The sequence below is a fragment of the Paraburkholderia rhizosphaerae genome (assembly GCF_004366595.1).
Lineage (GTDB): Bacteria > Pseudomonadota > Gammaproteobacteria > Burkholderiales > Burkholderiaceae > Paraburkholderia > Paraburkholderia rhizosphaerae.
In genome coordinates this window covers 56,370-112,151 of sequence record NZ_SORE01000025.1, presented here as the reverse complement: position 1 = coordinate 112,151, position 55,782 = coordinate 56,370, and the positions used below count along the sequence as shown (strand labels likewise).

Sequence of the window (55,782 nt, the reverse complement as noted above, 5' to 3'; positions counted from 1 at the left end):
GAAAATGGAAAACCCTCTGGAATCAGGAAGGCGACGTGCTGACCACGCTCGTGCGGTTACCCGCCGCGTCGTAGTTGTAAGTGACGGTGGATGTTTTTGAGCCGTCGGTATAGACGACCTTCGTCAATCGCCCCAGCGCGTCATAGGTGTAGGTACTACTGCTTGCCGCAATGGCCGTTGCAACAGATGTGAGCAAGGCGACGGCGACAACAAGGCGAAATGATCGGCCCGCTTTCTCACACCACTTCCTGGAGACAACCTCTCTACGCGATGACCGGGTCAGCAATTCAAGCCCTCCATTATTCAATGCAGACACGCTCTTCCTCTTCGTCGCAATACTGGTCATCTAAATTTTCGCAAATTACTTGCGCCCGTCAAATAAACACTCGGATAACTAATCAATTTATCCAGCCTCATCTCTGAAAAATATGGCTCTGACGGTCTCGCCAAAGTATTACAGATAACTAACTAATAAATCAATAGAAAATTCGGTATCAGACATGCGCAAATTTCTGCATTTTTTCTGTACCACGCATGGCTTTATGATCACTTCTCCTCAAGTGACCATTTCAAGATAAGACCAATGACGCAGCACTTCAGCTAACCGGTTCGAAATAAACCTTCCCCCCGACAAACGGACCGCGAGACAAGACACGCGCATATGATCGTCTTGCTCCGTTAGCGCACACCGACGAGGCAAGTCTCGACATTACGCCCATCGTCCACCACAAACGACAAACCCGGCCGTAGCCGGGTTTGTCGTTGCTTCCCTTGTCTTCGCCGACGCGTCAAATCGCCAACGTTACGCGACCGTGCATCGCACCTTATTCGTACAACGCTACTTCATTCCGGCTCGCACACCCGCGCCAGCGCCCGATCCATCGCAATCGCATACAACGGTTCTAGTGTATGACTCGCCACGTAGTCTTGCGTCGCACGTGCCAGTTGCGCGCTGCAATCCGGCTGCGCGCGCAGCGTCTTCGTGTCGGCTAACGACTTGATAAAACCTTGCTGCAACCTGTCCAGTTCCGGACGAATGTCTTTCTTCAGATCCACGCGCTTGTCGTCGGGCGCGCGGCCGTCGCGGCGCCATTGTGCCAGTAACCCGTATTGCACCAGTTTATTGGCTTCGATCTGGTCAGCGAAGAAATGCGTCGCAAGTTGCGGCGGCACGCCGCGCGAGCGCGCTTCCTCCGCCGCGGCCTTGATCACCTCCGCCTCGCGCGGCAGGTCTTCGACCGGCTTGTGCGAGTCCCATTTCGATAACGCAACCTGCCGCGCGATATGCAAACGCGCAACGGTCATATCCAGCAGAGGAAGAAATGTCTGGCCGTCCGCTGCCGCGCTGTATGAAGGCGGCGCGGCGAACAGCAGCGCGGCCGCCAGCGGAGTGATGATAAAGCGTGATTTATCGAAACTGAACTTCAGCATCAATCGGTTCCTTTTTGCAGGTGAACGCGAGCGCGACGGCAACCGCGCCCGCTAACGCGCGGGCTGCGCCCCGGAGTCTCAATAACGCGTGCAGAACCGGTTCTATTCCGCACCGGATCGAACTTTCATGTTCGACGTCATTGTCTACGATACGTTCAACACACGCATCGGACTCCGCAATCCACCATCAGGCCATCAGAACCGGTAATCAAGCGTGACCGTTGCCGCTTGCGCGGACGTATGACTGGTCGCGATCAGCGCGTCGTAACCGACTGACACGGTGAGCGCTTTAGTCGGCCGCGTGCTGACGCTGATGCCTGTGGTCAGCTGGTCGCGCGGCAAGCTCGTGCCCGGCGCGGCGAACAGCGTGCCGTCCTGCGCACCGACGGTCACCACGCGTCCGGTGCCGAGCAGTTCGCGAGCGTAACCCACTCTGAACTCCACGTTAACCGGCTTTAGCTGGTTACCGAAGTTTTTGTCAAAAGTGATTTGAGCGTACGGCTGCAAACTGCGCACGTTATCCGTGCCTACCGTCAGGTCCTGACCGTTCGCGCCGTTTTCGCTAAAGCCGTTCGCATGCAGATACGAAAAGCGCATGCCGATGCGCGGCATGATCGTCACACCGCCCAGCGCAATAGGCATCGCGGCTTGCGCCGCAGCGGTCGCTTCCTGGCCAATATGATCGCCTTCGGCGGTACCGACGGGACCGAATGGCCGCTTCTGCGACAGAAAGTCGACACCCGTGCCAACCACCGCGGACACATCGACGGCCCCGAGCGTACGTCCGCCATAGAACGCGACGCGCAACGTATCGGTCGTGCCCGAATCGCCGGTGCTGTCTTCGCTGATGTCGCTGTGGTTATAGCCGCCGGAGAAACCGACCGTGTAGTTGCCGATCTGATGACCGATACCCGCGAGAAAGCCGTAATTGCGCGCCTCGAAGCTGGGCACACCGTTCGTGCTGTGTACGTTCGTCTGCGAACCCGTCGCGTTCACCCATACCGACGATTTCGACGCCGCGCGATCGCTAAACGGCACGCGCTCGAGCAACGCGGCATTCGCCATCTGCGCGGACAACGCGAGGTTGGTGCCGAGCGCCGTAAAGATGCTCGTGTCGGTCGGCGCGATGACGATCGGCGAGCCGGCCCCGGTGGCGGGGTCCCCCGCAGCGGGATTGCCTGCGGCTGGATTGCCCGCCGCGGGGTCGCCTGCCGGATCGCCGCCCGGCGTCTGCTGCGCCGCGCCGCTCAGCACCAGGTCGACCTGATTTGCGCTGTAGGCGACCGATTGCTGCAGCGAGCCCAGATTCGCGCCCGATGCGAGCGAGTTCGACACCGTTGCGAAGCGGCCGCTGACACCGCCGCTCGCAGTGACGATCGCATAAGTTTTCGGCTGATACGTGCCCGGGTCGTACATCACCTGCAGGCCGCCATTCAGCGCCGCCGTGCCGCCGATGTGCAATTGCGAGCCCGAGGTCGGACTGACTTCGATGGCGAGCGACGCGGTGCTCGCTTGCGTGTAGTTGCCGCCGACTGTCAGTGTGCCGATCGAGCCGCCCGGCATCACGACACCGTTGTTCGTCACATTGCCGCCAATCGTGCCGTGACCCCGCAACGTGCCCGGTGCATCGACGATCACATCGCCGCCGAGTTGCGCACCCGGACTGTTGATATCGCCGACCGCGAGGCTGCCCGACATCACCTCGGTGATCCCGCTGAACAGATGGCTATCGCCGTTCAGCACCACGCTGCCGGTACCCTGCTGCTCAATCTGGCCGGCACCGGTTACATTGCCCGCATAAGTGATCGCATCGGGGCGATTGAACACCAGCAGACCATCGTTGACTGTGTTGCCGACCAGGTCGCCCGCCGCCGTGCCCTGGCCGATCGTCAGAATGCCGCCCGACGATACAACCGGATTCGTCAGCGATCCGAACAGATGCTGGGTACCGCCGCTCATCACCTGCGTGCCGCTCACGCTCGCGCCGCTCGATACCGTCTGAACGCCGCCGCTCGATACGATCGAGTCGTTCGCGGTACCGCCGGACAGCACATCCTGAATGCCGCCGGACGACACGATCGTGCCTGACGCGACGCCGCCCGCGCCGACCGTCTGCGTGCCGCCGGCCGCGACCGCGGTACCCGATGCCAGGCCACCCGAATTAATCGTCTGCGAACCACCCGACGCGACCATCGTCCCCGTCGTAACAGCACCCGTGCCGACCGTCTGCGAGCCGCCCGACGCCACTGCGGTGCCGCTCGTCAGGCCGCCGCTCGCGACCGCCTGCTGACCGCCGCTGCCCACCGACGTGCCGACCGTCACCCCGCCCGACGACACGATCTCGCTGCCGCCGCTGCTCACTGTCGTGCTGGTCGCCGTGCCGCCCGAGCTGACGATCGACGTGCCGCCGCTCGTGACGTGTGTGCCGCTTGCCGAGCCGCCGCTCATCACGACACTCGACCCGCCGTTACTGACCGTGGTGCTGTTCGCCACACCGCCGGACGACACCAGCTGCGTGCCTCCGCTAAGCAACGTGCCGCTCGCGCTGCCACCCGCGCCCACCGTCTGTGTGCCGCCGCTGTCCACTTGCGTGCTGCTCACCACGCCGCCCGACGACACCGCCTGTGCGCCACCGGCGCTTACGTGTGCGCTGGTTGAGTTGCCGCCCGTTACGTTCTGCTGCCCGCCGGACTTCACCTGTGCGTTCTGCGACGAGCCCCCCGAAGAGACGATTTCGACACCGCCGCTTGCAACCTGCGTGATGCTCGTCACGCCGCCGGAACCGACCGACACGACGCCGCCCGCTGACGCGGTCGTACCGCTCGCGGTGCCGAACACCGTCTGCGCGCCGCCGCCGCTGACCGTGGTGCCGACCGTCGTGCCACCGCGCGACACGACTTCGGAGCCGCCACCTGTCACGACCGTGCTGCTTGCGGTGCCGCCGGCCAGCACGTTCTGCACGCCGCCCGAGTTCACGGTCGTGATGATCGCCGTGCCGCCGGCGGAAATAAACGTGGTGCCGCCGCTGCCGACTGACGTGTTGCTCGCGGTATCCCCCGCCAACACGGTCAGCTGGCCGCCGTTTTCGACGAGGACGTTGGTGGCCTGACCGTCGATGATGCTGAAGAAGCTGCTCGACCTGGAGCCGGACAGCGTGGCCGACGTATTCGTGATCAGCGCCGCGCCCGCCAGCTGGTTGATGTCCATCGCGATACCGCCGCCCGACACCGCGAGCGTGCCGCCGCTAGACACGGTTGTCGACGACGCATTGCCACCGCTCGAGACCGTCTGTAAGCCGCCGCTCGAGACTGTCGTTCCCGACGTCTTGCCGCCCGACGAAACGATCTCCTGCCCGCGGCTGCCGACGGTGGTAGAAGTGGAGTTGTTGCCAGCTAGCACCGTCAACTGGCCGCCGTTCTCGACGACCACGTTTTCCGCCGTGCCGCTGACGATGCTGAACGGCTTACTCGCGCTGGTACCGCTTGCGTATATGCCGCTCACGGTCGCCGATGTATTGGTAATCAGCGCCGCGCCCGAGTTTTGCATCACGTTCAACGCAGTGCCGCCGCCGGACACGACCAGTTGGCCGCCGTTGCTGATCGTTGCGCTGTTCGCGATAGCGCCCGCCGACACGAGCAATTGCCCGCCGTTACTGACCGTCGTGTTATCGGCCTCGCCGGCGCCCTGCACGATCGCGCTGCCGCGATTGCCGACCTGCGTCCCGTTTGCCGTGTCGCCGCTCGACACGGTCAGCGAACCGCCGGCTTCGACAAACACGTTCTGTGCGATGCCACTCGAAATCGAAAACGAATTTGTTGTGCCATTTGCGGTGTTCGTGCCGATCACCGTCGCGGACGTATTCGTAATCAGCGCCGCGCCGCTCTGCTGCGTCACGCTGGTCGCCGTGCCGCCGGCCGACACGGCGAGCGTGCCGCCGTTGCCGACCGTCGTCGAACTGGCCGAGCCGCCCGCCAGCACCACCGCGGACCCCTGGTTGTTGATGAATGTGCTGGTTGCGGAATTGCCGGACAGCACCGTCAACGAGCCGCCGTTTTCAAGCAGCACACCGGTAGCGATGCCATTTGAAATCGAAAAGGTCGCGCTGTTATTGGTGCCGTTGACGGTCGCCGACGTGTCCGCCGTGAACGCAGCGCCATTCGATTGATCGATCGCGTTCGCGATCCCGCCGGAGGATACGGTGATCGCGCCGCCGGAGAACACTGTCGTGCCGCTAGCCGTCGCGCCTGACGACACGATCTGCTGTCCGCCGCTGAAGACCGACGTACCGCTTGTCGTAGCGCTTCCCGACAAGTTCTGCCGTCCGCCGCTGCTGACATTCGTGCCTACTGTGATGCCGCCACTCAGCACGTTCTGCGTGCCGCCACCGCGGATAACCGTCGACGTATCGGTGCCTTGCACGTTCTCCGTGCCGCCCGCGGAGAGCGTCGCCGACAGCGCCGCACCGCCGGCGGACACCGTCAACGTGCCACCGTTGACGGTTGCGCGCACCGCCGAACCACTACTGCCGACGCTCACCTGGCCGTTGGTGCTGATCGTCGTCGCGCTCGCGACGCCGCCCGACGACACAGTCAACGTGCCGCCCGCAGCGACGGTTGCCGACGTGTCCGTGCCTGCGAGATTTTCAATGCCGCCACCGCTGATCGACGTGCGCGTCGCGCTAGCCCCGGAGGAGACGGTCAGCGTGCCGCCGTTGACGACCGAGCCAATCGCGGATCCGCCGCTGTTGACGACGCTCTGCGCACCGCCAAGCACCGCGGTCGCGCTCGCCGTGCCGCCCGAAAACACGTTCTGTGTCGCGCCGCTGCTGAGCGACGCCTGGATGTCCGTGCCGAAAACCGAGTCGAAGCCGCCGGACGAGACTGTCGTGCCCGTCGCGCTGCCGCCTGCGGACACCGTGATCTGACCGCCGGAGCTGACTATCGTCCCGCTCGCGCTACCGCTCGCCGCTACCGTCACGACGCCGGTGTTGCTCACCGTGGTACCGCTCGCCACGCCGCCGGCCAGAATGCTCTGGGTTGACGAATCGCCGACGCTGGTGCCGATTGCGACGCCGCCCGACGAAACGAACTCGGACGATCCACCGAGCAGCGACGTGCCGCTCACCGTGCCGCCCGCGGAAACGAAGTCCTCGCCGCCGCTCACCGTCGCGCCGCGCGCGATGCCGCCGGCCGACACCGCCAGCACACCGCCGGTACCGACGCTGGTCAGTTGCGCAACGCCACCCGACAGCACCGCCTGCGTGCCACCCGCGCCAACACTCGTGTTGCTGGTGGCGCCGCCCGACTGCACGCTTTGCACGCCGCCGGAAGTCACGCTATTGCCGATCGTCGTGCCGAGCACGTTTTCGGTGCCGCTGATCGTCGCGCCGTTCTCGGTGTCGCCCGCTGCAACTGTCGTCGTCTGCGCGTGCGCGTTTTGCGCGAACCACGGTTGCATGGTCAGCGCCGCGAGTAGCGTGCCCAGCAGGCGCGAGCATCGGCGAGAGCGCCGGCTAAAGACACGCGCGGTCCGCACCGCATGCACACGGTGCCAGGTGAATCGTTTCATCTTATTCCCCGAATTCCTTACTGCTCTTCTTTTGCTTCTTTGTATGGCTTCTTTGTATTGCCGTTACGGCTATTTTGCCGGGCTTCTTTATTTTCGTCTGATGGTGCCTGGTGTGCCGCGCTCTTGCTGGATTTCAAGCCGCTTCAACCGGCTGTGCATTAAAGGCCGGAATCCGCCGAATGGTGTTTTTCACCTGCTCCGCGGTAATCAGCCGCGTGCATTCAAATTGCCGCGGCGTGCCCGCATGACGCGGACACCACAGGAAGTCGTGGTGATCGAACTGCACGCGCACATCGTTCCAGCAGCTATTGCACGTGTGGTAGTTGATCACGCGATACGGTGTATCGAACTCGTTGGTCGGATGCGTAAAGCCGCTGATCATCACGACCGGTGTGCGCATCGTCCACGCAAGCCATGACAGGCCGCTGCTCAGGCCGACAAAAAACTCCGCGTGCTTGAGCCAGCGCGCGCGTTCCGCGAGTGGCCGGTCGCCGGTGAAGTCCTCGGAGCCGTACGGTATGTGATTCCACACGACGCCGCTGCCATGTGTCGCTTTCTGGTCAATGCAGATTACGCGGTAACCGTGCTGTTTCAGAAACTGCACAATGTCGCGCCAACCGGTCGGGTTGTTCCAGTATTTGCACTGCGTCGTGCTTTGCGCGGCAATACACACGTATTTTTCCGGGATCGGCCGGCTATCGTCGGGCAACACTATGGTGGGCCGCTCTTCGTACGGGTCGACGCCGAGAATGTACGCGGCCGTCCGGTGCAAGCCGACCAGACGGAAGTCGCACGGCTGGCGCACGTTCGCGTCGTCGGTGAAGAACAGGCCGATGTTGTAGGTCGCGTAGAAGTCGTCCGGATTGACCGCTTCGGGCGTCGCGAACGTAATCGAAGGATACGCATCCTTGAATAGCGGAATCAGCGCTTCGCCGACCACGCAAGTCAGACGGCAGCGATGCTGCCGCTCGAACTTCGCGACGTACGGAAACCAGCCGAGCGTGTCGCCCAGCGTGCCGACCGGCAGATGCACGAGCACGTTGCGGTGAGTCAGATCGAGGCGGTGGCGAAACACCTCCTTGCCGTGCGACCACACTTCGATCTCGAACGGTACGTAGTACTTCTTGCTGCTCGCGACGATGCCGGCGGAGATCTGCGTATCGAACAACGCGTTCGCGGTCGCGGTGTCGCGCAGCAGCACACGCCAGTCGCCGTCGCCGGGCGGCAGCGTCACGCGGCAGCCATCGTTGAAGTCGAAACGAATGCCGGCAGGGCCTTCTTGCGTCGGCACCGCGGGCGGGCTTTGCACCGGTTGTCCGGTTTCGCCTTTGGTGGCGTTATCGACAGTCGCGGCAGTGGCGGCGCTGGCCGTATTGTCGGCGTTGGCGATACTGCCGACGACGCTGGCGGCGCTCTCAACGTTGCCGGCGTTGTCAGCCTGCGCCGTCGGGCTGGCCGCGCTGGCGTCGCTAGTCGCGGTAGCCGTGGCAACGGCCACGTTAGCGCCTGCCGCCCCCGTTGCGCTGCCGGCGGACCCCACCGCCGGGCGCGACTGCGTGCCTGTTTGGGACATAATCGATCCGAAAGGTGAACGACTCGGCTTTGCCTTATTGCGTTGTATTTGTTGAATGGCGACTGCTTTTCCGGTCGTCGTAAAACGAAAAAGCCGATTATTTAACCACTCGTCGAAATCACCCGCAACAGGAATGCGGCTTCGGCGACGCCGCAGTAAACTCAAAACCCTGGCACGGCGCACCGCGCGCATCCCGGCAACCACTCACATTCTGGAACACCGATGAGCGTCAGCATCGTTCAACTAGGGTCGGCCCGCGAGGCCGACGAAGGTCTGCGCATCGGCACCGTGAGGCGGCCGCCGCGCGGCGTGCCGAAAAGCGAGTTCGCGACGCGCAACTACTACGACGTGTGGCTGCCGATACTGTCGCCGACGCCGGAACTCGTCAGCGAGGCGCTGGCGGCCGTGACCGAGCGCGAATGGAATGCGTTCGCCCGCAAATTCCGCGCGCAAATGAATGGCGGCGACGCTTCGAAGGTACTGGACACGCTCGCCGCGCTATCGAAAACGACCGACTTCTCGGTCGGCTGCTATTGCGACAACGAGAACCGCTGTCATCGCAGCATCCTGCGTCAGTTGCTGAAGGACCGTGGCGCAACGGTGCGGTAAAGACCATCGACGCTATAACGCCTGCAGCCACGGCATCAGCGGTTCCCTGACATACGTGTCAAGTACCAGGTTCGCGGCGACCGGCTTGCCGAACAGATGCCCTTGCATCACCGTCGCGCCTAGCTCGCGCAGCGCAACCATCTGCGCGCGCGTCTCCACGCCCTCGATCACACACGCGAGCCCCAGGTTCTGACACAGGTCGACGATGCTTTTGACGATCGCCCGCGCCGCCGGCTCCCGCTCGATGCCGGCGACAAAGCTACCGTCCACCTTCACCTTGTCGATCGGCAACCGGTGCACGCTATTGAGGCTCGAAAAGCCGGTGCCGAAGTCGTCGAGGGAAATTCGCGCACCGAGCTTCTTCAGCGCTTCGAGCGCGATGCGCGCCTGGCCGAAGTCCTGGATCAGCGCGGTTTCGGTAATCTCGAAGTCGATCCGGTGCGGCGCCACGCCGCCTGCCATCGTCGTGCGAATCACACGGTCGAGTGCGCCCGGCGAAGTCAGGTCGCGCGCGGACAGATTAAACGAAATGCGCACCGCCTCCGGCCAGCTGCGTGCCGCGTCGAGCGCCTTGCGCAGCAGCACTTCGGTTAGCGCATGAATCAGGTCGCAGCGCTCGGCCACCGGGATGAACATCGATGGCGCGACCACGCCAAGCGACGGACTGGTCCAGCGCGCGAGCGCTTCGAACGCCATGATCTCGCGCAGCCCGGTATCGAAGATCGGCTGGAAATGCAGCGCGATCTCGCGCTCGAAATCTGCGCGCCGCAAGCTTTCCTCGATCTTGTTCAAATGGCGAATTTGCGTTTCATGCTCCGGCGAGAAAATCACGGTGCCGCCGCGCCGGTGGGCCTGCGCGAAATGCAGCGCGAAATAGGCGCGCTCGACCAGTTGCAAAGTCGTCTCGCCCGCTTCCGGAAAATTCGCGAAGCCGATCGACGCCGACATCCGCGCCGCGCCTTCCGGTAGCACGTACGGTCGCTCGATCACTGCGGTCAACGCGTCGCCTAGATCGAGCAATTGCCGGTAAGCCGTTGCACCCACAACCATCAACCCGAACTCATCGCCGCCGATGCGCGCGACACTGACGTGCGGCGTGACCTGCGCGGCAAAGCGCCGGCCGGTTTCTTCGAGTACGCGGTCGCCGAACGCGTGCCCGTACAGGTCGTTGATCCGCTTGAATCCGTCGAGATCGATGATGCCAATTGCGAGGCTTCCCGGCGCGCGCGCGTGGCCTTGCAGCGGCGCGAGCTGAGCGTCGAGATCGGCAAAGAAACGACGGCGATTCGGCAGGCCGGTCAGCGGGTCGAGATTCGCGAGCCGGAAGTTTTCGTCGCTCAGGCGTTGCGTTTCGGTCTGCTTCGTGCGTAACTCGATCTGCGATTCGACCAGTGTCGTGAAATCACGGTAGTAGATGAGCAGGATCATCACCATCACCACCGCGACCAGCAACACGTTCACCGCGATCGCGACGAGCACCGGGTTGCGCGTGGACCCGAAGAAAAGCGCGAACGGCACGATCACAATGCAGGTCAGCAGCAGCGCGGCGACGCGCATATGCATCAGGCAGAAGATGCAGCCGATCACCGTCATCGCCATATAGAACGCAACATGGCTGCGCGCGTACGCGTCGCCGTAGCGGTAAAGCGATAGCGCCCACACGGTAAACGCGATAGCCATCGCCGCGGCCATCCAGACCATCGCGCGCAAGCGCCGCGCGAGCGCGTCGTCGGACAGCACCTGGCGCCGCGAGCGTATCCACATCACAACGCGCACCACGCAGAAGAGACAAAGCAGCAACGGTGCATACACCGACAGATACACCGGCGCGACGCGTAGATGGGTAACGGCGACCGTCACCGTGTTGACGATCAGGACCGCGTAAAGAAGGGGGACTTGCTGCAGGAATGCGCGATACTGCGACCGCCTCAGTTCGACCCGAGCCGCCGGAGCAAGACGCGAATCAGACAATCTTTTGAATGGAAGCATGCTTGTCCCGGGTGCATTTCCGTCAAAAGCAGCGCGTGAAATCGCGAAGCACTCAATCTTCGGTGTCTTTTAGGCCATTCACTATCAGCAAAATTCCCACCTGCATCCGGTAATTGTTTTCGATTCGTGATTGCGAGTCCCGGCTGTTATGACTGCATCGCACGCAGGTGCCGGAAAACACGAGCGAAAAAAATCACCGGCGCATAGCGCCGGTGATTTCATCGAGTACGGCGCGCGGCGTCTTTGAGGCACGCGCCGCCTGGCGTCGTTCGGTCACGCGTACGGCATTACGCGCCGCTGTCCGCCTGCACATTCGCGGTGCGGATCGGTTCGGCAACGAGGCGGCCGTGGCCTTCGGCCGGCAGCGCCCACTCGAGCCAACGCGACCGGTGCAGAACCACCAGCACGAAAGCGAGCGCCGACAGGCCGCCGAACGTCGCGAAGCCCATCTGATAGCTGCCAGTGCTTTCTTTCGCAATCCCCATGATCACCGGCAGATAGAACCCGCCGATGCCGCCCGCCGCGCCGACGATGCCCGACATCAAACCCGTCTTGCCCTTCCAGCGCTGCGGCACGAGCTGGAATGTCGCGCCGTTGCCCAGTCCGAAGCACAGGTACATCGCGATCAGCAGCGCGATGCCCGCGGCCAGCGGCGGCATCCACGCGGCAAAGATGAAATCGCCCAGCGAGATCGCCGCGAGCAGCATCACGAGTGCGCGCACGCCCGAGATACGGTCCGCGACGAGGCCGCCGATCGGCCGCACCAGCGCGCCGATAAACGCCAGCAGCGACATGAACAGACCCGCTTCGAGCGCCGGCATCTGGTACAGCGAGATCAGCAGCGTCGTCACATACGAAGACATGCCGACAAAGCCGCCGAACGTAATGCTGTAGACGAGCATCACGACCCACGTATCGCCTTCGACCAGCACGCTGCGGTAGTGGCGCGGCAACACGAGGATCGCGAGCAGCGCGCCCAGCACCGGCAGCAGCAGCACGCCCGTCTTGCCCGCGCCGAACACGCCGGCGTGCACCGCGAGCACCAGCACGATCAGCCCGGCGAGCGTCACGAAGAAACTGCGGAATGCCCGCGGCGCGCTGCCGGACTTGGGCCCGAGATCCTGCGCCCAGAAGAACAGCGCAGTGGCCGCGAGCGCCAGCAGCGGCAACGCGGCGCCCGCCGCCGTCGTCCAGCCGAAATGCGCGGCCAGACCCGGAAACATGAAGCCGTCGAGCACCGCGCCGATATTGCCCGCCGCGGCGAGACCGAGCACCAGCCCCTGCACCTTCGGCGGATAGTTGCTGCCCGCCATCGGCAGCGCGACCGCGAAGCTGGCGCCGCCGACGCCGAGGAACACGCCGAGCACAAGCAGCAGCGTGTAGGACGGCGTGCCCGGCATCAGCAGCAGCACGATCGACGGAATCGCCGACAGCAGCACGCCCATTAACGCGATGCGCCGGCCGTCGCAAGCCTGATACAGGTTGCCGAGCGTCACGCGCAGGATCGCCGCGGCAAGCACTGGCACCGCGACCAGAAAGCCCAGTTCGGCGGGCGTCATCGCGATGTCTTTGTGAATGAACGGCGCGAGCGGCCCGAACATCACCCACACGGTGAAACCCGTGTCGAAGTAGAAGAAGCACGCGAGCAGTGCGCGCCAGTTTCCGCTCTTCAGCGAACTCAACAGATTTTTCATGGGTCGATGTGCACGCGCAATAAAAAAGCGTCCCGAACCGCACGCGTGTGGATCGATACACCGATCGCGCTGTCGCGTGTGGTTCGGGACGCCGTTGCCCCGATGGTCACAGAGTCCGCTCAACGCGAGCGCCCCTGCTCGAACTGCAATTCCTCTGAAGCCCCCGTTGGCCTCGACGGCGATCAACGCAATAGGTATGCCATCGGGCGCGCAAGCGCTGCGCGACGCGCGTGAAAACGCGCCGCGCAACGCCGCTGGCGGACCGCGCAATCGCTGGTCAGATGGGGGTTTGCGCGCGATGCAGCGCGCGTCCGGGAAAATAAGAGCGGCCCGCAAAGGGCCACTGTTTTGGGGCTAACGGACGAGCTTTCAGCGAGCCGACGCGCTGCCTTCACGCACGCTGACGAAGCAGCTTGGTGCTGCGCCGTGGTGCACCGCACCACGGCCGTGCGCGAGCATGGTGATTCGAACGCGCGTGCTGCGATTGCCATTGCGCGTCAGCGCTGGTTCGACCCCGAAATCACGTCGACCCACACGGCAAGCACGAGAATGCCGCCCTTCACGATCATCTGCCAGTACGAATCGACGTCGAGCATCGACATGCCATTATCGAGGCTCGCCATCACGAGCGCGCCGATCAGCGCGCCGTACACGGTGCCCGAGCCGCCGCGCATCGACGTGCCGCCGATAAAACACGCGGCGATCGCGTCGAGCTCGCCGGTCGTGCCGGCCGACGGCGAACCCGCCGCGAGCCGCGCGGTTTCGACCAGCCCGCCGAACGCGCACATCAGCCCCATCAGCGCGAAGATCGCGAGCTTCACGCGGTTCGTATTGACGCCGGACAGGCGCGTCGCTTCGAGATTCGAACCGACCGCATAGATGCGCCGGCCGAATACGGTCTGCGTCGCGATATATGTGAAGACGCCGAGCAGCGCGAGCAGCACCAGCACCGGCACCGGAATGCCGCCGTAGCGGTTCAGTGTCGCGACGAACGCGAACACGATCAGGCCCGCCGCGACGATCTTCACGCCGTCCTGCCACAGCGGCACCACCGGCAGGTTGTAGTGCTGACGGCTCTTGCGGTGCCGCACGGTCAGCACGGTCAACAGCACGAACAGCACGACCGCGAGCACATTGCCTGCGACACGCGGCAGATACCCCTGCCCGACAAACACCAGTGCATCCGATGCCGGCGCGATCGTCGAGCCGCCGGTCACGCCGAGCAGCACGCCGCGATACGCGAGCATGCCGCCCAGGCCGACGATAAACGACGGCACGCGCAGATACGTCGACCACCAGCCGTTGAAGACGCCGACCGCGACGCCCGCCAGCATCACGACCGGCAGCGTCGCCGCAAGCGGCCAGTGATACTTGACGTCGAGAATCGCCGCGACGCCGCCGAGCAGCCCGAGCAGCGAGCCAACCGACAGGTCGATCTCACCGGCGATGATCACGAACACCATGCCGCACGCGAGCATGCCGGTGATCGACATTTGCCGCAGCAGGTTCGAGATATTGCGCGGCGTGACGAACGCGCCGTCGGTCAGGAACGAAAAGAAAGTCCAGATGACCGCGACCGCCAGCAGCAAAGCCAGCAGCTTATAACGCGCGAACAGCTGTTTGACGCGTTGCCCCGAGGCAATCGACGCCCGCTGCCCGGCACGGTTTTCGACGGAACTGAGATCAGGTGTCATGCGACGCTCTCAAGGTTGGTGGGGTCATGACGTTCGGCATTGAGCGCGGCGGTCAGGATATGTTCCTGCGTCAGGCCGTCGTTGACGAAGTCGCCGCGCAGGCGGCCTTCGCCGATCACCAGCACGCGGTCGCTCACGCCGAGCACTTCGGGCAATTCCGACGACACGACGATGATCGATACGCCGCGCCGCGCGAGCGCGAACATCAGCTTGTAGATCTCGTATTTGGCGCCGACGTCGACGCCGCGCGTCGGCTCATCGAGAATCAGCACCTGCGGATCGGTGAGCAGCATCCGCGTGAGCACCGCCTTCTGCTGGTTGCCGCCCGACAGGCTCGCAATCGACAGCATCGGCGATGCCGCGCGCACCGACAGCCGCTTCATTTCGGTGTGAATCGTGTCGAGCTCCGATGCGCTGTCGATGCGCCCGGCTTTCGCGAAGCGCGACAGCACCGCGAGCGTGATGTTCTGGCCGACGCCCAGTTGCGGCACGATGCCGTGACGCTTACGGTCTTCGGGCACCATCGCGATGCCGGCGCGAATCGCATCGGCCGGTGCGCCAATCTTCAGGCGCTTGCCGTTCATCGTCACATCGGCGCTGCTCGGGCCCGGATACGCGCCGAAAATCGCCTGCATCAGCTCGGTACGGCCCGCGCCGACCAGGCCGGCGACGCCGAGAATCTCGCCCTTGCGCAGCGAGAACGACACATCGTCGACCCGCTTGCGGTTCGAGTTCGTCACGTCGTAGCAGGTGACGTTGCGCGCTTCGAAAATCACGTCGCCGATCTCATGCGGCTCGCGTGGAAACAGGTTGGTGATTTCGCGCCCGACCATCAGCGCGATGATGCGGTCGGTGGTGAGTTCGGCCATCGGCTGCGTCGCGACATGCTTGCCGTCGCGAATCACCGTGATCGTGTCGCACACCGCTTCGACTTCATCTAGCTTGTGCGAGATATACACGCACGCGACGCCGCGTTTCTTCAGGTCGCGCACGATATTCAGCAGAATCTTCGTTTCCGCGGCGGTCAGCGATGAAGACGGTTCGTCGAGTATCAGCAGCTTCGCGCGCTTGTTCAGCGCCTTCGCGATTTCGATGAGCTGCTGATGGCCGCCGCCGTAGTTCATCACCGGCTGCGCGACGTTGATGCCTTCGATATTCAGCTCGCGCAACAGCGCGTCCGCGCGCTGATACATCGCCGCGTAGTTCATGCGGCCGCCGGGTAGCGTGATTTCGTTGCCGAGGAAAATATTCTCGGCCACCGAAAGCTGCGGCACCAGCATCAATTCCTGGTGAATGATCACGATGCCCGCGCGCTCGGTGTCGCGCACGCTTTGCGCGACGAGCGGCTGGCCTTCCCACAGCATTTCGCCGGACCAGTCGCCGTGCGGATAGACGCCCGACACGATCTTCATCAGTGTCGACTTGCCTGCGCCATTCTCGCCGCACAGGCCGACGCATTCGCCGGGCGCGACGGACAGATCGATACCGTCGAGCGCCCGCACGCCGGCAAATGATTTGGCGATGCCGCGCAGCTGCAGAAGCGCTTGTGCCATGCGTTGTCGTCCTGGGTGGATCAGGGACGCGCGCGGGCCCGCTGACGGGGCACGCGCGCCTGTTACATTGGCGGCGCGCCGCGCATCGGGGTGATTGATCGTGCAGTTCGTCAGGCAACGCGCATTGAAACGACGCATTGCCCGACGCATTGCTCCAATCACGCGGCGGCGCGTACCAGGTTACCCGCGATCAGTTGCCCGCGAGTTGTGCCTGCGTATAGAAGCCGTCCTTGACGACGACATCGGCGTTGGCCTTCGTCAGCAGCGTCGGCTGCAGCAGCACCGTGTCGACCTGCTTCTTGCCGTTGTCGTACTTCGCGTTGAACGCGGGCTTGTTGCCCTTCGCGAGATCGACCGACAACTGCGCCGCCTGGCTCGCGATCAGCTTCAGCGGCTTGTAGACGGTCATCGTCTGCGTGCCGCCGATCACCCGCTTCACCGCCGCGAGGTCCGCGTCCTGGCCCGACACCGGCACCTTGCCGGCGAGATGCTGCGCGGCGAGCGCCTGGATCGCGCCGCCGGCCGTGCCGTCGTTCGATGCGACGATCGCGTCGATCTTGTTGTTGTTCGCGGTCAGTGCGTCTTCGGTGATGCGCAGCGCGGTGGCGGCGCTCCACTCCGGCACCCACTGCTGGCCGACCACCTTGATGTCGCCGCGATCGATCGCGGGCTTGAGCACCTTCAACTGGCCTTCGCGCAGCATCTTCGCGTTGTTGTCGGTCGGCGCGCCGCCGAGCAGGAAGTAGTTGCCCTTCGGTTGCGCGTTGAACACGCCTTGCGCCTGCAGTTCGCCGACCTTCTCGTTGTCGAACGAGATATAACCGTCGACGTCCGCGTCGAGAATCAGGCGGTCATACGACACGACCTTGATGCCGGCCTTATGCGCTTCAGCGATCACATTGCCGAGCGTTTTCGAGTTGAACGGCACGATCACGATCACGTCGACGCCGCGCGAGATCAGGTTTTCGATCTGCGAAATCTGGCGCGACTCGCTCGCATCAGCCGATTGCACCGACACCTTCGCGCCGAGTTTGGTTGCGGCCTCAACGAAGTAGTCGCGATCGCGCGACCAGCGCTCGACGCGCAGATCGTCGATACAGAAGCCGATTTCCGGCTTGTCCTTGCTCGCATGCGCGAGCGGCGCGAGCGACGTCAGGCCGGCAAACATCGCTGCGCAGACGAGCGAATTCAGAACGGTACGACGCATGGTTGATTTCATGTCTCACTCCAATATTTGGTTGGCTACCGGCGCGTCCGAAGATGCGAGAGTGTCGAAGTAGCCGGCAAAATCCTACGGATGCGCCGCGAATTCGTGTTCGCGGTCGTCGATTGTGTAAAACCGGGTTTTTGTCCGCCCGACAGGGTGGGCTGTGCGGACCGGCCGGGCAATTGCGAAATTGACCGGCCGAGCTAACGTTTTTTACCGACGCACTTTCCTTTGCGACCGGTGCTTATTTGCCTGCACCGTAAAGCGCCTGCGTTACCACGTTTTCGAGGTGCTCCTGGCGGCCGCTGACGTGCTTCGGCGCGATGCCGCGCGCGAGCGCATCGTTCGCGAGCGATTCGAGCGAGTAGTCACCGGCGAGAATCTTGCGGCCGAAGTCGGTGTCCCATCCGGCGTAACGCTTCTGCTTGAACGCCGCGAGCTGGTCGTTTTCGACGAGGCGTGCCGCGCGTTCCAGCGCGATCGCAAGCGCGTCGATGGCGCCGACATGACCGTGGAACAGATCTTCCGCGTCGATGCTCTGGCGACGCACCTTCGCGTCGAAATTCATGCCGCCGGTCGTAAAGCCGCCGTTGCGCAGAATTTCGTAGAACGCGAGCGTCAGTTCTTCGACGCTGTTCGGGAACTGGTCGGTATCCCAACCGTTCTGCGGATCGCCGCGATTCGCATCGATACTGCCGAACACGCCGAGCGCGAACGCATTCGCAATCTCGTGATGGAACGAGTGACCGGCCAGCGTCGCGTGGTTCGCTTCGATGTTCACCTGAATCTCATTCTGCAAGCCGAATTGCGTGAGAAAGCCGTGCACCGTTGCGACGTCGTAGTCGTACTGGTGCTTGGTCGGCTCCTGCGGTTTCGGCTCGATCAGCAGCGCGCCCTTGAAGCCCTTCTTGTGCTTGTGTTCGACCACCATGCTCATAAAGCGGCCAAGCTGTTCGCGCTCGCGCTTCAGATCCGTGTTGAGCAGGGTTTCGTAGCCCTCGCGGCCGCCCCACAGCACATAGTTCGCGCCGCCCAGACGCTGGGTCGCCTCAAGCGCTTCGAACACCTGCGTTGCGGCAAACGCGAACACATCCGGATTCGGATTGGTCGCGGCGCCGGCCGCATAGCGCGCGTTCGAGAACAGGTTCGCGGTGCCCCACAGCAGCTTCACACCGGTCTCTTCCTGCTTGCGCGCGAGATAGTCGCTGATCGACTTGAAGTTGTTCACGTACTGCTTGATGCTGTCGCCTTCCGGCGCGACGTCGGTATCGTGGAACGTATAGAACGGCACGCCCAGCTTCGCGAACAATTCGAACGCGGAATCGGCCTTCAGGCGTGCGCGCTCGAGCGGTTCACCTGCGGCATGCCACGGACGATCGAACGTGCCCGGCCCGAACATGTCGGTGCCCGCCCAGCCGAACGTATGCCAGTAGCAGACGGCCACGCGTAGATGATCTTCCATCCGCTTGCCGAGCACGACCTTGTCGGCGTCGTAGTAGCGGTATGCAAAGGGATTGGTCGACTGCGGGCCTTCATAGCGCACAGCCGGCAGGTGTTCGAAGTAGGACATCCGCGTCTCCTTGATCGGGTCGTGCGGGCGCGTCGTCTGGCGTCGGGGCAAGGCGGGTGCCGCACGTTTGAATGAGTGACGCCATGCTGCCAGTTTGCGGTTCGCACCGGCAATTGCGAAATCCGCCAGCGCCGTTAGCGATTCTTGCCGCCCGTTAAAATCTGGCTGGCAGCAGCTAGCCCGCACGGCCTAGAATAAGCCGGACGCTTAAAAACACGGTCGGATCGAGTTCCGACTCGCGTTACCCCTTAAGGGTTTCGCCGCATAAGGAGACGACGGCTTCGCTGCATCGATGCAGCCGCGGCCGTTTCACACAGCGATGACACGCCAGCAACCCGTTCAACGTACGCATCGGATCGCGCTGCTCTTCAACGCGAACAAGGTCTACGACCGCGAGATCATTACCGGTATCGGCAAGTACCTGCTGTCGACGCGCGTCGCGTGGGATCTGTTTCTCGAAGAAGACTTTCGCGCGCGTCTGACCGGCATCGAGCATTTCGAAGGCGACGGCATCATTGCCGACTTCGACGATCCGGACGTGCGCGAAGCGCTGTCCGATTGTCCGCTGCCGGTGGTCGCGGTCGGCTCGTCGTACGAGGACGAAACCCAGTATCCGGAAAACGTGCCGTATATCGCGACCGACAACCGCAAGCTCGTGTCGCTCGCGTACACGCATCTGATCGGCGCCGGCTTGCAGCGCTTCGCGCTATACAGCCTGCCCGAATCGCCAACCAACCGCTGGGCGCAGGAACGCGAACTCGCGTTCAACTCGCTGCTCGCCGCCGATGGGTTGACCGGCGCCGTGCATCGCGGCTTGCCGACCAGCGCGCCGGTGTGGAACCAGGCCAGCGAGCAGTTGACCGCATGGCTGCAAAGCCTGCCCAAACCGGTCGGCGTGATCGCGGTCACCGATGCACGTGCACGTCAGCTGTTGCAGGTGTGCCTGATCTCCGGCATCGCGGTGCCCGAAGAAGTCGCGATTATCGGTATCGACAACGATCCGCTCACGCGTTCGCTGACGCGTATTCCACTGTCGTCGGTGATTCAGGGCACCGAGGAAATGGGCCGCACCGCCGCTCACCTGCTGCATCAGATGCTGGGCGGCGCGCGCTTCGCGGGCCGGCGCATTCTGGTGCCGCCGGTCGGCATCAACGTGCTCGAGTCGACGCGGCATCAGCCGGTGTCGAGCCCGTATGTGATGCGCGCGCGTCATTACATCCGGCAGTACGGCTGCCAGGGCATCAAGACCGAGCAGGTCGCCGACTATGTCGGCGTGTCGCGCTCGTCGCTCGAAGAGCATTTCCGCCGCGAACTTGGCTGTACCGTGCATCAGGCCATTCTTAACCACAAGCTCGAAGTGGCGAAACAGTTGCTCGCGCAACCTGATCTTTCGAGCACCGAAGTCGCAATACGCTGCGGCTTCACGTCGTTGCAGTACATGTATGCAGTGTTTCGCCGCGAACTGGGCTGCACGCCACGCGAGTACCATGAGCGCTTGCAGTCCACGCAATCTTCGCCACCAGGCTGACCCCCGACTTCGATTTTTCATCCATGAATCTTGCAGACTCGCGCTCCGCACGCGCCCATCCGGCACACGTTACCGTCGAACGCTGGGGCACATTGCCCGGCGGCGATGCGGTCCGTCTTTTTACGCTGCGCAACGCGCACGGCATGCGGGTCGCGATCAGCGACCTGGGCGCGACGCTCGTGTCGTGGCATGCGGCGGACCGCGCCGGCCGCATCGCCGATGTCGTGCTCGGACATGACACGCCGGCCGACTATCTTGCCAGCACGTCGTATTTCGGCGGCACGATCGGCCGCTGGGCGAACCGGATTGCCGATGCGCGGTTTACGCTAGATGGCGTCACGTATCAGCTCGATCGCAATGAAGGGAACAATCTGCTGCATGGCGGCGCGACTGGCTTTCATCGTGCGGCGTGGGATGCGCGTGAAGTCGACGGCGCGCTCGTGTTCACGCACGAATCGCCGGAAGGCGACGCGGGTTTTCCGGGCGCGCTCGAAGCGACCGTGCGCTACGCGCTCGGCGACGACGGGGCGCTGACCATCGATTACGACGCGGTGACCGACGCACCGACGCCGGTCAACATGACAAATCACGCGTACTTCAATCTGTCCGGCGCAGCGGCGGATATCTGCGGCCACATGATCGAAATCGACGCGGACGAATTCTGGGAAGTCGACGACGCGTTGATTCCGCTCGCGCGCGCGAGCGTCACCGGCAACGCGTTCGACTTCCGGACGAGTGCGCCGATCGGTGCGCGTCTGGACTGGCCGCACGCGCAACTCGCGCGCGCGAAGGGCTTCGATCACTGCTACCTGCTGCGCGGGCCGGCCGGTACGGTGCGGCGCGTGGCCGTGCTGTACGACCCGGGCAGCGGTCGCGAGCTGACCGTCGAAACCGACGCGAGCGGGTTGCAGTTCTATTCGGGCAACTATCTGGAGGGCGTAGTGGCGCGCGGCGGGCAGCACTTGCACAAGCATGCGGCGCTGTGCCTCGAAACCGGCGGCTACCCGAACCAGATCAATATGGACGAAGCGGCGGCGCAGGTTGTGCTACAGCCGGGCGAGCGCTATCGGCATACGACGGTTTATCGCCTGGGTGTCCGATAAACCCGCGCGAACGTAACCCTTCGAAACATAGAGAACTGTCGCAATCGGCTTGCAATGATTGCGACATTCTCTTCGGCGTGAAATGATAGTGATTCTTATCTGAACGCCAGCCACCCAGTCGCTTCGCTTGTCACCGTCGCGGCCCGCCTGCTCCCTGCCAGCGGCCGCGAATCTGAGCGACGGCCAGCCAGCCCGGACCGCCCGCCGAATTTCGGCGCACCTCGAGTGTGACGTGCGCCGCCGCGCGCTGGCGTCCCCATTCCAAAACCTGTGCATTGTCGTGCGCGTCGTGCGTCGTCGGCCGCTGGCCGCTGGCCGCCGCCGCGTGATGCCACGACGCGCCGGTGAACATGACACGTTTTTCCCGCGGAGCGCTTTTGAATACGACCAACACCTTCGAATCGGGCACCACCGATTTCAAACCGCTCACACCGCGTGCCGCACCCGCTGATCGCGACGGTTCGGTACCGCGAAAACGCTCTCGCCGGAGCACGTTTATCCGCTGGCTGCGCAACATTCATGGCTGGATCGGCCTATGGGGCGCGGCACTCGGGCTGCTGTTCGGCACGACCGGCTTTTTCCTGAATCACCGCGCGGGCCCGATGCGGATCTCGACCGGCGCGCCGCAAGTATCGGAGCTGCAGGTCGCGCTGCCGCAGCCCGCGCCCCGCTCGCCGCGCGAGCTCGCCGAATGGCTCAAAGGCGAACTGAAGCTGACCGGCAAGCCCGGCCGCATGCAGAAGGAGCCGTCGCATCCGATTGCGTGGGGCGATCGGAGCGCAATCCAGCCGGAACACTGGCAATTGTCGTTCGCGTCGCCGCAACAGATGACGTCCGCCGATTATTGGGTCGGCAGCGGCTATGTGACCGTCAAGCGCACCGGCAACTCGTTTCTCGCGACGCTCACCAATCTGCACAAGGGCGTCGGCTTGAGTATCGGCTGGGTGCTGCTAATCGACACGCTGGCGGGCAGCATCATTCTGCTGTCGCTGACCGGTGTGCTGCTATGGACGCAGCTCAATACGCGGCGCACCGTCGGCGCGGTGCTGGTGATTGGCTCGATTGTCGCCGCGGTCTGTGTTGGGCTCGCGTAGCGTCGGCGTTTGGGTTTGCCGCATAAGCCGCGCAGCTTTCCGCAACGGCTTTCCCGGCTGATTTCGCAGCTAAAACGGCGCGCGCGCCATACAGAAATAGCGCGCGCACCTTCGTTCCTGCTTCGTTGCGATGCGTCGTTTAACGCGGTGCGCGGAACATCGGCGCACCCGACGGCGCACCCGTCAACCCGCCATCGACGACGATTTCCGCCGCAGTAATCCCCGCCGCATCGTCCGACGCGAGGAACAACACCGCGCGCGCGGTTTCCTCCGGGTCCGCAAGGCGACCGATCGGGATGCGCGGCGCGAGCGAGTTTTCGACGTCGTCGATCGACCCACCGGCGCGGGCGCCGCGTGTCCAGATCGATGTGCGCGTCGCCCCCGGAATCACCGTATTCACGCGAATACCGCGTGGCGCCAGTTCCGAGGCAAACACCTTCGCCATCGCGGTCACCGCGCCCTTCGATGCCGAGTATGCCGCGCTCCCCGCCGTGCCTTGGCCCCGCATCACCGAGCCGTTCAGCACAATCGCGCTGCCTTCGTGCATCAGCGGCAAAGCGGCTTGCACGGTCAGAAAGACGGCAGTGATATTAGTGCGTGTGATCGCCTCGAACGCTTCGGCCGTCGTGCCGCCAAGCGGCGTCGGACCGCTGATGCCCGCGTTCGCGAACACGACGTCGAGCGAGCCGAACTCGTCCTTCACCTTTTTCGCGACCTGCTCGACCGCGTCTGCGTCGTTCAGGTCGGCGACGATGCCGATCGCGTTCGGGCCGAGCTCAGTCAACGCCTGATCGAGCTTCATCGGATCACGACCGGTAATCGCGACGCGCGCACCCTGCTCGATCAACAGCTTCGCGGTCGCAAAGCCGATGCCGCTGTTACCGCCCGTCACGAGCGCCGTCTTGTTCTGGAAACGCATGATGTTCTCCTTGAGGAACCGTTTTGCGCCCTGCCGGTTGGCCTGGCGCTTATTCATTGCAGATGCAACCATAAACGCAATAATACTGATCGCAATGAATATGGTCAAACGACGCCCGGGAATACTGTGTTTCGGTCAGGCGAGCTAATCGGAAAGAAACGGAAGCACACGCCGGCGGCTGGCAAGCCGCGGTCAGACGCTGCCCGCGCCTATGCGGTACGCGGCAGAACGGTCGCGAGGCGCGCCTGGAACGCCTTCGGATCGGCAGCGAACGCGGCCGCCGCTTCGCGCGAAAGGTGGCCGGGAAACACTTCGGTCTCGCCGGCTTCGACTGCATCCAGGGTTTCCGACGCTGCGTCGCGCGGCGCGACCTTCGGCATATCGACGGCCCAGCCGCCCATGGCGGTGTCGGTGACGGTCGGCATCGACGCGACCACCAGCGTGCGCTGCGCGGCGAGTTCGGCGCCGATGCTGCGGGTCAGCGACAGACCCGCCGCCTTCGCTGCGCTATACGTGCCCATCATCGGCAGCGTCGCGAGCGACAAAATGGACAGTACATTGACGATTGCACCACCGCCATTGCGTGCGAGTACCGGCGCAAATGCGCGCGCCATCAGCAGCGGACCGAAGTAATTGACCTCGATTTCCGTGCGGGCCGCCGACAGATCCGGCGCGGCGAGCGCGCCCTGCTCCGCGCAATAGCCGGCGTTGTTGATCACGAGCGACACGTCCGGTGCGGCGACTGCGGCGGCGGCCACATGCGCGGGGTAGGTGACATCGAGCACCAGCGGCACGATGCGCGGGTCGCCGCGGAACGCACCGGCGAGCGCCGCTGCCTGGCGGCCGCCCGCATAGACCTTCGAGGCGCCGCGCTCGAGCAGTTCCAGCACAAATTCGCGCCCGATGCCACCGGCGGCGCCGGTCACCAGTGCAACAGTATTTTTGAGATTCATGGTCGCTACCTTCGTCACAAGAGATTTATAATTGCACGTGCAATTATAAATTAATCGTAGCGGTCGCAATTATTAATGTCAAGCTGGTTCGATTGACGCAGGTTTGAAGCAGTGGGAGTCAGCAATGAAAGTCAGCAAGGAGCAGGCGGCACAAAATCGCGTGAAGCTGATCGAAACAGCCGCGCGGCTGATGCGCGAGCGCGGGATCGACGGTGTCGGCGTCGCCGAGATCGGCAAGGCCGCGGGTCTGACGCACGGTGCGCTGTATGCGCATTTCCCGTCGAAGGAAGCGCTCGCCGCCGAGGCGCTCGCGTACGGCCTGGAGAGTGGGCATGTCAGGCTCACGACGCCGCGTAACGGACGCATGCCGGAACTCGGCGAACTGCTCGACGCATATCTGTCGGAGGAAAAACGCAACGATGTTGCGGAAGGCTGCGCGATGGCGGCGTCCGTCAGCGAGATCGGACGGCAGGATGTGTCGGTCAGCGAGCGGTTTGCGGCGGGCCTCGAGCGGATGATCGACGTGTTCCGGTCGAAACTCGACGCCACGGTGCCCGAGGCGACGCAGCGAGAGCGCGCGGTGACGATGGCGGTCGCCTTGATCGGCGCGATTTCCGCATCGCGCGCGGTGATGAAGGCGCAGCCGGAACTCGCCGATGAGATTTTGCATGCGGTGCGGCACACCATCGATACGATCGCGACAGAGCCTCGTGAGACGGGCGCGCACGTCGACAGCGACAAACGATGACGATCGCGCGGCAGCGCCCGCCTACAGCAGTCCGAGTGCGGAAGCCTTGAGCGTTGCGGCTGCGCGTGTCGAGCATTCGAGCTTGCGAAACACGCTTTCGACGTGAGTGCGCACGGTGCTCGGGCTCAAGTCCAGTTCCCGCGCGACTTCCTTGTTGCTCGCACCGCGGCTGATCGAACGCAATACGTCGGTTTCGCGCGCCGACAAACGCATCGCGGATAGGTGGCGGCGCTGCTGCATTGACGCTGTTCGCGTCGCGCCGGCGCCGGCTGCGCTCGCGCGCGTGAGCAGCGCCTCTACGACGTCGGAATCGAAGCGCCCACGCGCGGCTTCATCGCGAATCAACCGCGCGGCCTCGTCGACGCCGAACGCCGCGCGCCACGGCCGCGTGGCACGCAGCGCAACCCATGCAACCGACGCGGCCAGCACACGCGCTTCGAGCGATAGTGCGTCGCGCGCGATGCCACGAAAATAGCCCGCGCCATCGCCGCGCTCGTACGCGAACGACGCAAGCTCCGCCGCGTCGGCTAGCGCGCCGGTTTGCCGGCCGGCGCGTGCGGTCCAGTACGGCACGAGGCGTATGCGTTCCCATGCGGACGCCGACAACCGGCCCGGTGTGTTCCACAGCGCATTCGGCACGGCCGCGCGGCCGATGCCGTGCAACAGACCTGCGAGATGGAGGCGTTGCTGCGCGAGCGGATCCGCGATCAGTTGCGCGCAGCATTGAACGGCGGTTGCCGCGACGGCGCGCGAGTAGCCGGTCATCCATGGCAGCTTCAGGTCGATCACGTCGGCGATCAGTTCGGCCGCTGTGGTGTCGGACATCCGCGGTGTCGACAGTGCGTCGTCGCATTGCGCGGGTTCGATGTCGTCGAGCGTGGCGACCCATTGACGGGCATGCGTGTTTGCAAGCGCGACGAGCGCGGCCGGATAGCGCGCATTCGCACGCTGCGCGATCAGTTGCAGCGCCTGATCGATGCCATAGACGCGCGTGAAAATTTCGAGGTCGCCGGCAATCGAGATCAGATACACGGCAGGCGGCACCGCGTTGCCAGCGAGCCGGTCCGGAAGGCCACCGCCATCCCATGCTTCGAAGATGTGTCGCAGCGTCGCTTGCGTGTCGTGCGCGAGACCCAGCATTCGCGCGACCTCGCCGGACACTTCGCAATGAATCTGCGCAAGCGGTGTTAACGCGGCGCTCACGCCGCCGTGCGCATCGAGTGGCTGCGCCCAGTCGGGCCGCTGCGCGAGCATCGCTGCGCGGCCGCCGACGTCATCGCCTAGCGTGTCGGCGAAACCCGACGCGTTTGCGGTGCAGCCGGACCAGCGCAGCAGTGAGCCTTCAATTGCCGCGCAATGGACCGCGTCGTCCGCCCTGGTTTCACGCGCGAATTGCGCGGCGAGCCACGCGGCGCGCAGCGAATGGTCGGTGGGTTGGCCCATGCTGAGATCGCCGATAAAGGCGAGCGCTTTCACCGCATCGAAGACACGCAATGCGGCGTGCGGGTCCGGTGGCGTTGGCGAGGTGGTCATGGGTCTGCTGGTTGAGTAAAAGCGGAAGCGGGTGCGTTTGTGTTGTGAGCCTCAGCACTATACCGGAGCCTGATTTCAGGCAGCCCCAAAAACATGCCCTCCATGCAGTGTCTCTTCACCGGTCTCCGGCACCGATGCGTCCCTCCGCAATCATGGATTCATTTCAATGCGATGGCCTGCATTTTATTTCGTCAAGAACAGCATTTAGATTTCCCAAGGACGTCAAACATTGATCTTCCTCATTTGGCATCCTGAATTGCGCAATATAAAACTGGCAGAGACAATAAATCATGAAAAAGCTAACGTTCCGGCTATGCATTTTGTGGCGCCTGGCATTGGCCACCGTATTTGCTTGCTACCTGTATCCCGCGATGGCGGCGCCCCCAAAATTTGTGTATAGGGTCGATACACGCTCGCCGGATGAAATATTTTCTACCGGATTTAGAGGCTGGGGCGTTGACGACAATATCGTCGCACACGTAAACGGAGCTACCTGTAACGTCCCCGGCTCAACCAGCGCTTTCATTTCGACGGGCGCCAACTACGAACAGATACGTCGAATAGCGGACCAGCATTTGAGACAACGATCGGTTACCTACATATACACAATTCGCGCCGACAATACGTTTTATAGCGGTCCGGCATCCGTAGATTACTTTCAGCAATACAACCCGCTTTCTCCACTATCCATTTCCTCGCTATTATTAGAATAATTGACAGGGATGACTACCTTCACGTGTGGTATGTACTCAGGGACGCCAGCGGTAGCGACTTTTGCGGGGGTGTAAATATCACCGATGACCCAAATAGAAACAGGCTGTTGACGCTATCTCTCATCCTGGGAATACCTGTCACGGTGTCGGCCAAGCCGGAGAATGGCAACATCACGGGCGCCCAACTTGGCAAATAGGCCAGGTCAATCGCGCTTAAAGGCCATCGAGTGATGGCGATTAGCCCCGGCCCCATCGAGGGCCGAAGGCTGGCCCGGCCATGCACCATCGACTGAAGGTTTGCTACTGGCAAGGCGCAGTAAAACTGCCACACCTGTGGTTGGCACTTTGCTCCCGAAGTGCCCATTTTCTCGTATTGCCAACACAGTAAGTCAACATGTCATTTCTCCGGCTTTTGAAAACCGTAGAATCGCGAACATCATGAAGATCTGCATCGTATTCGATGTATGTTTGCTTAACTTGACACTTTCTTTGCCGCATCTAAACTGGTAATTCAGTTTGACTGGAGGTGTTTCCCGCATCCAGTTCACACCCTGGTTATCGCGTTGATGATAAAGAAGCGGAGAGAAATCATGAATCAAACGATCGCCTTGTGTACGCGTTATGGCGGTGACGGCGACGTCATGACAGTTGACGTAGGCGCATCAATGTCCTCCCTTCCCACTGACTGGATCAACCGCGGGATATTATCTGTCGTGCTGCCGCCTGGCGCGCAGATCACAATGTATCGCGATGTTGGCTACCAGAATGAAGCGATGACCTTTGCTAACCCTGCGTCCAGCGGCACTTCTGCCACCTTCGATCTGACTGACTACACAGCCCAGATTTTCGACGATGGCGCAATCTATAACCCGACGTATGTCGAAACTCCGGGCTCATTTAGGGGTGCGACGGCCCCAACGATAGACGGCGTGGATTACTCGTACTTCACATACACGGGACCGGACTCCGCTTCAGCGCTCGGGAAAGTGCAAATATATGGTGACGCCAATGGGCTGTCCCACCTTACCTCATTTGCAGCCAACAACGCCGCATTTGAATCCATCTACAACGACAACACCTCATCCCTGCTACTACCACCAGGTATCCGGGTTACGTTATACGAAGATTTCAATTATTCCGGGGCGAGTTGCGTTTTTTACGGCGCAGACAATCGATCATCCAGGACCTTTACCTTGTGCAACATGGACGGGGGCAAGAGTTTCATGAATCGCCAGGCTTCGTCCATGCAGTTGACTGCGATTGCACGCTGAATTAAACGTGCTTCGCCATTGACGACGCCTCGTCAGTCACTTGTCTTCGCGCGCTGCGCGACGGGATCATCACCGTAGCACGCAACGCAAGCAACTGCGCTGAGATCCCGTACCTGGGCTCGCAACTGAAGAGAGGCACTCGCGTCGCCCTATGCACGCTCGGTCCAGCACACCCACATGAAGCAGTCCACGAATTGCGATCACCCGACAAAGCTCAAAAATGCAGCACGTACATTGCACTCCTTGCTCCGATCGCCAATATTAAAACGACGTGCGCGCCGCTGATCCGCAATCGGTATGACCCGGCGCGCGATGTCTTTCCTACGAACAAGGAGCCGATCGTGCGCAAGTCCACTGCCCTATTGCATCTCGCCGCCGCATTCGCGCTCGCGGGCGCCGCCGGCCTCGCGAACGCGCAAGGCTTGTCGGTCTACGATGACGTTCACGCGCCGCAAAACAGCACGAGGCTCATGCCGAATGCGCCGCTCGGCAGCGAATATCCGACGCACGGCAATCGCCAGGCAGGCGAACTCGACCTGAACCCGACCGACCCGCGCGCGCAGCTGGTAAACGGTCTGCCGAATAACGCGCAAGCTGGCGGTTATGGTGCACCGCTCGCAGGCCGGCGCGACAACGTGATGCCGCCGCCGTCCGCGCAGAAGACCGAATAAGCGCTAACGTGCGCCGCTAAAGCGGACGAAAAAAAGCCCGCTTGCGCGGGCAACCCTTCGCGGTGGAGAAACCGGTTCCATCATCGGCGAAGCGATAGCGCAACCAATCATTGCGCCATCGCTTCGCCAGCAATCGCTTCGTCACATCACTGCTTATAGATCCGCTTCCGCGTCTCTTCGAGCTGGGCCAGAATCGCATCGAGCTTCGTCGGATCGGAGATGAACTGCTGCATCCCCTTCATCCCCTCATCAGCCATTTCTTTCGTCATATCGCGATCGTAGAACTGCGCGATGCCGCCCTTCGTATTCGCGAGAATCTGGAAGCCGATTTTCGAAATCGGATCTTCCGGCTCCGGCGACTTGCTGTTCGCCGATAGCGAGCCCAGCCCCTTCGCAATCTGCGCGCCGATCTCCGGCGTCTCGACGAACGCGAGGAACGCATGCGCGTCGGCCTTGTTCTTCGCGCGCGTCGGAATATGCAGCGATTCAACCGGACCGTCTTCGGCGGTCGGCACGTTCGAATCGACGATCGGGAACTGGAAGTAGCCCATCTGCGGCTTCACATTCGCCGGAAAACCGCCGGTGATAAACGTGCCCATCAGCATCATCCCGGCCTTGCCCTGGAACAGGAACGGCTGCGCGGCGTCGAGATCGTACGACAGCGAGTTGTCGATAAAGTCGTGATCGTCGATCAACTGCTTCCACGTTGTGTAGACCTTCTTCACGCGCGGGTCGGTGTACGGAATCTCGCCAGCCATCAGCTTCTGGTGAAACGCATTGCCGTTGATCCGCAGATCGAGATAATCGAACCAGCCTGCCAGCGTCCACGCATCGCGCCCACCCACCGCGAACGGCGTGATACCCGCGGCCTTCAGCTTGCGGCACGCGTCCATTAACTGGTCCCACGTCTTCGGCTCGCTGGTAATGCCGGCCTTCTGGAACAGGTCCTTCCGGTAGAACAGCCCCCACGAATAGTAGACAGTCGGCGCCGCATACTGCTTGCCGTCCACCGTCGACGCACCCTTCGTCGATGCGTAGGTGTTGTCCCAGCCGTTCTTCTTCCAGTCGCCGCTCAGATCTTCGAACAGACCGCGCCGCGCGTAATACGCCATCCGCTCGCCGTTGTGCCAGTTCACCACATCCGGCGCCACCGTGGTCAGCCAGCCCGGCAGTTGCACCTTGTACGCCTCTTCGTCGACAAACGAAACCTTCACGTCGACATTCGGATGCGCCTTCTTGAACTCTGCGAGGACCTGTTGCCAAACCGCCCGTTGATTCGCACCCTTGAATGCGATATTGATGGTCATCGTGTCGGCGTTCGCAACCGCCGGAAACGACAACACACCCGACGTCCCCGCTACTGCCAGCGCGAGTGCCGCGACGATGCGCGTGCCGCGCGCCTTCAGTGCTTTTACGGCCATTCCTGTCTCCTTTAGTTTTGCTTTCTGACGCACTGCTATCTGGTTGGTCAACCGGTTCTTTGTGGGTTCTTCGCGGATGCTTCGAGCTAACGCGTCCGGTATGCGGCTACGCCTTGCGGTTCAACGTCGCGCGAACCGATCACAAAGTCGGCTGCGTCGACACCGTCGATCGTATGCACGCGCTGACCGTAATTGAACACATAGGTCAACGCGCCACGGCGGCTCACGCGCAAACTATCGCCGTGCACGCGCGGCGTCAGCCCCGCTTCTGCCGCAATGCGCGCGAATAGCTGTTCGGTAAGCCGATCGTCGAACAGCGTCGCAAAGTAATGCGCGGAACCGCGACGCACATACGCCGGATGCCCATCCGCGAAACGCGCGCGCACGGCGAGCGTCGGTTCACTACCGACATCGATCAGATCGCGCCAGTGGCGTCCATGCCCTTCGATCGTCGCATCGACATGCACGGGTTCGGCGATATTCGGCCGCAACGACTCGACACGCCATACGCGCATCGGCAGCAACGACGCGAGCGGCCCCGGCGGCAATTGCGCGGGAATCTGCAGATCGAGCGTCTTCGATCCACTGCGCGGACCGAACACCACATGCGCACCGCTCGCGGCGACGCGCGCGGCGAAATCGTCGGGCACCACCGGCAGCGGCGGCACAACGACCAGCGCGTAACCGTCGAGCGACGCGGTCACCGGAATGACATCGACGTCGAAGCCCAGCGCGCGCAGCGCCGAGTAATACTCGAACGCAAACCGCGGATAGTAGAAGTCCGCGCCTTGCGGATGAATCTCGAACAGCCACTTCGCTTCATAGTCGTAGACGAGCGCGACCTTGGTGCGCACCGCCGCGTCGGCATCCACATTCGCGGCCGCAACCGCGCGGATTTCTTCCGCGACGCGTGTCGCTTCATGGCCGCCGACGTCGAGCCGGTTATCCGGCGTGTTGAGGCCGGCGTGCATCTGTTCCTGCGCAAACGGCGCCTGCCGCCATCTGAAGTACGACACGCAGCCCGCGCCGTGCGCGAACGCTTCCCAGCTCCACAGCCGCACCATGCCGGGCAGCGGCGCCGGGTTCCATTGCGCCCAGTTGACCGGTCCCGGCTGCTGCTCCATCACCCAGAACGGCAGCTTCGACATGCCGCGATAGACGTCGTGATTGAACGACGCGAAGTCCGGGTGGCCGGTGCGCAGGAATTTCGCCTTCAGCTCCGGCTCGAACCATTGCTGGTCGAGTGCGCCGAGCGGATAGCTGTCCCATGTCGCGACGTCGAGATCCGCGGCAACCTTATAGTGATCGAACTCGTTAAAGAGCTGCATGAAGTTGTGCGCAACCGGACGGCCCGGCGAATGCGCACGGATGATGTCGACCTGCATCCGGTTGTATCGAGCGACTTCATCCGACGCAAAGCGCCGGTAATCGAACCGGTGCGACGGGTTCGCCTCGGTGACCGTCCCCGTGGGCGCATCGATCTCGTCGAAGCTGCGGTACTCCATGCTCCAGAACACGTTGCCCCATGCGCGATTCAGCGCGTCGATCGTCTGATAGCGCGCCTTCAGCCATTCGCGGAAACGCGCAACCGCAGCCGGCGAATAGCTGACCACCGTGTTATGGCAGCCATACTCGTTATCGGTCTGCCAGAATGCGACTGCCGGGTGATTACCGTAGCGCGCCGCGACCGCGGTGCAGATCGTGCGCGATGCTTCGAACCAGGACGGCGACGAAAAATCGTAATGACGGCGCGAGCCGAACCCGCGCGGCTTACCGTCCGCGCCGACCGGCACGATGTCCGGATGGAGATCGATCAGCCACTTCGGCGGCGTCGCGGTCGGCGTGCACATCACCACTTTCAGGCCCGCGTTGCCGAGCACATCGATTGCCCGATCCAGCCAGGCCCAGTCGTACTCGCCGGGCGCCGGTTCGATCCGGCTCCATGCGAATTCGGCGATCCGCACCTGCTCGATTCCAAGTGCTTTCATACGGCGCGCGTCGTCTTCCCACAGCGACTCCGGCCAGTGTTCGGGGTAGTAGCAAACTCCGAGGCGCATCGAATGGTTCCTTATGCGAGGTTGGCGACTGCAGCGCCGCGCGCGGGCACTGCAAAGCCGTCTTCGGTAAATAGATGACAGGCGGCCGGATTCGCGCGAAACGTCACGCGCTCGCCGATCGCAACTTGCGCGCCGCCTGACACTTTCGCGATCAGCGTGTCGCCGCCGGGTTGATCAAGATGGACATAGCTGTGCTCGCCGAGATGCTCGACGAGCAGGACACTGCGGGTGAGTGATGCATCGGCGCCGGCGCTCCCGTGAGCGTCGGCGCCCGACAGTTCAAGATGCTCGGGACGCACGCCGAACGTCACCGGCTGCGCGCTTTGCAACCCGCTGCCGTCGACCTCGACGCGCAACCGTTCGCCGCCCTGCGTCAACGCGACCGTCACGCCTTGCGCATCGACGGATGCAACCGTCGCGGGCAAAAAATTCATCCGCGGCGAACCGATAAAGCCCGCGACGAAACGGCTCGCCGGCCGGTGATACAACTCGAGCGGCGCGCCGATTTGCGCAATGCTGCCGTAGCGCTCGGTATCCTTGCCCGCATGCAGCAGGACGATGCGGTCCGCCAGCGTCATCGCTTCGGTCTGATCGTGCGTCACATACACGACGCTCGCCTTCGCGAACTGCCGGTGCAGCTTCGCGATTTCGATGCGCGTCTGGCCGCGCAACGTCGCATCGAGATTCGACAGCGGCTCATCGAACAGAAACACGCCGGGTTCACGCACGATCGCGCGGCCGATCGCGACACGCTGCCGCTGGCCGCCGGACAATGCACGCGGCCGCCTGTCGAGCAACGCTTCGAGTTGCAGAATGCGCGCTGCTTCGCGCACCTTGCGGTCGATCTCGCTCTTCGGCACCTTCGCGAGCTTCAGGCCGAACGCCATATTCTCGTAGACGCTCATATGCGGAAACAACGCGTAGCTCTGAAACACCATCGCCACGCCACGCTCCGCGGACGGCACGTCGTTCATGATGCGTCCGCCGATCGACAGGTCGCCGTCGGTCACGTCTTCGAGACCGGCGATCATCCGCAACAGGGTCGACTTGCCGCAGCCGGATGGACCGAGAAACACGCAGAATTCGTTTTCGCCGATCTCGAGATCGACGTCGCGAATCACCGGCGCGCTATCGCCGTACGCTTTCTGCACGCCGCGTAACGAAATGCTCGCCATCGTCTCCACTCCATGTTTAAATCAGCAGAGCGGAGATTAAGCGCTTAAGCAGGCAGACATGAAAAACGATCGCACGCGCGACCGTTGGTCTGAAGCTTTGTCTCCGTCTCATTCTGTTTATGCGGGCAATGGTGCCGCGCGCCGGGCCGCAACGCAAATTCTGAGAAACCATCCCACATACTGGCCGCACAACCACAATGTCCACATTAAGCGAAGTCGCGGCACACGCGGGCGTCACATCGGCGACTGTATCGAACGTGTTGCGCAATCGCGGCCGGGTCGGTGAACAAACGCGTCAGCGCGTGCTCGAAGCAGTCGCCGCGCTCGGTTACCGGCCGCATCTGGCAGCACGCGCGCTCGCCGAAGGCCGCGCGCCGACCATCGCGCTGATGGTGTCGAGCATCGCCAATCCGTTCTATCCGGAGTTCGTGCTCGCCGTCGAACGTGCGGCGCGTACCAACGGCCATTTTGTGATTGTCTGCAATACGAATCAGGATCCGCTCGCGGGCCGCGCGTATCTCGAACAGATTGCCGGCACATTGTCCGAAGGCGTGCTGGTGATGAACGCGAACCTTGATTTCGCCGATCTTCACCAGACGCAAGCGCGTGGTACGCCGGTCGTGTTGTGCATGTGGGAGCGGCCGAACGATCCACCGGGGTTGCCGTGCGTCGCGGTCGACTTTCGTCGCGCCGGCGAACTGGCGGCGCAGCATCTGCTCGAACTCGGCCATCGACACATCGTCGCGATCGTCGGCAGCAAGCGCGGGGGCATTCATGCGGCGCGCTACGAAGGGTTCGTCGATACGCTGCGACACGCGGGCGTCAAATTGCCGCGCACGTGCGTGCGATATGCGCCGGATACGATCGAAGGCGGTTACGCGGCGGCGCGCGAATTGCTCGAATTGCACCCGCTCACGACCGCGATTTTCGCGACCAACGATCTGCCCGCGCTCGGTTCGATTCATGCGGCGTTCGATCTCGGCCGCAATGTGCCGCAGGACCTTTCGGTGCTTGGCATTACGGACATTCAGCTTGCGCGGCAATCGCGACCGCCGCTCACTACTGTCGCGGTGCCGACCGTCGAAGCGGCGGAAATGGCGGTGTCGTTGCTGCGCGAATTGATCGAACGGCCGCCCGCTGCGCATCACGCCGTGCACCAGACTGCGCGTCATGCCGCGCATACGGCGCGCAATTCCGATTCAGCGCGCGAGCAACCGCGTATCTGCGTCGCATCGGAACCGCGCCTGATCGTGCGTGGGTCGACAGGCGCGCCACGCCGCAAGCGCGGCTAAGTGCGGCTAAGTGCGGCTTTCGCTGCCGCCCTTCCTGCCACGACCGGCACGCTGCGTAGCAGCGCACGTCCGTGACACCGCGCTCGGCGCTGGCAACAACTGCATGCCGGTTTCGCCAGTGTGTATCGGCCCCCATCGCCGCAGAGCCGCCGACGCGAAGTCGCGATACCCGCTATGCTTCGTGTTTTCGCGTCCCGGTCCCAATGGCGGACCCTTCAAACGCTTTTCCTTCCTTACGTCTTCATTGCGGAGAATCGTTATGCAATATTGCAAATTCGGCGGCACAGGTCTGACTGTATCGCGCCTGTGTCTCGGCACGATGACCTTCGGCCTTCAGACCGAAGAAGCCGTGTCGCGCGCCATTCTCGACAAAGCTGCCGATGCCGGCGTCACGTTTATCGATACCGCCGACGTCTATCCGCTTGGCGCGACCGTCGATCAGACCGGCCGCACCGAAGAGATCATCGGCCGCTGGCTGAAGGGCAAGCGCGAGCGTTTTATCGTCGCGACCAAAGCGTTCAACAAGGTCGGACCGTCCGAGTGGGACCAGGGCTCGTCGCGCAAGCATCTGCTCAATGCAATCGACAACTCGCTGCGGCGACTGAACACCGACTACGTCGATCTTTATCAACTGCATAACGACGATCACGACACGCCGCTCGAAGAAACGCTTGAAGCGCTCGATACGATCGTGCGCTCCGGCAAGGCGCGCTATGTCGGCGTGTCGAACTTCCTCGCGTATCGGCTCGCGCGCGCGCTCGGCCGCTCGGACGTGCTGCGCGTCGTGCGTTTCGTGTCGGTGCAGCCGCGCTACAACCTGCTGTTCCGTCAGATCGAGCGCGAACTGCTGCCGCTCGCCGCTGAGGAAAAGCTCGCGGTGATGCCGTATAACCCGCTCGCCGGCGGCCTCCTGACCGGCAAACATCGTCACGATACGAAACCGTCCGAAGGACGCTTTACGTCCGCGACGGTCGGCAAGGCCGGCGACATGTATCAGGAGCGCTACTGGCACGAGCGCGAGTTTCACACCATCGACAAGCTGCGTGGCATCGTCGACAAGACGGGCGTATCGTTGGCGAAAACATCCGTGGCGTGGGTGCTCGCGAATCCGGTCGTGACCTCGGCGATCATCGGTGCAAGCCGGCCCGATCAGCTCGACGAGACGCTCGCGGCGGTCGACCTGGAACTCAATCCCGAACTGAAGGCGGAACTCGACGATGCGACCGTCGAGTATCGCTGGGGCGACGCCGCTCGTTAATAGGCGACGACGACGCAATAGCAGGGAATCGCGCGGAAAATGGGCTGCCAACCGCGCGCGCAACTGCGTGGTCAGTTGCACGCGCAACTAAAAAAGCGGCCGGCGTAACAGCCGGCCGCGCTAGCAGAAATCACCCTTACGCTGGTTCGCATCCGGCAGTTGCCGCGATTCACGCATCGAGCGCGGATGCCACAGCTTCGCGCCGCCTTCGATTCCGGCCGCATTCGACACGATCGCCACATTCGCAGGCAACTCGAACTTCAGGTTCGACGCATTGCCGCCGCCGATCCACAGCCGGTCGTAATTCACGAGCCGCGCGAGCACCTCGATAATCTTCTCGACCCGCTTGTTCCAGCGTTTGTCGCCGGCCTGCTCGCGCGCGTGCGCGCCGACGTACTCGTCATACGTACGGTTCTTGCTGACCGGGTGATGTGCGAGTTCTAGATGCGGCATCAGCTCGCCGTCGCGAAAGAGCGCAGTGCCCGCACCGGTGCCGAGTGTCAGTACAAATTCGAGGCCCTGCCCTTCGATCGCGGCGAACCCCTGCATCTCCGCATCGTTGATCATCCGAACCGGCAAGTTGCCGACACGTTTGGCCAGCATCGACGCAAGCGGTACGCCACGCCAGCCCTCGTCGCCGATATTCGGCGCGGTCAGCACCGCGTTCTCGCGCACGACGCCCGGAAAGCCGATCGACATCCGTGTCGGATGGTGCTGCGAGACCAGTGGCTCGACGAGCGTCGCAAGCGTATCGACCATCTGCTCCGGCGTGCACGGGTGCGGTGTCGCGACACGCACGCGTTCGCTCAACATCTTGCCGTCGGCATCGATCACCGCGGCCTTCAGCCCCGTGCCGCCGATATCGATCGCGAGAATGCGTTCGCGGGACGCCTGCTCGGGCGCGATATGCGGTGCAAGCGCGGTCTTCGGCGTCTTGACCGCTGACGCCTTTTTCACCGCAACCGTCTTCACCGCGATTTTCTTCGCAGCGGCTTTCTTTGTCGCAGCGCTTTTCACTGCGCCACGCGCGCCTTTCTTCGCGCCGGCCTTCTTGCTTGCCACAGTTGTTTTTCGTGTCGGCATGGTCGTTGTCCCTTCCTTATTGGCAGATTGTTTTGCCTACCCGGCCCGTCCGCTAACGGCGCTTCGGTTCGTCGTCGAGCGGACGCCACGCGTGTCCGGCGCGCGCGAGCAGCGCGTCGGCCTCGGCCGGTCCGCTGCCGCCCGCCGCATAGCCATGCACCGGTAGCGCGCCGCCGGCAATCGGATGCAGCACCGCATCGACCGCCGCCCAGCTTGCCTCGATACTGTCCGCACGCTGGAACAGCGTCTCGTCGCCGAGCATGCAGTCGTACAGCAGCGTCTCGTAACCGACGTTCGCCTGTTCCTTGAAGAAGTCGTTGTAGTCGAACGTCGAGCGCACCTTGCCCATTCGCATCGTCGGCCCCGGCACCTTCACGTTGAATTCGAAACGCGTGCCGTGCGCGGGATCGATGCGTATCGTCAGCACGTTCGGCACCAGCGAATCGACCGGCAGATTGCGGAACATCAGAAACGGCACGCGCCTCAGTTGCACCGCGATTTCGGTGCGCCGCGTTGCGAGCCGCTTGCCGGTGCGCAGATAAAACGGCACGCCGGCCCAGCGCCAGTTGTCGAGATACACGCGCGCGGCCGCGTAGGTCTCGGTCGTGCTGTCCGGTGCAACATTGGGCTCCGTGCGATACGCAACGCCTGCGGGCCCTTGCTCGTACTGGCCGAACACTACGTCATCGGCGCGCAGCGGCTGGATCGCTTCGAATACTTCGGCTTTCTTGTCGCGCACCGTCTCCGCATCGAATGAATTCGGCGGCTCCATCGCGACCATCGCGAGCAACTGGAACAGGTGGTTCGGCAGCATGTCGCGAAACGCGCCAGTGTGCTCGTAAAAGCCACCACGCCCTTCGACGCCGAGCGTTTCGGCCGCGGTAATCTGCACGCTGTCGATATACTCGCGCCGCCAGACCGGCTCGAACAGCGCATTCGCGAACCGCACCGCGAGAATGCTCTGCACGGTGTCCTTGCCGAGAAAATGATCGATCCGGTAGATCTGCTGCTCGTTGGCGTAGTTCAGAATGTGCGCGTTCAGATCGCGCGCGGACGCAAGATCGCTGCCGAACGGCTTCTCGATCACCACGCGGCGGAAACCGCCCGCGCTGCTCTCATCGAGCAGGCCCGCTTTGCCGAGCTGTTCGACGACCGGCTTGAAAAAGCGCTCGCCGACCGCGAGATAAAAAATCGCGTTGCCGCATCTACCGTTCTTGCTGATAGCCTGCTTCACGCGCTCGAACGTATCGGGCGTCGAGAAATCGCCCGCCACATAGTGCAGCCGTTGCGCGAGCCAGTTCCATGCCGCTTCGTCGGCCTTGCCCGCGCTCGAGCGTTCCGCCGCGAACTGCTGCAGCGACGTGTGCAGATCGTCGCGCCACTGGTCGGTGCCGCGCTCGCCTCGATTCACACCGATCACCTGCATGCCGTCGTCGAGCAGACCGTCGACGACCAGGTTGTACAGCGCGGGAATCAACAGACGCTTGGTCAGATCGCCGCCCGCGCCGAAAATGACGAGCGTGCACGGCGGTGCGGCGCACTCGCCCGCCGGTCCGCAAGGACCGATGCTGCGGGCCAATGCGTCGGTGGGCGCCGCGGGCACTTTCGCACCAGTGGTAGCGGGCTGCGCCGCAGAAAGTGTCGATTCGACGGGGGCATTCGTATCGGACGACATGGCATTCCCTCGCAGATGAAGATCCATCAATAACAGGCGTTATCAGGATGACTCGCCGCGCGGTCGGCCAGTTCCAACGAGATCGGACCGGCGCCGCAATTTCATCCAGACAGCCGCCATTCGAAAAATTTCTGTAAGGCCCACCGCGCGAGCGTTGCATCGACGCGGCGTCGACAGCACCCCGAAACGCGCCCGGCATTGGAGTTCGAATTGCGCGCCGAAGCGCGCGACCACCCGTCACTTATGCGTCCCGCCGCGTTGGCGGCTCACGCACCGGATATCCGCCGCACATGCACGCGGCTATTTGGCCGCGACCGCCTGCTCCGTTTCGCTCGCGGTAGGCAAGAGGCCCGAGCTCGCCGCTTCGCGCGGTTGCAGCAGCAGCGCGACCAACCCGCTCCAGCCGGTCTGATGCGATGCGCCGACACCGCGGCCGTTGTCGCCGTGGAAGTACTCATGAAACAGCACGAGATCCTGCGAGCGCGGGTCCGCCTGCAATTGCGGATAAGCGCCCATCACCGGCCGTTTGCCGTCGCGGCCTTTCAGGAACAGCCTCGTCATACGGCGCGCGAGTTCATCGCCGATCTCGCGCAGCGATAGCCGGATGCCCGAGCCGGTCGGATACTCGACGCGGAACTCATCGCCATAGTAGCGATGGAATTCGTACAGCGATTCGATCAGCAGAAAGTTGACCGGCATCCAGATCGGTCCGCGCCAGTTCGAGTTGCCGCCGAACACGCGCGAGTCGGATTCGGCAGGCAGATATTTGACCGAAAATTCCTTGCCGTCATGCCGGTAGACAAACGGTGCGTCGCAATGCACGCGCGATAGCGCACGCACGCCGTAGTCGGACAAAAACTCCGCTTCGTCGAGCGCGCGGCGCAGCAGCGCTTTCATCCGATGCCCGCGCAACAGCGACAGCAGCAGGCTATTGCCCTTGCCGGGCTCGTTCCAGCGCGACACGAGCCGCGCGAGATCCGGACGGTGCCGGAAGAACCACATCAGCCGCTCGTGCAACCCCGGCAACGTGTGGTGCAAGCGATGTTCGAGCACGTGCACCGCGAACAGCGGAATCAGCCCGACGATCGAGCGCACGCGCATCGGCACGTTGCTGCCGTCGGGCAGTCGCAGCTTGTCGTAGAAGAAACTGTCCTGGCCGTCCCACAAGCCGGTTTCGCAGCCGTCGTCGCAGCTCACCGCTTCGGCGATATACAGGAAGTGCTCGAAGAATTTCACGCCGATATCGACGAACACGCGGTTCTCATACGCAAGCTCGAGCGCGATGCGCATCAGGTCCAGCGCATACGCGGCCATCCATGCGGTGCCGTCGGCCTGATCGATATGTCCGCCGGTTGGCAGCGGAGACGAGCGGTCGAAGATGCCGACGTTATCGAGTCCGAGAAAACCGCCCTGGAAAATGTTGCGGCCATCCGCGTCCTTGCGGTTCACCCACCACGAGAAATTCAGCAACAGCTTGTGAAACACCAGTTCCAGAAAATCGCGATCGCCCTTGCCGGTCAGCGACCGGTCGATCTCGTACACGCGCCACGCGGCCCACGCATGCACCGGCGGATTCGCATCGCTGAACGCCCATTCATACGCGGGCAACTGACCGTTAGGATGCTGATAGCGGTCCTTCACGAGCAGCAGCAGCTGGCGCTTCGCGAACGCGGGGTCGATCAGCGCCAACGCGGCCGCGTGAAAGGCGAGATCCCACGACGCGTACCACGGGTACTCCCATTTGTCCGGCATCGACACGATGTCCGCGTTGCACAGATGCCGCCAGTCCGCGTTGCGGCCGCGCCGCCGGCCGCTGGGCGGCACCGGCTGCGCCGGGTCGCCGTCCATCCAGCGCTGCACGTCGAACTGGTAATACTGCTTCGACCACAGCATGCCCGCGAGCGCCTGACGCTGCACGAGGCGCTCGTCAGGATCTTCGATCTCGCGCTGCAACGCGCCGTAGAATTCGTCCGCTTCGGCAATGCGGTGAGCAAACAGCGCGTCGGCGTCGAGCGGCACTTCGTCGGGCATCGACGCGACACGCCAGCGCAGATAAACGACCGCTTCGCCGTGCGGTTCGAGTTCGAGCGACACATGCGCGCCCGCTTTCGAGCCTGCGTCGCGGCGCACCGCTTCGCGCTGGCCATGCACGAGATAGTCGTTGAAGCCGTCCTTGAACGGACCGACCGCGTCCATGCCGTACAGACGCATCACGTTGGTGTCGTTTTCGCAGAACAGCCATTCGACGCCGGTCCCATAACCGGTGTCCTTGCGCCACGCGGACACGATGATCGACTCATGGCTCGGATGGCGGCCGAACAGATACGTGCGATCGCGCATCCGCTCGAGCATCAGCGATGGTTTGTCCTCGAGCCCTTTCCACGACCATTTGTTGCGCGCCCAGATCTGCGGCAGCACATCGAGCGATGCGGCCACGTCGCCGCGGTTCTCGACCGTTACGCGCATCACGATATCTTCGTGCGTGTGCTTCGCATACTCGACGGTCACATCGAAGTAGCGCGAATGGTCGAATACGCCGGTATCGAGCACTTCGTACTCGGGCAGGTCCGCACCACGGCGCGCGTTTTCTTCGACGAGATCGGCGTACGGGTACGCAGCATGCGGGTACTTGTACAGCATCCGCATGTACGAATGCGTCGGCGTACCGTCCTGATAGAAGTACAGCTCCTTCACGTCCTCGCCGTGATTGCCCTGCGAGTTCGTGAGACCGAACAGACGTTCCTTGATGATCGGGTCATGCCGGTTCCACAACGCAAGCGACACGCACCAGTTCAGCGTGTCGTCGCCGAAGCCGGCAATGCCGTCCTCGCCCCACCGATAAGCACGGCTGCGCGCGTGATCGTGCGGGAAGTAATCCCATGCGGTGCCGTCCGCGCTGTAGTCCTCACGCACCGTGCCCCACTGGCGTTCGCTCAGATATGGGCCCCAGCGTTGCCACTGTGTGCATTCGGTGGAATGCAGACGGGTACCCTCGGCGGTGTCCAGCAGATTGCAGGCACGAAGGCAGGGCATGACAGCTTCCTCCTTTTTGACTACGCGGCAGGAGTCACATCGTAGCGCGCTTTGCGCGGCGTTGCGCGTTTGGCGGGCTATCTCATGTGTCGCATGGCAAGTATCGCGTCGATGCGCAGCCGCTCGCCGAGCGACCACGCCTGAAAAGGTGCACCCGCGCAGTGGTGCGGTGCATCGCCGTCAGCGACTTCGCTGATGTGATCGAGGCCCGCGTCGTCCAGATGCGCATCGAGCGGCGCGACAAAACGCTCGAAGGCCGCCGCGCACGCCTGCGCATCGGGTTGTTCGACGCGCATCCACGCTTCGACGAACGGACCGAGCAGCCACGGCCACACCGTGCCTTGATGATAGGCGCCATCGCGCTCGAGCGGGCCGCCCGCATAGTGGCCGCGATACGCGGGATCCGACGGCGCGAGCGTGCGCAGGCCAAGCGGCGTCAGCAGATGCACGCGTACCTGCGCGACCACCGCGCGCGCGGCCACACCGTCGACGACCTGAAACGGCAGGCCGCCGACCGCGAAAATCTGGTTCGGTCGCACCGAGCGGTCGAACGTGCCGCGCACGTGATCGACGTCGACCACATCGAACAGCGCGCCGCTTGCAGGGTCGACAAATCGTTCGACGAAAGCGCGCGTCGCGCGCTTCGCGGCTTCGCGCCAATGCGGGTTCCAGTTTGATGCGATGCGCAATGCGTTGATCCACAGGGCCTGCACTTCGACTGGTTTGCCGATGCGCGGCGTGACGACCCAGTCGCCGATCTTCGCGTCCATCCATGTCAGTTGCACGCCGGGCACGCCCGCGCGCAGCAGGCCGTCCTCGTCGTCGGCGCCAATTGCAAAGCGCGTGCCGCGTGTATAACCGGCGAGAATTTCATCGACCGCCTGCTGCAGACGGCGGCGCGTCGCAGCGGACGCATGCTGCACAGCAAGATAGTCGTGCACCGCGACGACGAACCAAAGCGACGCATCGACCGAGTTGTATTCGGGCGCGTCGCCATAGTCCGGAAAGCGGTTTGGCAACATGCCTTCGGATAGCGTGGCCGACCATTCGAGCAGGATCGCTTCCGCTTCGTCATAACGTGCACAGCTGAGCAGCAGGCCGCGCATCGAGATAAACGTGTCGCGGCCCCAGTCGGTGAACCACGGAAAGCCGGCGACGATCGTGCGACCCCGCTCGCGCGCCACGACATACGCATCGGCCGCGCGGTGCAGGCGCGACGCGAACGACGCGCGGCGCGTACGCTCCGCGTTTTCGAGCTGCTGCGCGTGCGTCGACGCGTCGGAGGGTCTGGTTGTCGTGTTCTCGTGCGTAGCGGGCACGCCCTCCGCGCTGAAAATCAGCACCGCATCGCCGGCGCAAAGATCGAATGTAAAGACGCCGGGCGTCGCGAGGTCCTCGGTAAATTCGAGTCCGCGTTCGCGCTCGCGCGGGTAGCGGAAGTTTCGATACCAATCGGGCGCATGCTCATACGCGCCGTTCGACGCCGCGTAAATCGCCGGTAAATCGCCATACGGTCGCCAGCTGACGCAACCGCCGTCGATGTTCGCGGCGAAGTTGAACGCATGGTTTTCATGGTGCAGCGCATGATAGTCGCGACCCGACAGTAGCGGCCGCACGTGCAGCGTGACGCGGCCTGTCGTATTGCTCGCCTGGCCGCCTGTCGCGCGGCCCGCGCTTTTCGCGTCGCGCCGCAGGCGCCAGCGCAGCACCGTCTCGGCAGTCTGCTTGACGACGAATAGTTCCGCGCTGACCTCACCATGCGCGCCGGGTGCGAATCGCCACGTGGGCCACGGTTGCGTCGTGAAATCGAGCAGATGCCCGGTGATATCCGGTACGTTCAGATCGGGCATATAGCATTGCGTGGTCAGCGGATAACGCTCGCCGTTCGCGTCGAGCCACGCTTCGATACCGTTCACCAGCACGATCCTGCCTGCCGGCGGGCGCGTCGCCGCGAGCAGCAGCGCATGATAACGGCGCGTGCGCGGCGTGCCAGCCGTGCCGGAGGCAAAACCGCCGAAGCCGTCCGCCTCGAGCCATTCGGCGTCAAGACGCGCGGCGTCGAACGGGCGCGCGATGTCGGTCATCGATATGCCCTCTCCTATCCCTGTTTCAGGTGATGGCCCGACGTCATTGCCCGACGTCACCGCCTGGGGTCCCGCTTACGGTCACGGGTTACGGTCACCGCTCACAGTCACTGCGGCAACACGACCCACACTTCGAGCCCGCCGCCGTCGCGCGGATGAAATTGCAGCGTGCCGCCATGCAGACGCGCGATCCTTTCGACGATAGCGAGACCCAGACCCGTGCCACTGGTTCCGCTATGCGCATTCTTGCCGCGTTGAAACGGCGCCTTCAGCGCTTCGAGTTCGGCGGCCGTCAGCCCGCTGCCGCGATCGCCGATCGCCACGTACACCGCGCGCGCATCGCGCCACGTGCGCACCGCGAAGCCGCTGCGGCCATACTTGATTGCGTTCTGCATCAGGTTCATCAGCAGCCGCATCATGCTGATCGGCCGAAACGCAACCGGCGGCAAATCCGCGAGCGACAGTTCGAAATCATGCCCGAGCCCCGCGAAATCCGCAGCGAGCTGGCTCACGAGCCCATTCAGATCGCCAGGCTGCGCAGCCTCGCGTTCACCGCTGCCCGCGTAGTCCATGAATTGCTGAAGGATCGTGTCGATCTGGTCAAGGTATGACTCGGACGCATGGGTGAATGCATCGTCGCGCGGTGCGCCCGCCATCGCCATCGCAAGGCGCAGCTTCGTCAGCGGCGTGCGGATATCGTGCGAGATGCCGGCCAGCATCATCGCGCGCGTCGCTTCCGCCTGCTGCAGCGCATGCGTCATCTGATTGAACGCGGTGCTGACCTGCGCAATTTCGGTCGGGCCATCGACCGGCAGCGGCTCGGGTGGATCGCCCTCGCTGACGCGCCGCGCCGCGTCGGCCAGATGCTGCAGCGGCCGGTTCAGGTGCCGCTGCAGCAGAAAGCCGGTCAGCGCGGCAAGCACGCCGAGCCCTGGCGCGAGTAGCAGCGCGCTAAGAAGCCGGCCGCCTTGCGCCTCCTCGGGCAGCACCAGCGAAATCCAGTACGGCGTATCGGCGATATGCACGAGCAGCCACATATGCTGCGGCGCGCCGCGTGTGCGTTCGGGTTCCCAGCGCACGTCGCTGCCGGCCGGCAGATAGCGGTGCAGCGTCTCGAGGAAGATGCCGAGCTCGTGCGTGCGGTAGAACTCGAGCGCCCGGGTCGGCGGCTGCACCAGCGCGTCGGACGGCACGTCGGCACGCGCATCGAGCCGCTCGACCAGCGCATCGCGAGATTCGCGCGGCGTGGCCGACAGCACCGCGTCGAGCGTCGTGATGTAGGCGCCGAACACCGCGGCCGCACGCTCGACGCGCGGCCGCTGCACGTAGTGCAGTAGCACGGTTAACGAGGCCACTTCGCTGACCCCGATCAGCACGATCAACAGCAGGATATTGCGGGCGAGCAGCGAGCGCGGCATCAGTCGCGCGAGCAAACGTCTATCTACCGCGCTGGATGACGCACGCGGCACCCGATCGGTTTGCGCACCTGCTTCGACACGCGCGGTCATGATTCGACGTCGGCAATCAGCATATAGCCGACGCCCCACACGGTTTTGATAAAACGCGGCTTCGACGGATCGCTTTCGATCGCCTGCCGCAGCCGCAGCACCTGCACATCGATGCTGCGATCGAGCGCGTCGTGCTCGCGGCCGCGTGCGCGAGCGATCAGATTGTCGCGGCTCACGGCGCGGTTCGGCGATGAACCGAGCGCGGTCAGCAGCAGCATTTGCGCCGAATGCAATTCAACCGCTTCGTCGCCACGAAACAGCAGGCTCTTGCCGACGTCGAGCCGGAAGTCGCCGAAGCGCACCGATTGCGTCGTCACGGTCGGCTCGCCGGCCGCGATCTTCTGCCGGCGTAGCAATGCGTTGATTCGCGCGGTCAGTTCCTGCGGCAGGAATGGCTTCGCCAGATAGTCGTCGGCGCCGGTCTCGAGGCCCGCGACGCGATCGAGTGGATCGCCCTTCGCGGTCAGCATCAGAATGGGCAGCGTTTCGCCTTCGGCGCGCAACTGCTTGCAGATCTCGAGACCGTTCTCGTCGCCGATCATCAGGTCGAGCACCAGCACGTCATACGGCTCGCGCTCCAGATAGCGCTTCAGGCGCGTGCTGTTCTCGACGACCCGCACCGAAAAACCCTGCGACGTCAGAAAACGCTGCAGCATATTGCGCAGTTCGGCTTCGTCGTCGAGCACGATGATGCGGGCGGATCGGTCCATGCCAGTCTCCGGATAGGAAACGCGAAGCGACGCTACAGCAGGCATTTACTGTCGTCGCTTTGACATCATGAACTGCTCGAGTTGCGGCAACGTCACGTAACCTACCTTCTGCGTGTCGATTTCATCGAAATGCTGTGCGACGCGCGGCATGCCAGCCGCCGCCTGCTCCCTGGTCAACTTGCCGTCGTGCGTGGTGTTCGCAGCGCCAAAGCGTTCCTGCAGTTGCTGCATTGCTTGCTGCATGCGTGCGCCACCCATTGCCTGCATCGACTGCATGTTTTGCGCGGGCACTTCTTGCGCTGGCGCGCTCTGCGCGAATGCACCCGTCGATGCGATACACAAGGCCAGCATGGTAATCCACTTCTTCATTCCTTCCTCCGATGAGTCGGGCACCTGCGTCGCTTGCGTCGTGCTGCGAATCGCGTGGTGACAGGGCGAATTCTTGTCGTTCGCCGCTGCGAAGGCAATGCGGAAACTATGTCACTTTATGTCACCGGCACGGCTCTCGCGCACGCTAGTGCGCGTCACGGATCGCTTCGAACGCCGCCTTCAGGTTCTGCGCTTTCGCCGCCAGCGCGCGCGGTATTTCGTCGAGCCGAACGGACTCCGGTACGTCATCCGGCCGCGGCGGATTGTTGATTGCGAACAGCAGCGTTTCGTTGTCGCCCGACGCGCCGATCGCCTGCACGGTCATTGTCTTGAACGAGATCTTGCTGACGCCCGCGACGCGCTTCACGCCGTTGATCGCGACGCCGACCGGCGTCAGGTTGCGCAGACGAAAGCCCTCTTTTTCGAGCCGCACGTCGGTCAACGCGATTTGCAGGATCAGCGAATCGGGGCGTGGCGAATCGACGACCGTCATGTCCTTCATTACCTCCTGCGTCAGGATCTGCGCGAACGTACGCGTGACTTGCGCCATTTGGTCGGGATCGATGCCTTTGTACGGCGAATCCGGTGACAGAAAAACTTCGATCGGCGCGAGATACACGCTGTGCAACCGCGCGCGCTGCGCCGCATAGTCTGGCGCCATATAGCCCGTCGTACCAGGGAATTGCGCGACCGGCGTGAGTTGCACGCTATCCGGAATCAGATACCCGGCGCGTGCAACCCCGGGCTGTGCAATCAGCGCAAGCGTCAATGCGGCGCACGCAAGAAGCCATGCCGCACGCATTTTCAGCTGCGCGCGCGTCGTTTGCATCGCTGACAAGAACGACGCGTTAAACCGCGGATCGATGGAAATTTTCATGGCCCGTTCCAGGTTTGACGGTTGAATCATCATAGGCGACGCGCATTGCGCGTCGGCCTGGTGGTATCCCGTTACGGCGCACGCGGCCCAGTGCGGTTCGCTTGCCATACGGCGGGCGCCGCGTGGCGCTGGTCCACCCGTGCGGACGATCGCGCTCAAAGCCCTGCGCGATTTATGCCGATCACCGATATGCGATCGAGCCATGCTAGGCTATGCGCCAATTCGGCATGCCGCCGGGCGTTTTGCATCCCGAAAAGACCAGCTTAGTTGCATTGAATATCGGCATCCGTGCGCCTAACCGCACAAGGCGCGCGCGAAACAGGGTGGATTGATGACAAAGGACAATAACCCGCACTCCCTACCATCAGGTCGTTCATGCACGGCGCTTTGCAGCGCTGCGTCGATCGTTTTGCCCGCACTGCTGCTGGCGGGCTGCATGGTCGGGCCCGATTACCGGACTCCCGCACCGCCGCCGACCGACAGCTACACGACGGCCCCGCTGCCGGATCAGACCGCGTCGGCTCCCGGCGCATCCGGCGTGCCGCAGCGCTTTGCAAGCGGCGACGAGATTCCGGCGGCCTGGTGGACGCTGTTTCATTGCGAACCGCTCGACGCACTGATTCGCAAGTCGCTCGCCAATAGCCCGAATATCGCATCGGCGCGCGCGGCGCTGCGTCAGTCGCGCGAGAACCTGAGCGCGCAGTTCGGCGGCACGCTGCTGCCGCGCGTCGATGGGCAGATCAACGCGACACGCGAGAAATTCAACGGCATCACATTCGGCCAGCCGCAGTTCACCGAAGATCTGAATCTGTATAACGCATCGGTCAACGTGTCCTATGCGCTCGACCTGTGGGGTGGCGCGCGCCGCGGTGTGGAGGCGGCGCGCTCGCAGGTCGACTATCAGCGCTATCAGTTGCAGGGCGCGTGGCTCGCGCTCACCGCGAATATCGTCACCGCAGCGGTAAAGGAAGCGTCGCTGCGCGCGCAGATCGAAGCGACTGAAGAAATCGCGAAAGAGGAAGACGCGCAGCTGACCACGCTGAAAAAGCAGTTCGAACTCGGCGGTATCGGTCGCACCGATGTGCTGACGCAGCAGACGCTGCTCGCGCAAACGCGCGCGACGCTGCCGCCGCTGCGGCAACAGCTGGACCAGACGCGCCATCAGCTGGCGGTGCTGTCGGGCAGCCCGCCGAGCGACCCGAGCCTGCCGGAGTTCCGGCTCGAGATGTTCTCGCTGCCGCAGACGCTGCCGGTTAGCGTGCCGTCCGCGCTGGTCAGGCAGCGGCCCGACATTCTCGCGGCCGATGCGACGCTGCATCAGGCCAGTGCGCAAGTCGGTGTCGCGACCGCGAATATGTATCCGCAGATCACGCTGTCGGCAAGTTACGGCACGCAGTCGCTGACGCCCGCGGAACTGTTCCGTGCGGAAAGCACGGTGTGGAGCATCGGCGCGGGCCTGCTGCAGCCGCTTTTCCGCGGCGGCCAGTTGCTGTCGCAAAAGCGCGCGGCCGTGGCCGCGTACGAAGAGGCGGACGCGCAATACAGGCAAACCGTGCTGCTCGCATTCCAGAACGTCGCCGATTCGCTGCGCGCGCTCGATCACGACGCGAGCGGCCTGAGCGCGCAAACCGAAGCATGGCAATCGGCCAGCGACGCACTCGATATGGCGCGCGGCCAGTTCAAGCTCGGCGGCATCAGCTATCTGTCGCTGCTCGTCACGCAGCGCCAGTACCAGCAAACCGTCGTCGATCTCGCGCAGGCGCAGGCCGCGCGCTATGCGGATACCGCGGCGCTGTTCCAGGCGCTCGGCGGCGGCTGGTGGCACGACCCGGTGCCGGAAACCGCCGCGGTGCAATGAGGATGACGCGCGCGTTCCGAGCCTTTACCGCCGCAGTGACCCCGAACAGTTGCCGCGAACGGCGACCGCGGATTCACTGAACGACCATGAAGCCGACCACGAAGCGCCACCGCGCGATAACAGCGGACGGCGCTTCACGATGAGACGTGCAAGGACATAACGATGAGTACAAAAGGACCGATCGCGAACCAGTCAGCCGACGCCGCCATCTCGCCGGCGCGCCACCGGCGCCGCATCACAAAACGCATGATCATCATGCTGATCTGTGTCGGGTTGCTGCTCGGCGCGATTGTCGGCTTCAATCTGTTCAAGTCGCACATGATCGCGAAGATGATGGCGAGCAACGCGCTGCCGCCCGCGACCGTGACCGCGACCGTCGCGAACTTCCAGACGTGGCAGCCGCAGCTTGCGGCGGTCGGCAGCCTGCGCGCGGTGCGCGGCGTCGACGTGACAACCGAAGTGCCCGGCCTCGTGCGCGAAATCGCCTTTGCATCGGGGCAGGATGTGAAAGCCGGCCAGGTGCTGGTGCGCCTGAACGACGATTCCGATGTCGCGCTGCTGCATTCGCTGCAGGCCGCGGCAGATCTCGCGCAAACGGTCTACAAGCGCGACCAGGCGCAGTTCGATATTCAGGCGATTGCGAAAGCGCAGCTCGACGCGGATGCCGCCGATCTGAAAAGCAAGACCGCACAGGTCGCGCAACAGGCGGCGCTGGTCGAGAAAAAGACGATCCGCGCGCCGTTTGCCGGCCGGGTCGGCATCACGACCGTGAACCCCGGCCAGTATCTGAATCCAGGCGACGCGATCGTCACGCTGCAAGCGATCGATCCGATCTATGCGGACTTCTATCTGCCGCAACAGCAACTGGGCCAGCTCGCGGTTGGCCAGCAGATCGCGCTCGACACCAACGCGTTCGGCGGCCGCACGTTCAGCGGCAAGATCCGCTCGATCAACCCGCGGGTCGACAACACGACGCGCAATGTGCAGATCGAAGCGACCGTCGATAACCGCGAACGCAAGCTGCTGCCCGGCATGTACGCGAACGTGAAGATCGACGCGGGCGGCGAAGAACGCCACCTGACCCTGCCGCAAACCGCGATTACCTATAACCCGTACGGCGCGACCGTGTTTATCGTGAAGCCGGGCGACAAGCCGGATGCGCAAGGCAAGACGATGCCGACCGCGCAGCAGGTCTTCGTCACGCCGGGGCCGACGCGCGGCGATCAGGTCGCGATTCTGAAGGGCATCGAGCCAGGTGTGCAGGTCGTGACGAGCGGACAACTGAAGCTGAAGAACGGCACGCCGCTGGTGATCGACAATCGCGTGCAGCCGGCCGACAGTCCGAACCCGCAGCCTCAGGAACAATAAGGGGCCGCGCACTATGAACTTTACCGACATCTTTATCAAGCGGCCAGTACTCGCGGCCGTCGTCAGTCTGCTGATTCTCGTGCTTGGCGCGCGTGCGCTGATCGCGCTGAAGGTCCGTGAATATCCGAAGACCGAAAACGCGGTGGTCACCGTGATGACCGCGTACTACGGTGCGAGCGCCGACACCATTGCCGGCTTTATTACGCAGCCGCTCGAATCGGCGATCGCGCAGGCGCAAGGCATCGACTATATGTCGTCGACCAGCACGACCGGTGTATCGACGATCACCGTCACGCTGCGCCTGAACTACGACTCGAACCGCGCGTTGACCGAAATCAACACGCAGATCGCGTCAGTGCGCAACCAGTTGCCGCCGCAGGCGCAGCAGCCGGTGCTAACCGTGCAGACCGGTGAAACGACTGACGCGATGTACATGGGCTTTTACAGCAGCGTACTGCCGAGCAATAACGTCACCGACTATCTGCTGCGCGTCGTGAAGCCAAAGCTCGATTCGATCGAAGGCGTGCAAACCGCCGAAATTCTCGGCGGCCGGCAATTCGCGCTGCGTGCATGGCTCGATTCGGCGCGGCTCGCCGCGCATAACGTCACTGCGCAGGACGTGTACGCCGCGCTCGGCAATAACAACTATCTGGCCACGCTCGGCACGACCAAGGGGCAGATGGTCACCGTCGACCTGAATGCGGGCACCGACCTGCATTCCGTCGATGACTTCAAAAAGCTTGTGGTCAAGCAGAAAGGCACCGCGATCGTACGGCTCGAAGACGTCGCGAATGTCGTGCTCGGCGCGGACAGCTACGACTTCAACGTCGCGTTTTCCGGCAAGCGCTCGGTGTTTATCGGTATCAAGGTCGCGCCGGACGCGAATATTCTCGATGTCGCAAAACGCGTGCGCACCGCGTTTCCCGGCTTGCAGTCACAGTTCCCGACCGGCATGACCGGCGATATCGTCTACGATGCGACCGACTTCGTGAACACGTCGATCGAGGAAGTGATCAAGACGCTCGTCGAGGCGCTGCTGATCGTCACGGTCGTGATTTTCCTGTTTATCGGCAGCTTGCGCGCGGTGATCGTTCCACTGATCGCAATGCCGCTGTCGCTGATCGGCACGTTCTTCGTGATGCAGTTGCTCGGCTACTCGATCAACCTGCTGACGCTGCTCGCACTGGTGCTCGCAATCGGCCTTGTCGTCGACGACGCGATTATCGTCGTTGAAAATGTCGACCGGCATATGAAGGAAGAAGGCCGCTCGCCGTATGAGGCCGCGCTGATCGCCGCGCGCGAACTCGGTGGGCCGATCCTCGCGATGACCGTGGTGCTGATCGCCGTGTACGTGCCGATCGGCTTTCAGGGCGGCCTGACCGGCGCGCTCTTCACCGAATTCGCGTTCACGCTGGCAGGTGCGGTGACCGTATCGGGCATCGTCGCGCTGACACTTTCGCCGATGATGTGCTCGCGTTTTTTCACCGCCGAGCAGGAGTCGAATCGCTTCGTGCGTTTCGTCGACCGCCAGTTCGATCGCGTGCACCGCGGCTATGCGCGCCTGCTGCATGCGACGCTCGATACGTGGCAGGTGTTTATCGTGATGGGTGTGCTGCTGCTTGGCGGCACCGTGTACCTGTTCATGACGTCGCAGTCGGAGCTCGCGCCGCAGGAAGACCAGGGCATCGTGCTGTCGCAAATCCAGGGACCGCCGAACGCGACGATTCAGCAGATGCAGATGTACGCGGACCAGGTATTCGATATTTCAAAGCAGATGCCTGAGTACTCGCAGATGTTCCAGCTGACCGGCGCACCGACGCTTAACCAGGGCATTGGCGGCGTGCTGTTCAAGACATGGGATAAGCGCAAGAAAGGCGCGACGCAGCTTCAGCAGGAACTGCAGCAGAAGTGGAATAGCATCGCCGGCGCGCGCGTGGCCGCGTTCCAGTTCCCGCCGCTGCCCGGCGCGCAGGGCTTGCCGGTGCAGTTCGTGATCACGACCACCGAGCCGTTCGAAAACCTGAACGAAGTCGCGCAGGCGGTGCTCGCGAAGGCATACCAGAGCGGGATGTTCTTCTACGTCGACAGCGACCTGAAGCTCGACAAGCCCGAGAGCGTTTTGCTCGTCGACCGCGACAAGGTCGCGTCGCTCGGCATGACGCAAGCGGACGTCGGCGCCGCGCTCGGCGCGGCGTTGGGCGGCAACTACGTGAACTACTTCTCGATCGCGGGCCGCTCGTACAAGGTGATTCCGCAAGTGCTGCAAACCGACCGTCTGAATCCGTCGCAGGTGCTCGACTACTATCTGCGCACGCCGGACGGCAGCGTCATTCCGGCGTCGACCGTCACGCATCTGAAGCAGCAGGTCGTGCCAGAGTCGATCAACCACTTCCAGCAGCTGAATTCGGCGACGATTTCCGGCGTCGTCGTGCCGGGCGTGTCGCAAAACCAGGTGCTCGACTTCCTGCGCCAGGCGACCGTCGAAGCGGCGCCGTCCGGCTATACGGCAGACTTTTCCGGGCTCTCGCGGCAGTTCGTGCAGGAGTCCGGCGGGTTCGCCGTCACGCTGCTGTTCGCTACGATTATCGTGTTCCTCGCGCTGGCCGCGCAGTTCGAAAGTTTCCGCGATCCGATCGTGATTCTGATATCGGTGCCGATGGCGCTGTTCGGCGCGCTGATCTTTATCAACATCGGACTATCGACGCTCAACATCTATACGCAGGTCGGACTGGTTACGCTGATGGGGCTCGTCAGCAAGCACGGCATTCTGATCGTGCAGTTCGCGAACCAGTTGCAGCGCGCCGGAAAATCGAAGCGCGAGGCGCTTGAAGAAGCGGCGGCGGTGCGTTTGCGGCCGATTCTGATGACCACCGCGGCGATGGTGTTCGGCGTGCTGCCGCTGGTGATCGCATCGGGTGCGGGCGCGGCGGGCCGCAACGCGATGGGTCTGGTGATTTTCACCGGGCTGTCGATCGGCACGTTGTTTACGCTGTTCGTCGTGCCGGCGATGTACATGTTTATCGGCGCGGATCACCATCGGGATCGACGCGGAGATCGCAACGATCCGGGAGCCGCGCAGACGGTCTGAGCCGCCAGGCTTCAAAAGTGCGGGGCGTGCCATCGAAGGGTGGCACGCCCTTTTTTTAGCGAAGCGACGATCGTGTGGCGGCCCGGGATATGCGTCGAAGCCTGGAATAATGCACCTGGGTCAGATGTTGAATGAACAATAGCAATGTGTGCCCGCCCTCCAGGCTTCATTCCAACGCCATGACCAAGAACTCGCTGACTATCCATCAGATCAAGGCAGCCGCCAACGAATACGCAATCAGCACCCGCGACAAGAACACCGACAACCGGATGATGTCGCTCGCCATCAGCAGCGATGCGAAGCTCAAGGTATTCGCGATGAGCGGCGGCATCGCGCCGCCGGATGGCACGGTCGATCCGACAAAGCCTTATCCGCAATATTTGCAGCTATTCGAGCCAAAGGCACCGTGGCGCTCATTGCAGGTGCCCGGCCCGGCAAATCGTCCGTATAGCGTTTGCTCGGAAGCCCACATCTGGCTCGAACTGATGGGCCGGGGACGCAATCCGCGCCATTACACGCTCGTGTCGTTCAACAGGCTGGGCATCATCGCGGCGCCCTGCGCGAATTGCTCGCTGTGGGTCGAAAACGCGTTCGGCGCTGTGTACAAGGAGACGACGAGTTACGCGGGGCATGACCGACAAAGGCCGTGACGGGCCTCTATCCTTCATACGAGACTCACAGCGCGTGATCGGCGACCAGTTCCGGGCACATCTGCTTGATCCGCGATTCGAGCATGCCGGTACTGGCACGGTCACCGTTCGGGCCTCCATCGGCGTTGCGACCGCTGGTTTCTTCATCCTGACCGTAGCCGCCGCTGGTACGGCGCCCGTTCCCTGCCCTCGCATCGAAGAACTGCTGAATTTGCTGCGCATGTTGATGCACGCTCCAGCACGCCGCGATGCGCACCAGTTGCGCATCGCAGGCGTCCAGGTGATACCGGGTCGGAATATCGCGTGCCGCCGTAGTCACGGCTTTCTTGTCGTCGTAGTGTGCATGGCATTCGGGCGTGTCGATGCGCAGCGAGCTGACATTCAGATCGTCCGGCTTCAGTCCGACAATATCGAGCCGCGTAATCGCGCTACTCGAGCGCTTCATCGTGCGCGCCGCGTAGGTCGTCACATTCCATAGGTCCTGCCGATACAGCGACGCACGCACTTCCTGAATGTCGGACACGCGTGTCGGGTCGTCGATAAAGGCGGACAGCGGCGACTTGTCGCCGGCGATCGTCGCGCCGTATGCATTGAACGGCAGCGATGCGTCGAGCGAGATGATCAGGTCGCGGTGCGAACGCGTCTTCAGCAGATCGCGCAGGAACAGTTGCGACAGCGATTCGATGCCGCTGTTATCGGCGACGCCGCCATCGATCAGATGCAGCAACTCATGGTCGCCGCTCACCCGATAAGCGATCGGCCCCACCACCAGCGGGAACGCACCCGATGTCGCGACCGCGCGCGCCAGCGGCATGTCGGCGCTCGGCACCGACTGCTGCCTGGGGTTCCAGAAGT

40 protein-coding genes (1 of these 40 cut by a window edge) are annotated in these 55,782 nt (G+C 63.2%); 14 read left to right on the top strand and 26 right to left on the bottom strand.

Features of this window, described 5'->3' with window-relative positions:
- Nucleotides 1–22: 22 nt before the first annotated feature.
- The 4 genes from BX592_RS26865 to BX592_RS26850 form a co-directional block, all read right to left on the bottom strand.
- Nucleotides 23–346, bottom strand: coding sequence for an RHS repeat domain-containing protein (locus tag BX592_RS26865; RefSeq protein ID WP_134196317.1), 324 nt, complete (start codon nt 344–346; stop codon nt 23–25).
- Nucleotides 347–843: 497 nt separating this feature from the next.
- Complete coding sequence (locus BX592_RS26860) at nt 844–1,431, bottom strand: chorismate mutase (RefSeq protein WP_134196316.1); 588 nt, start codon at nt 1,429–1,431, stop codon at nt 844–846.
- A 195-nt stretch (nt 1,432–1,626) separates the two neighbouring features.
- Nucleotides 1,627–6,999 carry an AIDA repeat-containing protein gene (locus BX592_RS26855; protein ID WP_134196315.1) on the bottom strand — a complete coding sequence of 1,791 codons (5,373 nt, stop codon included), beginning with the start codon at nt 6,997–6,999 and terminating at the stop codon, nt 1,627–1,629.
- A 133-nt stretch (nt 7,000–7,132) separates the two neighbouring features.
- The gene (locus BX592_RS26850) at nt 7,133–8,572 is read right to left on the bottom strand and encodes an autotransporter strand-loop-strand O-heptosyltransferase (RefSeq protein ID WP_243849746.1); all 1,440 of its coding nucleotides are present in this window, start codon (nt 8,570–8,572) and stop codon (nt 7,133–7,135) included.
- Nucleotides 8,573–8,794: 222 nt separating this feature from the next.
- Between BX592_RS26850 and BX592_RS26845 the strand changes: the two genes are divergently transcribed.
- The gene (locus BX592_RS26845) at nt 8,795–9,181 is read left to right on the top strand and encodes a DUF488 domain-containing protein (protein WP_134196314.1); all 387 of its coding nucleotides are present in this window, start codon (nt 8,795–8,797) and stop codon (nt 9,179–9,181) included.
- Nucleotides 9,182–9,193: 12 nt separating this feature from the next.
- Here the strand turns inward: BX592_RS26845 and BX592_RS26840 are convergent, their stop codons facing one another.
- The 6 genes from BX592_RS26840 to xylA all read right to left on the bottom strand — a co-directional run bounded on the left by BX592_RS26840 (nt 9,194) and on the right by xylA (nt 18,888).
- Nucleotides 9,194–11,170: a putative bifunctional diguanylate cyclase/phosphodiesterase gene (locus BX592_RS26840; protein WP_134196313.1), complete on the bottom strand. Its 1,977-nt coding sequence runs from the start codon at nt 11,168–11,170 to the stop codon at nt 9,194–9,196.
- Between the two features lie 287 nt (nt 11,171–11,457).
- Entirely contained in the window at nt 11,458–12,864 is a 1,407-nt protein-coding gene (locus tag BX592_RS26835; protein ID WP_134196312.1) for an MFS transporter, read from the bottom strand.
- Nucleotides 12,865–13,361: 497 nt separating this feature from the next.
- Nucleotides 13,362–14,558 carry a sugar ABC transporter permease gene (locus tag BX592_RS26830; protein WP_134196311.1) on the bottom strand — a complete coding sequence of 399 codons (1,197 nt, stop codon included), beginning with the start codon at nt 14,556–14,558 and terminating at the stop codon, nt 13,362–13,364.
- Complete coding sequence (xylG, locus tag BX592_RS26825) at nt 14,555–16,111, bottom strand: D-xylose ABC transporter ATP-binding protein (RefSeq protein WP_134196310.1); 1,557 nt, start codon at nt 16,109–16,111, stop codon at nt 14,555–14,557. Before xylG ends, BX592_RS26830 begins: the two co-directional genes overlap by 4 nt.
- Nucleotides 16,112–16,301: 190 nt before the next feature.
- Nucleotides 16,302–17,330 carry a D-xylose ABC transporter substrate-binding protein gene (gene xylF / locus BX592_RS26820; RefSeq protein ID WP_134196309.1) on the bottom strand — a complete coding sequence of 343 codons (1,029 nt, stop codon included), beginning with the start codon at nt 17,328–17,330 and terminating at the stop codon, nt 16,302–16,304.
- A gap of 232 nt (nt 17,331–17,562) precedes the next feature.
- Nucleotides 17,563–18,888, bottom strand: a complete 1,326-nt coding sequence (gene xylA, locus BX592_RS26815) for a xylose isomerase (RefSeq protein ID WP_134196308.1) — start codon at nt 18,886–18,888, stop codon at nt 17,563–17,565.
- 319 nt (nt 18,889–19,207) lie between these two features.
- On the opposite strand from xylA, the gene BX592_RS26810 reads away from it, so the two are divergent.
- Complete coding sequence (locus BX592_RS26810; protein WP_134196307.1) at nt 19,208–20,416, top strand: XylR family transcriptional regulator; 1,209 nt, start codon at nt 19,208–19,210, stop codon at nt 20,414–20,416.
- A gap of 23 nt (nt 20,417–20,439) precedes the next feature.
- Nucleotides 20,440–21,519 carry an aldose epimerase family protein gene (locus tag BX592_RS26805; RefSeq protein WP_134196306.1) on the top strand — a complete coding sequence of 360 codons (1,080 nt, stop codon included), beginning with the start codon at nt 20,440–20,442 and terminating at the stop codon, nt 21,517–21,519.
- A 130-nt stretch (nt 21,520–21,649) separates the two neighbouring features.
- Here BX592_RS26805 and BX592_RS26800 read toward each other — a convergent pair whose 3' ends face one another.
- Entirely contained in the window at nt 21,650–21,871 is a 222-nt protein-coding gene (locus tag BX592_RS26800) for a hypothetical protein (protein WP_134196305.1), read from the bottom strand.
- 25 nt (nt 21,872–21,896) lie between these two features.
- Here BX592_RS26800 and BX592_RS26795 point away from each other — a divergent pair, with 25 nt between their 5' ends.
- Nucleotides 21,897–22,613 carry a PepSY-associated TM helix domain-containing protein gene (locus BX592_RS26795; RefSeq protein ID WP_243849745.1) on the top strand — a complete coding sequence of 239 codons (717 nt, stop codon included), beginning with the start codon at nt 21,897–21,899 and terminating at the stop codon, nt 22,611–22,613.
- 139 nt (nt 22,614–22,752) lie between these two features.
- On the opposite strand, the gene BX592_RS26790 is transcribed toward BX592_RS26795, so the two are convergent.
- Nucleotides 22,753–23,532, bottom strand: coding sequence for an SDR family NAD(P)-dependent oxidoreductase (locus tag BX592_RS26790; RefSeq protein ID WP_134196303.1), 780 nt, complete (start codon nt 23,530–23,532; stop codon nt 22,753–22,755).
- 209 nt (nt 23,533–23,741) lie between these two features.
- Nucleotides 23,742–24,485 carry an SDR family NAD(P)-dependent oxidoreductase gene (locus BX592_RS26785; RefSeq protein ID WP_134196302.1) on the bottom strand — a complete coding sequence of 248 codons (744 nt, stop codon included), beginning with the start codon at nt 24,483–24,485 and terminating at the stop codon, nt 23,742–23,744.
- Nucleotides 24,486–24,609: 124 nt separating this feature from the next.
- Here BX592_RS26785 and BX592_RS26780 point away from each other — a divergent pair, with 124 nt between their 5' ends.
- Nucleotides 24,610–25,233, top strand: coding sequence for a TetR/AcrR family transcriptional regulator (locus BX592_RS26780; protein ID WP_134196301.1), 624 nt, complete (start codon nt 24,610–24,612; stop codon nt 25,231–25,233).
- Nucleotides 25,234–25,254: 21 nt separating this feature from the next.
- On the opposite strand, the gene BX592_RS26775 is transcribed toward BX592_RS26780, so the two are convergent.
- A complete protein-coding gene (locus BX592_RS26775; RefSeq protein WP_134196300.1) occupies nt 25,255–26,766 on the bottom strand; it encodes an HD domain-containing phosphohydrolase in 1,512 nt (503 codons plus the stop codon).
- Between the two features lie 290 nt (nt 26,767–27,056).
- On the opposite strand from BX592_RS26775, the gene BX592_RS35285 reads away from it, so the two are divergent.
- From BX592_RS35285 to BX592_RS26760, 3 genes are all read left to right on the top strand, one after another.
- Nucleotides 27,057–27,479 carry a scabin-related ADP-ribosyltransferase gene (locus BX592_RS35285; RefSeq protein ID WP_134196299.1) on the top strand — a complete coding sequence of 141 codons (423 nt, stop codon included), beginning with the start codon at nt 27,057–27,059 and terminating at the stop codon, nt 27,477–27,479.
- 590 nt (nt 27,480–28,069) lie between these two features.
- Complete coding sequence (locus BX592_RS26765; RefSeq protein WP_134196298.1) at nt 28,070–28,750, top strand: hypothetical protein; 681 nt, start codon at nt 28,070–28,072, stop codon at nt 28,748–28,750.
- Nucleotides 28,751–29,091: 341 nt separating this feature from the next.
- Nucleotides 29,092–29,421: a hypothetical protein gene (locus tag BX592_RS26760; RefSeq protein WP_134196297.1), complete on the top strand. Its 330-nt coding sequence runs from the start codon at nt 29,092–29,094 to the stop codon at nt 29,419–29,421.
- A 146-nt stretch (nt 29,422–29,567) separates the two neighbouring features.
- On the opposite strand, the gene BX592_RS26755 is transcribed toward BX592_RS26760, so the two are convergent.
- The 3 genes from BX592_RS26755 to BX592_RS26745 all read right to left on the bottom strand — a co-directional run bounded on the left by BX592_RS26755 (nt 29,568) and on the right by BX592_RS26745 (nt 34,074).
- Entirely contained in the window at nt 29,568–30,842 is a 1,275-nt protein-coding gene (locus tag BX592_RS26755) for an ABC transporter substrate-binding protein (RefSeq protein WP_134196296.1), read from the bottom strand.
- An 86-nt stretch (nt 30,843–30,928) separates the two neighbouring features.
- Complete coding sequence (locus tag BX592_RS26750) at nt 30,929–32,899, bottom strand: beta-galactosidase (RefSeq protein ID WP_134196295.1); 1,971 nt, start codon at nt 32,897–32,899, stop codon at nt 30,929–30,931.
- 11 nt (nt 32,900–32,910) lie between these two features.
- A complete protein-coding gene (locus BX592_RS26745; protein ID WP_134196294.1) occupies nt 32,911–34,074 on the bottom strand; it encodes an ABC transporter ATP-binding protein in 1,164 nt (387 codons plus the stop codon).
- A gap of 197 nt (nt 34,075–34,271) precedes the next feature.
- Here BX592_RS26745 and BX592_RS26740 point away from each other — a divergent pair, with 197 nt between their 5' ends.
- The gene (locus tag BX592_RS26740; protein ID WP_134196293.1) at nt 34,272–35,366 is read left to right on the top strand and encodes a LacI family DNA-binding transcriptional regulator; all 1,095 of its coding nucleotides are present in this window, start codon (nt 34,272–34,274) and stop codon (nt 35,364–35,366) included.
- A gap of 259 nt (nt 35,367–35,625) precedes the next feature.
- Nucleotides 35,626–36,624, top strand: coding sequence for an aldo/keto reductase (locus BX592_RS26735; protein WP_134196292.1), 999 nt, complete (start codon nt 35,626–35,628; stop codon nt 36,622–36,624).
- 120 nt (nt 36,625–36,744) lie between these two features.
- On the opposite strand, the gene BX592_RS26730 is transcribed toward BX592_RS26735, so the two are convergent.
- The 8 genes from BX592_RS26730 to BX592_RS26695 form a co-directional block, all read right to left on the bottom strand.
- The gene (locus BX592_RS26730; protein WP_243849744.1) at nt 36,745–37,707 is read right to left on the bottom strand and encodes an ROK family protein; all 963 of its coding nucleotides are present in this window, start codon (nt 37,705–37,707) and stop codon (nt 36,745–36,747) included.
- 52 nt (nt 37,708–37,759) lie between these two features.
- Complete coding sequence (gene zwf / locus BX592_RS26725) at nt 37,760–39,382, bottom strand: glucose-6-phosphate dehydrogenase (RefSeq protein ID WP_134196291.1); 1,623 nt, start codon at nt 39,380–39,382, stop codon at nt 37,760–37,762.
- Nucleotides 39,383–39,682: 300 nt separating this feature from the next.
- Nucleotides 39,683–42,415, bottom strand: a complete 2,733-nt coding sequence (locus BX592_RS26720; protein ID WP_134196290.1) for an MGH1-like glycoside hydrolase domain-containing protein — start codon at nt 42,413–42,415, stop codon at nt 39,683–39,685.
- A gap of 77 nt (nt 42,416–42,492) precedes the next feature.
- Nucleotides 42,493–44,499: an amylo-alpha-1,6-glucosidase gene (locus BX592_RS26715; protein WP_134196289.1), complete on the bottom strand. Its 2,007-nt coding sequence runs from the start codon at nt 44,497–44,499 to the stop codon at nt 42,493–42,495.
- Between the two features lie 107 nt (nt 44,500–44,606).
- Nucleotides 44,607–45,917: an ATP-binding protein gene (locus tag BX592_RS26710; protein ID WP_243849747.1), complete on the bottom strand. Its 1,311-nt coding sequence runs from the start codon at nt 45,915–45,917 to the stop codon at nt 44,607–44,609.
- Nucleotides 45,918–46,003: 86 nt separating this feature from the next.
- The gene (locus BX592_RS26705) at nt 46,004–46,717 is read right to left on the bottom strand and encodes a response regulator (protein WP_134196287.1); all 714 of its coding nucleotides are present in this window, start codon (nt 46,715–46,717) and stop codon (nt 46,004–46,006) included.
- Between the two features lie 45 nt (nt 46,718–46,762).
- Nucleotides 46,763–47,086 (bottom strand): EF-hand domain-containing protein, encoded by a 324-nt coding sequence (locus BX592_RS26700; protein WP_134196286.1) that lies wholly within the window; start codon nt 47,084–47,086, stop codon nt 46,763–46,765.
- A 145-nt stretch (nt 47,087–47,231) separates the two neighbouring features.
- Nucleotides 47,232–47,963, bottom strand: coding sequence for a DUF3313 family protein (locus BX592_RS26695; protein WP_166676477.1), 732 nt, complete (start codon nt 47,961–47,963; stop codon nt 47,232–47,234).
- Between the two features lie 331 nt (nt 47,964–48,294).
- Between BX592_RS26695 and BX592_RS26690 the strand changes: the two genes are divergently transcribed.
- From BX592_RS26690 to BX592_RS26675, 4 genes are all read left to right on the top strand, one after another.
- Nucleotides 48,295–49,821, top strand: coding sequence for an efflux transporter outer membrane subunit (locus BX592_RS26690; RefSeq protein WP_134196284.1), 1,527 nt, complete (start codon nt 48,295–48,297; stop codon nt 49,819–49,821).
- A 246-nt stretch (nt 49,822–50,067) separates the two neighbouring features.
- A complete protein-coding gene (locus tag BX592_RS26685) occupies nt 50,068–51,189 on the top strand; it encodes an efflux RND transporter periplasmic adaptor subunit (RefSeq protein WP_134196322.1) in 1,122 nt (373 codons plus the stop codon).
- Between the two features lie 13 nt (nt 51,190–51,202).
- A complete protein-coding gene (locus BX592_RS26680) occupies nt 51,203–54,277 on the top strand; it encodes an efflux RND transporter permease subunit (protein ID WP_134196283.1) in 3,075 nt (1,024 codons plus the stop codon).
- A gap of 179 nt (nt 54,278–54,456) precedes the next feature.
- Nucleotides 54,457–54,927 carry a hypothetical protein gene (locus BX592_RS26675; RefSeq protein ID WP_134196282.1) on the top strand — a complete coding sequence of 157 codons (471 nt, stop codon included), beginning with the start codon at nt 54,457–54,459 and terminating at the stop codon, nt 54,925–54,927.
- 25 nt (nt 54,928–54,952) lie between these two features.
- Here the strand turns inward: BX592_RS26675 and BX592_RS26670 are convergent, their stop codons facing one another.
- Nucleotides 54,953–55,782: the 3' portion of a patatin-like phospholipase family protein gene (locus BX592_RS26670; RefSeq protein ID WP_166676476.1), read on the bottom strand. 772 nt of this gene lie beyond the right edge of the window; the window shows 830 of its 1,602 coding nt (coding positions 773–1,602); its start codon lies off the right edge, out of view; the stop codon is at nt 54,953–54,955.

Bases quoted from the DNA above. Each gene is read 5' to 3' on its own strand.
- xylG (WP_134196310.1), bottom strand. From the start codon at position 16,111: ATGGCACAAGCGCTTCTGCAGCTGCGCGGCATCGCCAAATCATTTGCC.
- BX592_RS26720 (WP_134196290.1), bottom strand. From the start codon at position 42,415: ATGCCCTGCCTTCGTGCCTGCAATCTGCTGGACACCGCCGAGGGTACC.
- BX592_RS26860 (WP_134196316.1), bottom strand. From the start codon at position 1,431: ATGCTGAAGTTCAGTTTCGATAAATCACGCTTTATCATCACTCCGCTG.
- BX592_RS26850 (WP_243849746.1), bottom strand. From the start codon at position 8,572: ATGTCCCAAACAGGCACGCAGTCGCGCCCGGCGGTGGGGTCCGCCGGC.
- BX592_RS26740 (WP_134196293.1), top strand. From the start codon at position 34,272: ATGTCCACATTAAGCGAAGTCGCGGCACACGCGGGCGTCACATCGGCG.
- BX592_RS26680 (WP_134196283.1), top strand. From the start codon at position 51,203: ATGAACTTTACCGACATCTTTATCAAGCGGCCAGTACTCGCGGCCGTC.
- BX592_RS26775 (WP_134196300.1), bottom strand. From the start codon at position 26,766: ATGACCACCTCGCCAACGCCACCGGACCCGCACGCCGCATTGCGTGTC.
- BX592_RS26685 (WP_134196322.1), top strand. From the start codon at position 50,068: ATGATCATCATGCTGATCTGTGTCGGGTTGCTGCTCGGCGCGATTGTC.
- BX592_RS35285 (WP_134196299.1), top strand. From the start codon at position 27,057: ATGAAAAAGCTAACGTTCCGGCTATGCATTTTGTGGCGCCTGGCATTG.
- BX592_RS26845 (WP_134196314.1), top strand. From the start codon at position 8,795: ATGAGCGTCAGCATCGTTCAACTAGGGTCGGCCCGCGAGGCCGACGAA.
- BX592_RS26765 (WP_134196298.1), top strand. From the start codon at position 28,070: ATGAATCAAACGATCGCCTTGTGTACGCGTTATGGCGGTGACGGCGAC.
- BX592_RS26785 (WP_134196302.1), bottom strand. From the start codon at position 24,485: ATGAATCTCAAAAATACTGTTGCACTGGTGACCGGCGCCGCCGGTGGC.
- BX592_RS26745 (WP_134196294.1), bottom strand. From the start codon at position 34,074: ATGGCGAGCATTTCGTTACGCGGCGTGCAGAAAGCGTACGGCGATAGC.
- BX592_RS26690 (WP_134196284.1), top strand. From the start codon at position 48,295: ATGACAAAGGACAATAACCCGCACTCCCTACCATCAGGTCGTTCATGC.
- BX592_RS26810 (WP_134196307.1), top strand. From the start codon at position 19,208: ATGACACGCCAGCAACCCGTTCAACGTACGCATCGGATCGCGCTGCTC.
- BX592_RS26675 (WP_134196282.1), top strand. From the start codon at position 54,457: ATGACCAAGAACTCGCTGACTATCCATCAGATCAAGGCAGCCGCCAAC.
- BX592_RS26800 (WP_134196305.1), bottom strand. From the start codon at position 21,871: ATGTTCACCGGCGCGTCGTGGCATCACGCGGCGGCGGCCAGCGGCCAG.
- xylF (WP_134196309.1), bottom strand. From the start codon at position 17,330: ATGAAATCAACCATGCGTCGTACCGTTCTGAATTCGCTCGTCTGCGCA.
- BX592_RS26835 (WP_134196312.1), bottom strand. From the start codon at position 12,864: ATGAAAAATCTGTTGAGTTCGCTGAAGAGCGGAAACTGGCGCGCACTG.
- BX592_RS26695 (WP_166676477.1), bottom strand. From the start codon at position 47,963: ATGAAAATTTCCATCGATCCGCGGTTTAACGCGTCGTTCTTGTCAGCG.
- BX592_RS26730 (WP_243849744.1), bottom strand. From the start codon at position 37,707: ATGCCGACACGAAAAACAACTGTGGCAAGCAAGAAGGCCGGCGCGAAG.
- BX592_RS26780 (WP_134196301.1), top strand. From the start codon at position 24,610: ATGAAAGTCAGCAAGGAGCAGGCGGCACAAAATCGCGTGAAGCTGATC.
- BX592_RS26830 (WP_134196311.1), bottom strand. From the start codon at position 14,558: ATGACACCTGATCTCAGTTCCGTCGAAAACCGTGCCGGGCAGCGGGCG.
- zwf (WP_134196291.1), bottom strand. From the start codon at position 39,382: ATGTCGTCCGATACGAATGCCCCCGTCGAATCGACACTTTCTGCGGCG.
- BX592_RS26705 (WP_134196287.1), bottom strand. From the start codon at position 46,717: ATGGACCGATCCGCCCGCATCATCGTGCTCGACGACGAAGCCGAACTG.
- xylA (WP_134196308.1), bottom strand. From the start codon at position 18,888: ATGTCCTACTTCGAACACCTGCCGGCTGTGCGCTATGAAGGCCCGCAG.
- BX592_RS26790 (WP_134196303.1), bottom strand. From the start codon at position 23,532: ATGCGTTTCCAGAACAAGACGGCGCTCGTGACGGGCGGTAACAGCGGC.
- BX592_RS26715 (WP_134196289.1), bottom strand. From the start codon at position 44,499: ATGACCGACATCGCGCGCCCGTTCGACGCCGCGCGTCTTGACGCCGAA.
- BX592_RS26750 (WP_134196295.1), bottom strand. From the start codon at position 32,899: ATGCGCCTCGGAGTTTGCTACTACCCCGAACACTGGCCGGAGTCGCTG.
- BX592_RS26700 (WP_134196286.1), bottom strand. From the start codon at position 47,086: ATGAAGAAGTGGATTACCATGCTGGCCTTGTGTATCGCATCGACGGGT.
- BX592_RS26755 (WP_134196296.1), bottom strand. From the start codon at position 30,842: ATGGCCGTAAAAGCACTGAAGGCGCGCGGCACGCGCATCGTCGCGGCA.
- BX592_RS26805 (WP_134196306.1), top strand. From the start codon at position 20,440: ATGAATCTTGCAGACTCGCGCTCCGCACGCGCCCATCCGGCACACGTT.
- BX592_RS26865 (WP_134196317.1), bottom strand. From the start codon at position 346: ATGACCAGTATTGCGACGAAGAGGAAGAGCGTGTCTGCATTGAATAAT.
- BX592_RS26735 (WP_134196292.1), top strand. From the start codon at position 35,626: ATGCAATATTGCAAATTCGGCGGCACAGGTCTGACTGTATCGCGCCTG.
- BX592_RS26710 (WP_243849747.1), bottom strand. From the start codon at position 45,917: ATGCCGCGCTCGCTGCTCGCCCGCAATATCCTGCTGTTGATCGTGCTG.
- BX592_RS26855 (WP_134196315.1), bottom strand. From the start codon at position 6,999: ATGAAACGATTCACCTGGCACCGTGTGCATGCGGTGCGGACCGCGCGT.
- BX592_RS26840 (WP_134196313.1), bottom strand. From the start codon at position 11,170: ATGCTTCCATTCAAAAGATTGTCTGATTCGCGTCTTGCTCCGGCGGCT.